This is a genomic window from Thauera sp. ZXT1-4 (assembly GCF_052598215.2).
The window spans coordinates 1-54,597 of the sequence record NZ_JBQWSN020000024.1 but is presented as its reverse complement, the minus strand read 5'-3'; the positions used below and the strand labels follow the sequence as shown (position 1 = coordinate 54,597).

The 54,597-nt window shown below is 67.7% G+C and carries 44 protein-coding genes; 15 read left to right on the top strand and 29 right to left on the bottom strand.

The features are described from left to right. Positions 1–490: 490 nt before the first annotated feature. The 13 genes from ACUH78_RS15255 to ACUH78_RS15195 all read right to left on the bottom strand — a co-directional run bounded on the left by ACUH78_RS15255 (position 491) and on the right by ACUH78_RS15195 (position 17,586). Positions 491–1,135, bottom strand: a complete 645-nt coding sequence (locus ACUH78_RS15255) for an esterase/lipase family protein (RefSeq protein WP_418363942.1) — start codon at positions 1,133–1,135, stop codon at positions 491–493. A gap of 74 nt (positions 1,136–1,209) precedes the next feature. Then, on the bottom strand, positions 1,210–2,109 hold the full coding sequence (locus ACUH78_RS15250; RefSeq protein ID WP_418363943.1) for an LOG family protein: 900 nt from the start codon (positions 2,107–2,109) through the stop codon (positions 1,210–1,212). Between the two features lie 139 nt (positions 2,110–2,248). Then, positions 2,249–3,328, bottom strand: a complete 1,080-nt coding sequence (gene modC / locus ACUH78_RS15245) for a molybdenum ABC transporter ATP-binding protein (RefSeq protein WP_445333886.1) — start codon at positions 3,326–3,328, stop codon at positions 2,249–2,251. After that, complete coding sequence (gene modB / locus ACUH78_RS15240; protein WP_418363945.1) at positions 3,328–4,014, bottom strand: molybdate ABC transporter permease subunit; 687 nt, start codon at positions 4,012–4,014, stop codon at positions 3,328–3,330. The genes modC and modB overlap by 1 nt, the downstream gene beginning before the upstream one ends. 2 nt (positions 4,015–4,016) lie before the next feature. Continuing rightward, on the bottom strand, positions 4,017–4,814 hold the full coding sequence (gene modA / locus ACUH78_RS15235; protein WP_435749923.1) for a molybdate ABC transporter substrate-binding protein: 798 nt from the start codon (positions 4,812–4,814) through the stop codon (positions 4,017–4,019). Between the two features lie 122 nt (positions 4,815–4,936). Continuing rightward, entirely contained in the window at positions 4,937–6,901 is a 1,965-nt protein-coding gene (recD, locus tag ACUH78_RS15230) for an exodeoxyribonuclease V subunit alpha (RefSeq protein WP_435749921.1), read from the bottom strand. Next, the gene (gene recB, locus ACUH78_RS15225; RefSeq protein WP_445333887.1) at positions 6,898–10,851 is read right to left on the bottom strand and encodes an exodeoxyribonuclease V subunit beta; all 3,954 of its coding nucleotides are present in this window, start codon (positions 10,849–10,851) and stop codon (positions 6,898–6,900) included. The genes recD and recB overlap by 4 nt, the downstream gene beginning before the upstream one ends. Before the next feature lie 34 nt (positions 10,852–10,885). Next, complete coding sequence (locus ACUH78_RS15220; RefSeq protein ID WP_445333888.1) at positions 10,886–11,923, bottom strand: threonine aldolase family protein; 1,038 nt, start codon at positions 11,921–11,923, stop codon at positions 10,886–10,888. A gap of 7 nt (positions 11,924–11,930) precedes the next feature. Further along, positions 11,931–13,169: a serine/threonine transporter SstT gene (gene sstT, locus ACUH78_RS15215; protein ID WP_445333889.1), complete on the bottom strand. Its 1,239-nt coding sequence runs from the start codon at positions 13,167–13,169 to the stop codon at positions 11,931–11,933. A 121-nt stretch (positions 13,170–13,290) separates the two neighbouring features. After that, positions 13,291–14,670, bottom strand: coding sequence for an L-serine ammonia-lyase (locus ACUH78_RS15210; protein WP_445333890.1), 1,380 nt, complete (start codon positions 14,668–14,670; stop codon positions 13,291–13,293). 39 nt (positions 14,671–14,709) lie between these two features. Further along, the gene (locus ACUH78_RS15205; RefSeq protein WP_418363952.1) at positions 14,710–16,008 is read right to left on the bottom strand and encodes a TRAP transporter large permease; all 1,299 of its coding nucleotides are present in this window, start codon (positions 16,006–16,008) and stop codon (positions 14,710–14,712) included. A 9-nt stretch (positions 16,009–16,017) separates the two neighbouring features. After that, positions 16,018–16,539, bottom strand: coding sequence for a TRAP transporter small permease (locus tag ACUH78_RS15200; RefSeq protein ID WP_435749916.1), 522 nt, complete (start codon positions 16,537–16,539; stop codon positions 16,018–16,020). A gap of 57 nt (positions 16,540–16,596) precedes the next feature. Further along, positions 16,597–17,586 carry a TRAP transporter substrate-binding protein gene (locus ACUH78_RS15195; RefSeq protein WP_418363954.1) on the bottom strand — a complete coding sequence of 330 codons (990 nt, stop codon included), beginning with the start codon at positions 17,584–17,586 and terminating at the stop codon, positions 16,597–16,599. Positions 17,587–17,768: 182 nt separating this feature from the next. Between ACUH78_RS15195 and ACUH78_RS15190 the strand changes: the two genes are divergently transcribed. The 4 genes from ACUH78_RS15190 to ACUH78_RS15175 are packed head-to-tail and all read left to right on the top strand — an operon-like array spanning position 17,769 to position 20,942. Beyond that, positions 17,769–18,284: a winged helix DNA-binding protein gene (locus tag ACUH78_RS15190; protein ID WP_418363955.1), complete on the top strand. Its 516-nt coding sequence runs from the start codon at positions 17,769–17,771 to the stop codon at positions 18,282–18,284. Between the two features lie 16 nt (positions 18,285–18,300). Then, a complete protein-coding gene (gene pxpB / locus ACUH78_RS15185) occupies positions 18,301–19,062 on the top strand; it encodes a 5-oxoprolinase subunit PxpB (RefSeq protein ID WP_445333891.1) in 762 nt (253 codons plus the stop codon). Then, positions 19,059–20,114 carry a 5-oxoprolinase subunit C family protein gene (locus ACUH78_RS15180; protein ID WP_418363957.1) on the top strand — a complete coding sequence of 352 codons (1,056 nt, stop codon included), beginning with the start codon at positions 19,059–19,061 and terminating at the stop codon, positions 20,112–20,114. The genes pxpB and ACUH78_RS15180 overlap by 4 nt, the downstream gene beginning before the upstream one ends. Positions 20,115–20,162: 48 nt before the next feature. Continuing rightward, positions 20,163–20,942 (top strand): LamB/YcsF family protein, encoded by a 780-nt coding sequence (locus ACUH78_RS15175; RefSeq protein WP_445333892.1) that lies wholly within the window; start codon positions 20,163–20,165, stop codon positions 20,940–20,942. On the opposite strand, the gene ACUH78_RS15170 is transcribed toward ACUH78_RS15175, so the two are convergent. Then, positions 20,916–21,542, bottom strand: coding sequence for an IMPACT family protein (locus ACUH78_RS15170; protein WP_435749913.1), 627 nt, complete (start codon positions 21,540–21,542; stop codon positions 20,916–20,918). The two genes, ACUH78_RS15175 and ACUH78_RS15170, sit on opposite strands and share 27 nt — an antisense overlap. An 8-nt stretch (positions 21,543–21,550) precedes the next feature. After that, positions 21,551–25,078, bottom strand: a complete 3,528-nt coding sequence (gene recC / locus ACUH78_RS15165) for an exodeoxyribonuclease V subunit gamma (protein WP_445333893.1) — start codon at positions 25,076–25,078, stop codon at positions 21,551–21,553. A 199-nt stretch (positions 25,079–25,277) separates the two neighbouring features. On the opposite strand from recC, the gene ACUH78_RS15160 reads away from it, so the two are divergent. After that, positions 25,278–26,969: an ATP-binding domain-containing protein gene (locus ACUH78_RS15160; RefSeq protein ID WP_445333894.1), complete on the top strand. Its 1,692-nt coding sequence runs from the start codon at positions 25,278–25,280 to the stop codon at positions 26,967–26,969. 63 nt (positions 26,970–27,032) lie between these two features. Here the strand turns inward: ACUH78_RS15160 and ACUH78_RS15155 are convergent, their stop codons facing one another. From ACUH78_RS15155 to ACUH78_RS15145, 3 genes are all read right to left on the bottom strand, one after another. Then, positions 27,033–28,148 carry an SPM autocatalytic domain-containing protein gene (locus tag ACUH78_RS15155; RefSeq protein WP_445333895.1) on the bottom strand — a complete coding sequence of 372 codons (1,116 nt, stop codon included), beginning with the start codon at positions 28,146–28,148 and terminating at the stop codon, positions 27,033–27,035. Between the two features lie 81 nt (positions 28,149–28,229). Continuing rightward, positions 28,230–29,654 carry a GTPase/DUF3482 domain-containing protein gene (locus tag ACUH78_RS15150; RefSeq protein WP_445333896.1) on the bottom strand — a complete coding sequence of 475 codons (1,425 nt, stop codon included), beginning with the start codon at positions 29,652–29,654 and terminating at the stop codon, positions 28,230–28,232. After that, entirely contained in the window at positions 29,651–31,108 is a 1,458-nt protein-coding gene (locus ACUH78_RS15145) for a DUF2868 domain-containing protein (RefSeq protein ID WP_445333897.1), read from the bottom strand. The genes ACUH78_RS15150 and ACUH78_RS15145 overlap by 4 nt, the downstream gene beginning before the upstream one ends. A gap of 257 nt (positions 31,109–31,365) precedes the next feature. Between ACUH78_RS15145 and ACUH78_RS15140 the strand changes: the two genes are divergently transcribed. Next, complete coding sequence (locus ACUH78_RS15140) at positions 31,366–31,842, top strand: bacteriohemerythrin (RefSeq protein WP_445333898.1); 477 nt, start codon at positions 31,366–31,368, stop codon at positions 31,840–31,842. An 80-nt stretch (positions 31,843–31,922) separates the two neighbouring features. Beyond that, on the top strand, positions 31,923–32,414 hold the full coding sequence (locus tag ACUH78_RS15135; RefSeq protein WP_445333899.1) for a hypothetical protein: 492 nt from the start codon (positions 31,923–31,925) through the stop codon (positions 32,412–32,414). Positions 32,415–32,446: 32 nt separating this feature from the next. Here ACUH78_RS15135 and ACUH78_RS15130 read toward each other — a convergent pair whose 3' ends face one another. The 4 genes from ACUH78_RS15130 to ACUH78_RS15115 are packed head-to-tail and all read right to left on the bottom strand — an operon-like array spanning position 32,447 to position 39,425. Then, positions 32,447–33,583: a CobW family GTP-binding protein gene (locus tag ACUH78_RS15130; protein ID WP_445333900.1), complete on the bottom strand. Its 1,137-nt coding sequence runs from the start codon at positions 33,581–33,583 to the stop codon at positions 32,447–32,449. Positions 33,584–33,632: 49 nt separating this feature from the next. Beyond that, positions 33,633–35,057 carry an AdeC/AdeK/OprM family multidrug efflux complex outer membrane factor gene (gene adeC, locus ACUH78_RS15125; protein ID WP_418363968.1) on the bottom strand — a complete coding sequence of 475 codons (1,425 nt, stop codon included), beginning with the start codon at positions 35,055–35,057 and terminating at the stop codon, positions 33,633–33,635. 1 nt (position 35,058) lies between these two features. Beyond that, complete coding sequence (locus ACUH78_RS15120; RefSeq protein ID WP_445333901.1) at positions 35,059–38,214, bottom strand: efflux RND transporter permease subunit; 3,156 nt, start codon at positions 38,212–38,214, stop codon at positions 35,059–35,061. A gap of 11 nt (positions 38,215–38,225) precedes the next feature. Further along, a complete protein-coding gene (locus ACUH78_RS15115) occupies positions 38,226–39,425 on the bottom strand; it encodes an efflux RND transporter periplasmic adaptor subunit (protein ID WP_418363970.1) in 1,200 nt (399 codons plus the stop codon). A 194-nt stretch (positions 39,426–39,619) separates the two neighbouring features. On the opposite strand from ACUH78_RS15115, the gene ACUH78_RS15110 reads away from it, so the two are divergent. Continuing rightward, complete coding sequence (locus tag ACUH78_RS15110) at positions 39,620–40,249, top strand: TetR/AcrR family transcriptional regulator (RefSeq protein ID WP_418363971.1); 630 nt, start codon at positions 39,620–39,622, stop codon at positions 40,247–40,249. 30 nt (positions 40,250–40,279) lie between these two features. On the opposite strand, the gene ACUH78_RS15105 is transcribed toward ACUH78_RS15110, so the two are convergent. From ACUH78_RS15105 to ACUH78_RS15080, 6 genes are all read right to left on the bottom strand, one after another. Next, positions 40,280–41,563 carry a TRAP transporter large permease gene (locus ACUH78_RS15105; RefSeq protein WP_445333902.1) on the bottom strand — a complete coding sequence of 428 codons (1,284 nt, stop codon included), beginning with the start codon at positions 41,561–41,563 and terminating at the stop codon, positions 40,280–40,282. Continuing rightward, entirely contained in the window at positions 41,560–42,087 is a 528-nt protein-coding gene (locus ACUH78_RS15100) for a TRAP transporter small permease (RefSeq protein WP_445333903.1), read from the bottom strand. The genes ACUH78_RS15105 and ACUH78_RS15100 overlap by 4 nt, the downstream gene beginning before the upstream one ends. Before the next feature lie 202 nt (positions 42,088–42,289). Beyond that, positions 42,290–43,321, bottom strand: a complete 1,032-nt coding sequence (locus ACUH78_RS15095; RefSeq protein WP_445333904.1) for a DctP family TRAP transporter solute-binding subunit — start codon at positions 43,319–43,321, stop codon at positions 42,290–42,292. Between the two features lie 191 nt (positions 43,322–43,512). Continuing rightward, positions 43,513–44,460, bottom strand: coding sequence for an alpha/beta hydrolase (locus ACUH78_RS15090; protein ID WP_418363975.1), 948 nt, complete (start codon positions 44,458–44,460; stop codon positions 43,513–43,515). 10 nt (positions 44,461–44,470) lie between these two features. Beyond that, complete coding sequence (locus tag ACUH78_RS15085; protein WP_445333905.1) at positions 44,471–45,094, bottom strand: redoxin domain-containing protein; 624 nt, start codon at positions 45,092–45,094, stop codon at positions 44,471–44,473. Next, positions 45,091–46,194 (bottom strand): metal-dependent hydrolase, encoded by a 1,104-nt coding sequence (locus ACUH78_RS15080; protein ID WP_418363977.1) that lies wholly within the window; start codon positions 46,192–46,194, stop codon positions 45,091–45,093. The genes ACUH78_RS15085 and ACUH78_RS15080 overlap by 4 nt, the downstream gene beginning before the upstream one ends. 255 nt (positions 46,195–46,449) lie before the next feature. Here ACUH78_RS15080 and ACUH78_RS15075 point away from each other — a divergent pair, with 255 nt between their 5' ends. From ACUH78_RS15075 to ACUH78_RS15065, 3 genes are all read left to right on the top strand, one after another. Further along, positions 46,450–47,295, top strand: coding sequence for a putative RNA methyltransferase (locus ACUH78_RS15075; protein WP_445333910.1), 846 nt, complete (start codon positions 46,450–46,452; stop codon positions 47,293–47,295). 172 nt (positions 47,296–47,467) lie between these two features. Further along, on the top strand, positions 47,468–47,794 hold the full coding sequence (locus ACUH78_RS15070; RefSeq protein ID WP_445333906.1) for a PepSY domain-containing protein: 327 nt from the start codon (positions 47,468–47,470) through the stop codon (positions 47,792–47,794). Between the two features lie 165 nt (positions 47,795–47,959). Continuing rightward, positions 47,960–49,297 carry a ferredoxin reductase family protein gene (locus ACUH78_RS15065; RefSeq protein ID WP_445333907.1) on the top strand — a complete coding sequence of 446 codons (1,338 nt, stop codon included), beginning with the start codon at positions 47,960–47,962 and terminating at the stop codon, positions 49,295–49,297. A gap of 112 nt (positions 49,298–49,409) precedes the next feature. Here ACUH78_RS15065 and dinD read toward each other — a convergent pair whose 3' ends face one another. Beyond that, positions 49,410–50,267, bottom strand: a complete 858-nt coding sequence (gene dinD, locus ACUH78_RS15060; protein WP_418363980.1) for a DNA damage-inducible protein D — start codon at positions 50,265–50,267, stop codon at positions 49,410–49,412. Positions 50,268–50,578: 311 nt separating this feature from the next. On the opposite strand from dinD, the gene ACUH78_RS15055 reads away from it, so the two are divergent. From ACUH78_RS15055 to ACUH78_RS15040, 4 genes are all read left to right on the top strand, one after another. Beyond that, a complete protein-coding gene (locus ACUH78_RS15055) occupies positions 50,579–51,409 on the top strand; it encodes an enoyl-CoA hydratase-related protein (protein ID WP_418363981.1) in 831 nt (276 codons plus the stop codon). 254 nt (positions 51,410–51,663) lie between these two features. Beyond that, positions 51,664–52,230 (top strand): cold shock domain-containing protein, encoded by a 567-nt coding sequence (locus tag ACUH78_RS15050; RefSeq protein WP_445333908.1) that lies wholly within the window; start codon positions 51,664–51,666, stop codon positions 52,228–52,230. A 166-nt stretch (positions 52,231–52,396) separates the two neighbouring features. Then, complete coding sequence (gene blaOXA, locus ACUH78_RS15045) at positions 52,397–53,182, top strand: class D beta-lactamase (RefSeq protein WP_418363983.1); 786 nt, start codon at positions 52,397–52,399, stop codon at positions 53,180–53,182. Between the two features lie 374 nt (positions 53,183–53,556). After that, complete coding sequence (locus tag ACUH78_RS15040; RefSeq protein WP_445333909.1) at positions 53,557–54,594, top strand: hypothetical protein; 1,038 nt, start codon at positions 53,557–53,559, stop codon at positions 54,592–54,594. Positions 54,595–54,597: the final 3 nt, after the last annotated feature.

Sequence of the window (54,597 nt, the reverse complement as noted above, 5' to 3'; positions counted from 1 at the left end):
CCCGGTGTACGCGCCGCTGTACGGCCACCTCGCCACGGCGCTGAGCCGGTAGCTCTGCCTGCGCCATCAGTCTCTCCTGCTCCATCGTCGTTCTCCCGAAGTGAGTTCGGAGATGCAACGATCGATGATTCAGCTCTGATCGGGAACTACGGGGTTGCTCGGACGGTTACGCACATCGAGCGGCACGGCCGCCCGCGCGAGGGTGCTCCACAACAGCAGGAGCAGACCGAAGGTCCAAGCCAAGCGGCTTGCCCCCCGGGCCGGACATCCCGCGTGTGAAGCGAACGCGATCATGCTGCGCGCGCCACGGCAGGCAAGTCTGGAGACGAGCGGCGCGCCCAAGGGAACCTGCCGAAACACGCGGCCTGCGGGATCGTCATTCTCAGCCTCCAGGAAAACGAAGACCTATTCTAAGAGCCTTGTTCCTGTTCACACCATGCATGCTTCACGACCGCCGTCACATACACCGGATGCGCCGCGCCCGCCCCAGTCACCCTCCACCCTCATGCAGGAAGCAACCCGCCTCCAGGAAGTGCAAGGTCTGTACGAGGCAGTCCGTCGACCACAGCATCTGCATGTGCGTGACCGGGAGCACGAGATGCGCACGCGCACCGGGCCATTGGGTCTCCTCGACGCCCACCATGCCATCGTTGGGCCAGGGCAGTCCCGGCACGATGCGTCCAAGGCCATAGGGCCGGTTGCCCGCCAGGACGCCGACCTCGAGCGCAGAATCGAGTACGGGCCGAGCCAGCGCCAGCCATTGCGGCAACACCCGCCCCAGTGCGTGGTGCAGCACCGGCAAGCGCAGCACCCGCTGCGCAGGGCGGGAGCCGCAGCAGGGCGAACCCAGCAGCACCACGCGCCCGATGCCGGCGGGGCGATGGCGGGCGAGCATATGCAGCACAACGCAACCGCCGAGGCTGTGGCCAACCAGGTGCAGGGGTCGCCCGTTGTGCGCGGCCACGAAATCGGCCAGCCCGTCGGCGACCGCATCCAACGACCCGCGCAGCGAAGGATACGAATACACATGGCTGCGCCAGCCCGCCCGCGCGGCGCGGCGGCGGTGCAGCCCGAACACGCAGCCATGCATCCACAAACCGTGGATGAAGACGATTTCGGAGGGTCGGTCATTCATCTCGCTGCTCCATGCGTCCGATCACGAGCGGTACAGGCGGAACCGGAAGCGCATGCGACGCGGGCCGTGCCGGCTCAGTTGCCCCGGAGCTGGCGCGCGGTCAGCGTGGGGTTGTCACCACTGTAGGCCGCCTTGATCGCATCCCAGGCTTCCTCGGCCGTCTCCGCGTAGTGGAAGAGGTTCAGGTCTTCGGGGCTGATCACGCCATGCTCGACCAACACCTCGAAGTCGATCAGGCGCTGCCAGAAGTCGCGCCCGACCAGGATGATCGGCCGGCGGCGGATCTTGCGCGTCTGGGTCAGGGTCAGCACCTCGAAGAGCTCATCGAGCGTACCCAAGCCCCCCGGGAAGCTCACCAGTGCCACCGCCCGCATCAGGAAGTGCATCTTGCGGATGGCGAAGTAGTGGAACTGGAAGCACAACTCGGGCGTGATGTAGGGGTTGGGCGCCTCCTCGAAGGGCAGGAAGATGCTCATCCCCATGCTGCGCCCGCCAGCCTCGTAGGCGCCGCGGTTGCCCGCCTCCATGATCCCCGGGCCGCCGCCGGTGGCGACGATCACCGGTTCTCCCAACGCCTCGGGCTCGCGCGTGACCAGTTCACCGAAGCGGCGCGCCTCCTCGTACCAGCGCGCGTTGCTCACCATGCGCTGCGCGCGCCGGATCGCGGCCTCGTCCCCGCTGGCCACCGCATCGCGCAGCATTGCGTCGGCCACGTCCGGCGCCTTGAAGCGCGCGCTACCAAACACGACCACGGTGGATTCCACACCCTGCTCCTGCTGGATCAGCTCGGGCTTCAGCAGTTCGAGCTGCAGCCGTACCGGGCGCAACTCCTCGCGCAGCAGGAAATCGGTGTCGGTGAACGCCATGCGGAAGGCGCTGCCGGGTCCGTCATAGCGGCCGTGCGGCTGGACGGCACGGGCCTCGTCCCCGGCAGAAGGGAAGTTGCGGGCGCGGATACGCGATGGGTCGGTCATCTTCATGTCCATGTGGCAAGGGCCGTCATCATCGCATCCGCAGAGGACGGAGGGCGAGCACGGAGTCCCCTTGGTTCCTTGGCACGGTTCCTTGGCACGGCGCTCTGGCGCGTTCCTGCACACCCGCATGCAGGCGTCCTCAGCCCAGCAGGGCCACCGACTTGATCTGCGCCCACATCCGCCGCCCGGGGCGCAGCACGAGCTGCTCGGCGGAGCGACGGGTGATGCGCGCCACCAGCGGGGTGCCGCCCGCGTCCATGCGCACCAGCACGTGGGCGGGGGTATCTGCGCCTACGACCTCCTCGACCGTCGCCGGGAGCAGGTTCTGGATGCTGGTACCCGCGACCTGATGATCTGCAAGACTGATGTCGCGCGCATGGATGCGGAAGCGTAGCCCGTGCCCAAGCGGCACCTGCTGGCGCTGCACCCACACCGCACCGCCGGGAAAGTCGAGGCGGGTAAGGTGGTAGTGGTCGTCATGCGCGGCCACCGTACCGTCGATCACCACCCCGGCGTCCTCGCTGAAGGCGGTCGGCAGATCGAGCCGGGCCAGGGTGGCATGCAGTTCACCCGCGGCCATCACCTTGCCCTCGCCGAGCATCACCACATGGTCGGCCAGACGCACAACCTCGTCAGGCGAATGGCTGACGTAGAGCACCGGAATGTCGAGCTCGTCGTGCAGGCGCTCGAGGTAGGGCAGGATCTCCTGCTTGCGCTTGTGATCGAGCGCGGCCAAGGGCTCGTCCATGAGCAGGATGCGCGGACTGGTGAGCAGCGCGCGCGCCATACCCACACGCTGGCGCTCGCCGCCGGAGAGGCGTTCGGGCATGCGCTCGAGCAGGGTCTCGATCCCAAGCAGGGCCACCGCATGATCCAGACGCACCCGCCGCGCCGCTGCAGGAATACGGCGCAGGCCGAACTCCAGGTTGCGCCGCACCGAGAGATGCGGAAAAAGGCTCGCCTCCTGGAACACGTAGCCGAGTGCGCGCCGGTGCGTGGGCACGCACACGCCTCCGGCGTCGTCCTGCCAGCATTCGCCATTGACCACCAGGCGGCCACGCGCTGCCGGCTCCAGCCCCGCGACGCAGCGCAGGAGCGTGGTCTTGCCCGAGCCGGAGTGGCCAAACAGCGCGGTGACGCCGCGCCCGGGCAGGCGCAGGTCCACCTCCAGGCGAAAGCCGGCATAGTTCACCGCGAAGCGCGCCTCGATGCCGGTCATCAGTTGAAACCGCCACCGTGCGTGCGCCGCCGTCCGTACAGCGCGAGCAGCACCACGAAGCTGAACAGCAGCATGCCTGCCGACAGCCAGTGCGCCTGGGCGTACTCCAGCGCCTCGACGTGATCGTAGATCGCGACCGAAACCACCCTTGTGCGGTCGGGGATGTTGCCACCGATCATCAGCACCACGCCGAACTCGCCCACCGTGTGGGCGAAGCCGAGGATGGTGGCGGTGACGAATCCCGGGCGCGCAAGCGGCAACGCGACGTTGAAGAAACGGTCCCAGGGCCCGGCACGCAGGGTGGCGGCCACCTCGAGCGGGCGACGCCCGATCGCCTCGAAGGCGTTATGCACCGGCTGCACCACAAAGGGCAGCGAATAGATCACCGAGCCGACCACCAGGCCGGCGAAGGAGAAGGGCAGCAGGCCAACGCCGATCGCCTCGGTGAGGTGCCCGACCGGCCCCTTGGGGCCCATTGCCACGAGCAGATAGAAGCCGATCACCGTCGGCGGCAGCACCAGTGGCAGCGCCACCACCGCGCCGACGACGCCCTTCCACTTCGAGCGCGTGCGTGCCAGCCACCAGGCGATCGGCGTGCCGACCAGCAGCAGGATCACGGTGCTCACCGTGGCGAGCTTGAACGTGAGCCAGACCGCAGACCAGTCGGCACTGCCCAGGCCAGCCATGCTTACTGCGCCGCAGCCGGCAGTACGAAACCATAGCGCTGCAGCACCGCACGCGCCGGCTCGCTACCGATGAATTCAGCGAAGGCTGCAGCCAGGGCATTGCCTTCCGCCCTGCGGGTGAGGATGAAGCCCTGCTCCAGCGGCGCATGCAGGGCGTCATCGATCAGGTGGTAGCCGCCCTGCGCGGCGAGCGCTGGATTGAGGGCGAGCGACAACGCGATGATGCCGACAGCAGCGTTGCCGGTCTGCACGAACTGCGCGGTCTGGGCGATGTTCTCGCCCTGCACCAGCCGCGACTGCACCGCCTCCCACACGCCAGCCGCGCGCAGCGCCTCCTCGGCGCGCTTGCCGTAGGGGGCATGGCGCGGGTTGGCAATGGCGATGCGGCCGAGGGCGGGGTCGGCAAGATCCTGAAGTGTGAGCGTGCGCGCATCGCGGGTCCGGCTCCACAACACGATGCGGCCGAGGGCATAGGGGCGCGTGCGCCCCAGCGCGAGGCCATCGGCTTCGAGCGCGCGCGGGTAGGCGATATCGGCAGAGAAATACAGGTCGAAGGGGCCGCCCTGACGGATCTGGGTGGCAAACTTGCCCGACGAGCCATAGACCACCTCGATCATGCCGTCCGGATGTGCACGGCGGAAGTCCGCCACGATCTCGTCCAGGGCGAACTTCAGATCGGACGCCGCCGCGACCATGACACGCTCAGCCGCCCGTGCACCCGGCGCGAAAGCCAGCAGCGCCCCCAGCAAGGCAAACGCGCCCGTCAGCGCACGCCAGCCCAAGCGATTCCCAAACCCCATTGCAACCTCCCCTCTCGCCGGGCAGCCGCCCGGTCAGGCCAGCACGTTGCCAGCACCTTCGTCCTGCCGCAAGCAGGTCGCCATGAAGCGCCAGATCAGGCGTGACGCATCCGGCCCCCATTTCAGCCGCTGAACAACTGCCCGGACATCTGCTCCACACCCAGGACACACTCCCGCATGCGTTCGCGCAACCCCGACACCCGCTCGCTGCGCGCCGTGCAGCCGGCAATCAGAACCCCGGCCGCGCCGGCAACCGTGACCCGCCGTGACGCGCGCGTGACACCGGTGTAGATGAGCTCGCGCGTGAGCACGCGCGCAGGCGCAGGCGGCAGCACCAGCACCGCTTCCCCGAACTCGGACCCCTGGCTCTTGTGCACCGTGAGCGCGAAGGCCGTATCGTGCGCGGGCAGGCGCAGTGGCGGCAGTGCGCGGAACCCCCCTTCGGGCGCTGGGAAGAACACGCACAGCGCACCCTGCGCATCGGGCAGGCACAGCCCGATGTCGCCGTTGAACAGTCCCAGTGTGTAGTCGTTGGCCAGCACGATCACCGGGCGGCCCGGATACCAGCGTGCGGCAGCGCCGCGCGCTGGCGGCAGCGCAAGCCGCGCACATAGCCGGCCTTCGAGGTACGCGTTCAGCGCCGCCAGGCCACGCGCACCCTCGCGCACCGCAACCAGCACGCGAAAGTCTTCGAAAGCCCGCATGGCTGCGGCAACGTCCCGCGGTGTGCGGTGCAGGACATCGAAATAGGCGCCATACCCGGCCTCGATGGCGGCGAGCAGCCTCGCGCCGGGGCGCGCACCGTCCTCTTCGATCCAGCCCACCGAGACATCCTGCCCGGCACGCAACCAAGCCAGCGCGCGTGCGCCCTGGCCCTCGCGCACCTCCGCTGCCAGTCGGCCGATCCCTGAATCCGCACGGAAGCGATGGCTCTCGGTAAGCCACACCACACAGTCCTTCAGGCCAGCGGAGGCGCACACGTGCGGCTCCGCCTCGCCCGGCACCGGCTCCAGCCCGAGCCGCGTGCTCAGGGCAGGGCTGAACACCCGTTCAGCCGACAGCTCGGCGAACACCGCGCCCGCCTCCACCGCGGCAAGCTGATCCTTGTCTCCCAGCAGCACGAGCCGCGCTGCGGCCGGCAGGGCATCGACCAGGCGGTTCGCGAGGGCAAGGTCGAGCATCGAGGCTTCATCGACGATCAGCACATCCACTGCCAGCGGATTGCCTGCATGATGGCGGAAGCGGCCGGCCTCCGGCGTGACCCCGAGCAGGCGGTGCACCGTGAATGCCTCATCCGGCAGGCGGGCGGCGAGCGCTGCGGGCAGGGTCTGCGCCCGCTGGCGCAGAGCCTCTAGCATGCGCGCCGCTGCCTTGCCGGTCGGGGCGGCCAGCGCAATGCGCAGTTCCGGTTCCACCTCCAGCAGACAGGCGAGCAGCGCAGCGACGGTGCTTGTCTTGCCCGTTCCGGGGCCGCCGCTGATCACGGTGAGGCGAGCGCGCAAGGCGAGCAGCACCGCGATCCGTTGCCAGTCGTGCCCCGCTCCGGGGCGAGGTGGAAACAGGCTATCGAGCAATGCCGGCACGGGCTCCGGTCCGACCGGAACCGAACGTGCCCGCGCGACCAGCGCACGCGCGAGCGCGCGCTCCTGATCGAACAGGCGGCGCAGATAGAGGCGATCGCCGGCATCGAGCACCAACGGATGCGCCGAACGCCCGGGAGTCGCCAGCGCCGCATCGACCACCACACCACTGGCAAGCAGGCGGGCGCGCAAGCGGGGCAGGGGGAGGCCTTCCCCCGCGCCCAGCTGCCCCGACACCCCAGGCTCGTCCTCCAGCCCGAGCAGGTCCGGCTGCGCTGCGTCTTGCGGCGCGCTCGCCTCGTCGGGGGCCGCTTGCACGCCGGTGGACCACGTCGCTGCAGGCGTATCCGCCAGCGCACCCAGCGGAACGCAGACATGTCCGGCTGCGGTCGCGAGTGCGAGCCGGCGGGCCAGCGGACCGAGCACCGCCACGCTGTCCGCAGGGGCTTCCAGCGTCGTTGCCCAATCCACAAGATGGCGGGCGAAACCTTCGGCCAGATCCCTCATGCGGCCGCTCCAGCCGTCTCGTGTGCAGTTGCTGCGAGCAGCGCATCCAGTGCCCGCAGCGTCGCCGGCGGGCAACGGTGGTGGAACACGCCCGCGGCGTGCCCGCCGATGCGCCAGTGCGGACGCACTCCGCGCACGAACAGGTAGAGCACGCCGCCGAAATGCTGTGCACAGTCGTAACCCGGCAGACTGCACGCCAGATGGCGGTGCAGTGCAAGGCTGTAGAGCAGGTGCTGCAGGTGATAGCCATGCGCCTGCATTGCCAGCTCCAGCCGCTCGGGCCCATAGTCCTGGGGCTGGTCGCCAAGGTGGTTGGATTTCCAGTCCAGCACGTAATAGCGCCCCTCGTGTTCGAAAACGAGGTCGATGAAGCCCTTCAGGTAGCCCTCCAGGCCGGCGAAGGCGAGCCGCGGCACCCCGTAGCCCTGAGCAACCAGCCAGGTATTGAGCTGCTCGGCAGTGAGCCGCGGCGCGGGAAGATGAAAGCCGAGCTCGACCAGCCTGCGCGCCGGCGGTAGCTCACCCAGGCGCAAAGGCTGGGCGGAATCCTCCTTGGTGAGCAAGGGCGTGGAGAGCACATCCTCCAGCATCCCGCGCAGCATGCGGCGCAGCCTGGCCTGCATTGCCTCGGCCGCCCGTCCGGGCGCGGCCGTGGCGTCGGAGGGCGATGTTTCCGCGGCCAGCGTCTGGGGGTGCATGGCCAGCGCGGCTTCGATCGCGACGTCCCAACCCGCCGGATCGGTGAAGTCGATCGACTCGAACACGGCGTGCATGCAGTCGCCCGCGGCGGGGCCGCGCGGGAAGCGCAGGATGTCGTCGGGACCGTGTGAGCCTGGGGTCAGGTCAGCGGCACTGGCCTGCGGATCGGTCCGGCCCGCATCGACTTCCGCGGCCAGGTCGGTGGTCGGCGGAGACGCGACGCCGGCAGCGACGCCGGGCACCCTCCCTGCCGCAAGGCGGGCGAGTTCGGGCGCGCCGATCGCTTCCGCATCGTGATCCTGTGCCGCGCGTTCATGCGCAGCGCCCGACAGCAGCGCACTGAAGCTGCCAATGCGCCAGGCAGACGGCAGTACGGGCGGGCGGAGCGCGTGCGGACACTGGCCGGCCGTCTCCGGCGGGGCCAGCACCGGCCCCTCGCCTTCGGGCAGGTCCGAGAGCTGAATCACCGAACGCCCCTCGAGCGTGGCGGAGGTCGCCAACGCACGCCAGTGCGCATCGGTTCCAGCCGGTGTCGGCTTGTGTTCCGCCCAGACCTCCGGGCTCATGCCAGCGCCGGCAACCATCCAGTTGAGCAGGCTGCGCCCCGCTTCGGCATGGCTGACCTTGCCGAAGTGCGTACGGGCATAGCTTCCCACCACCAGATAGCAGCGGTGCACCGCGCGTGTCAGCGCCACATAGATCAGGCGCAGGTCCTCCGCTTGCTGCTCGCGCCGGATGCGCGCCTTGACCGCCCGATCATCGGACGCCGCCGCACGATAATCGAGCACCAGCGCGCCGGCATCGTCATGCCAGGCACGCATGCCCCCCCCGCCTCCACTGCGCGCGTAGCCGTCGAACAGGAAGGGGCAGAACACGACGCCGTACTCCAGCCCTTTGGCACGGTGGATGGTGACGATCTGCACCAGGTTGCGGTCGGACTCGAGACGCAACTGGGCGGCCTCGCCCATGGCGGCGTCGGCGCGCCGGCTGGCGAGCAGGCGCAACAACACCTCGGGGGTAAGGCTGCCCGCATCCTGCTGCAGCAGTTCGGCCAGGTGCAACAGATTGGTGAGCCGGCGCTCGCCGTCCGTGCGGGCGAGCAGGCGCGCGGCGACACCCTCGTCGCTCATCCATTGCCGCAACATCACGCCGAAGCCGCGCGTGAGCCACAGTTCACGCCAGCGCGTGAAGGCGTCGAGTGTGGCGAGCAAGGCGGACTCGTCCTCGGCGAGGCGGGCGATCGCAACGGCATCGCGTCCCATCGCCTTGGTCGCGAGCGCCGCCTTTACGCGGCGCTCGCGCAAGGGCTCGGCGATCGCCAGCAGCACACGCTCGAGCTCTTCAGCGTCGTCGGTGTGATACACGCTGGCCTGCGACAACTCCACGCTCCCCACCCCGAACGCGGCGAGCGCGCTACGCATGCGCGCGCCCTGACGGTGGCTGCGCACCAGCACCGCGATGTCGGCAGGCACGAGCGGCTTGGCGCCGATGCGAACACGCCCCTCAGCGCCCGCAGCGAGCAAGCGCGCGATCTCGGCGGCCGTGGCGAGCGCAGCCCGCTGCAACGCCTGCGCACGCGACAGCCGGCTCCCGCCGCCTTCCTCGCCCTCGTCCTGCGTGTCGTCGCGCGGGATGCGCCAGAGCTGCAGCGCCGGCGCTGCATCGGGCGCGCCATCGTCATGCAGGGGCGCACGGTGCCGGCTGCCGGCGCCAACACACACGTAGTCCAGCCCGTCCATCATGAACACCGCCGGGTTCGCACTGAAGAGCCGGTTGCAGGCCTCGATCAGCGCGGGCGCCGAGCGCTGGTTATGACGAAGCGTGTAGCAGGTATCGGTGCGCTCGCGCGCAGCAAGATAGGTGAACAGGTCCGCGCTGCGGAAACTATAGATCGCCTGCTTGGGGTCGCCGACCAGGAACAGGGTGCCGTGGCGGCCTTCGGCGTGGTAGATGCGGTCGAAAATGCCGAACTGCAGCGGATCGGTGTCCTGGAACTCGTCGATCAGCGCCACCGGGTAACGCACATGCAGCGCCGTCGCCAGCCAGGGCTGCGCACCGGAGTGCAGTGCCACATGGGCGTTCCACAGGATGTCGTCGAAACCGATCTGCCGCCGCTCGCGCTTGCGCCGGCGCAAGGCGGCCGTGGTGTGTTCGAGGAACCGACGCAGCAGGCGCAGGCGGGCGACGGACAGCGCCGCATCCACCTCGATGCGTGCGGCGAGCAACTCAGCGGCTGCATCGAAGAAAGCGTGACGCGGCGGGGCCAGGCCGTTCTTGCGACCGGCCGCAGTCGTGCGCACCTCCAGCGTGTCGGCGCACAGCAGCGCGAGCTTGCTGTCCTTGCTGCCCGGCAGCGGGTGAAGTGCATTATCCGCTGCGAGCCAGGTGGCCCACTGCTGGGCGGCCTTGTCGATCGCCTCCAGTTTGTAGCTGTTGGCATTGAGGCCGGCGAGCGCCGCAGTCACCGCGGCACAGGCTTCGTGCAAGCCGGTCGACAGGGCGCACGCCGCCGCATAGGCGCTGCGCAGACGCTGCGCGGCAGCGGCTTCGGATGCCGCCTCCGGCCCGGCGCGCGGCGTGCTGTCCCCTCCAGCCGCCCCCGCAGCAGCAGGCGCGCAAACCGCTTCGTCCCACAGCGCCACCGCGCACGGCCGCGCCATGTGCTCCCGCAGGATGTCCGCCCACACCTCGGGCGTGTCGCCGGTCTGCAGCAGATGATCCGCCAGCAGCGGCGACACCCCGGTGGCAACTTCACGCCGCCAGAAATCCTGCACGGCCTCCATGCGCAGTTCCCTGTCGTCCTCGACGAGGTCGAGCGCATAGGGCAACCCCGCCGCGAAGGGCGTATCGGCCAGCGCTCGCTGGCAGAAACCATGGATGGTGAAGATCGCCGCCTCATCGAAGGTCTGCAGCGCCAGGCGCAGGCGCGCCGCCATCTGCGCGTCCTCAAGACCGCGCGCGCGCGCGGAATCGATCAGCCCGGGCACGAACGGGTCTGCACCCGCCGCTCCGCCCTCCAGCACGCCAAGCGTTTCGGCGATGCGCGCACGGATGCGTGCCGACAGCTCCGCCGTCGCGGCCTTGGTGAAGGTGACGACGAGCAACGACTCCACCGGCAACGCGCGCTCGACCAGCAGGCGCAGGTAGAGCCCGCAGATGTTCCAGGTCTTGCCGGTGCCGGCAGAGGCCTCTACCAGACGAATGCCGTCGAGCGGGCAGGAGAAGACGTCGAGTTCGGGCGCGGCAGACATGGCGGGAATGGTAACGGAGCTTGGCCGCGAGCCGCTACGGGACCGACAGCGCCTGCACGTCGGCAAGCAGCGCGTCGACGCTCTCGGGCAGCGTGTCCCAGCCGCACATGAAGCGCGCCCCGCCGGCGCCGATGAAGGTGTAGAAGCGCCAGCCGCGGGCGCGCAGGCCGTCGAGCACCGTCAGGGGCAGCTCACAGAACACGCCGTTGGACTGCACCGGAAACATCAGCCTGGCGCCCGGCATCCGGACCAGTCCCGCGGCGAGGCGCTGCGCCATGGCGTTGGCGTGGCGGGCGTGCTTCAGCCACACATCGTCCTCCAGGATGCCGAGCCAGGGCGCGGACAGAAAGCGCATCTTCGAGGCGAGCTGCCCGGCCTGCTTGCAGCGGTACGCGAAGTCCTCCGACAGCCGGCGGTCGAAGAACACCACTGCCTCACCCACCGGCAAGCCCATCTTGGTGCCGCCGAAGCACAGCACGTCGACGCCCACCTTCCAGGTGATCTCGGCCGGCATCACGCCGAGCGAGGCCACTGCATTGGCGAAGCGCGCGCCGTCCATGTGCACGCGCAGACCGTGTTCGCGCGCGCACGCGGCGATCGCCGCCACCTCGTCCGGCCGGTACACCGTGCCGACCTCGGTGCTCTGCGTCAGCGTGACCACGCGCGGCTTCGGGTAGTGAATGTCGCTGCGGCGCGAAACCACCTCGAGCACAGCCTCCGGCGTCAGCTTGCCTTGCTCGCCGCGCGCAGGCAGCAGCTTGGAGCCATTGGAGAAGAACTCCGGCCCACCGCACTCGTCGGTCTCGACATGGGCGAGCTCGTGGCACACCACGCTGTGGTAGCTCTGGCACAGCGAGGCGAGCGCCAGTGAATTGGCAGCCGTGCCGTTGAAGACGAAGTAGACGTCGCAGTCGGTCTCGAACAGCTCACGCAGGCGGTCGGAGACCTTGCGCGTCCATTCGTCCTCGCCGTAGGCCGGGGCGTGGCCAGCATTGGCCGCCACGAAGGCTGCCAGGGCCTCCGGACAGACGCCGGCGTAGTTGTCGCTGGCGAAATATTGCTTCGGCTGCATGGGGAGATCAGGCGCGGTCCAGGTTGAGGGGCTCGCCGGTCGCTGCAGCGCTGGCGGCAGCGGTGAAGAGGACGTCGGTCGAGGAGTTTAGCGCGGTCTCGGCCGAGTCCTGCACCACGCTGATGACAAAGCCGATCGCCACCACCTGCATCGCCACGTCGGCGTCGATGCCGAACAGCGCCGTCGCCATCGGGATCAGCAGCAGCGACCCGCCCGCCACGCCCGACACACCGGCTGCAGCCAGGGAGGAAACGATGCACAGCAGCAGCGCGGTGGCAAAGTCGACCGGGATGTTCAGCGTGTGGGCCGCAGCGAGCGTCATTACCGAAATCGTGATCGCCGCCCCGGCCATGTTGATCGTGGCGCCGAGCGGGATCGAGATCGCAAAGGTGTCCTCGTGCAGGCCGAGGCGACGGCAGAGCTCGAGATTGATCGGGATGTTGGCCGCCGAACTGCGGGTGAAGAAGGCGGTGACGGCGCTCTCGCGCAGGCAGGTGAAGACCAGCGGATAGGGGTTGGTGCGCAGCTTCCAGAACACGAACAGCGGATTGACCACGAGCGCGACGAACAGCATGCAGCCCACGATCACCAGCAGCAGCCGGCCGTAGCCGAGCAGCGCTTCGATGCCGGTCTCGCCCATGGTTGCGGCGACCAGTCCGAAGATGCCCAGCGGGGCGAAGCGGATCACGACATGCACGATCTTCGACACCGCGTCGGCGAGGTCGTTGACGACCTTGCGCGTACCCTCACCGGCGTGACGCAGCGCGATGCCCAGCCCGATCGCCCACGCCAGGATGCCGACGAAGTTGGCCTCCATCAACGCCCTGACCGGGTTGGCAACCACGTTGAGCAGCAGGTTCTTGAGCACGATGAGGATGCCGCCCGGCGGGTTGCCGGTGGCGGCCGGCGCGTCGAGCACCAGCGTGGTGGGGAAGGCGAAGCTGGCGAGCACCGCGACCAGCGCCGCGGCGAAGGTACCGAGCAGGTAAAGGATCAGCACCGGACGGATGTGGGTCGGCTGACCGTGCTTGTGATTGGCGATGGCTGCAGCCACCAGTACGAACACCAGAATCGGCGCGACGGCCTTGAGCGCGGCGATGAAGAGGTCGCCAAGCAGTGCGACCGACGGGGTCGCAGCGGGCGCGATCAGCGCCAGGGCGACGCCGAGGACCAGGCCGATGGCGATCTGGGAGATGAGGCTCATGCGCAGCACGCGCTGCAGCGCCGTGGGGGTGGCGGTGGTCATCGGGGGGGCTCCTCGTGGATGACGTTGTGGTCAGGGATGCCGGATATGGCGTGGTGCGGACGCGGCATGAGTGGGCTGCGCCGGGCCGGAAAGAACCGGCAAGCGTCCCGAGTGCTTGCCGTCAGCACTCGGGGAAGCTGACGGCGAGGCCGCCGCGCGAGGTTTCCTTGTACTTGTCCAGCATGTCACGACCGGTGTCGCGCATGGTGCGGATCACTTGATCGAGCGAGATCGCGTGCGCGCCGTCGCCGCGCAGGGCGAGCTGCGCAGCGTTGATGGCCTTGATCGAGGCCATCGCATTGCGCTCGATGCAGGGCACCTGCACGAGACCGCCGACCGGGTCGCAGGTCAGGCCGAGGTTGTGTTCGAGGCCTATTTCGGCGGCGTTCTCCACCTGCTCTGGGGTGCCGCCGAGCACTTCGGCCAGGCCCGCCGCAGCCATCGCGCAGGCCGAGCCGACCTCGCCCTGACAGCCGACCTCGGCGCCCGAGATCGAAGCGTTCTTCTTGCACAGCACACCCACCGCAGCCGCGGCGAGGAGGAAATTCTCCACGTCGCGCGCGCCAGCGCCCGGCATGAACTTCATGTAGTAGTGCAGCACGGCCGGGATGATGCCGGCCGCACCATTGGTGGGCGCGGTGACGACGCGACCGCCACCGGCGTTTTCTTCGTTGACCGCAAGCGCATAGAGATTGACCCAATCGAGCGCCGCCATCGAATCGCTGATCATGTTGCGACCGGTGCTCTGTTCGCTGAGCTTGCGATACAGCGCAGGAGCTCGGCGGCGCACCTTCAGTCCGCCAGGCAGCACGCCCTCATGGGCGATGCCACGCTCGACGCAGGCGTGCATCGCGCCCCAGATGCGCTGCAACGCAGCGCGCGTCTCGTCCTCGCTGCGCCAGGCACCCTCATTGGCGAGCACCAGGGCACTGATGCGCAGACCGTGACGCCGACACTGGGCGAGCAGTTCGGCGCCGGTATCGAAGGGATAAGGCACTTGCACCTCGGCCTCGCCCGGCGTATCGGAGCGAGCCTGCGCCTCGTCGATCACGAAGCCGCCCCCGATCGAGTAATAGCTGTTCTCGTACAGCACACCCGCCTCACCCTGGGCCGTCAGGCGCAGCGCATTCGGGTGGTAAGGCAGACTCACCGGCAGCAGGCGCATGTCTCGCCCCCATTCGAAAGGCACCACCACGCCACCCGGCAGCGGCAGCGCACCGTCGATGCGCACTGCATCCACCGCCTCGACGAGTCCATCCGGATCGACCTCGTCGGGCCGCGCACCCATCAGGCCCGCAATCACGGCCCGGTCGGTGCCGTGTCCGATGCCGGTCGCCGACAGCGAACCGTAGAGCCTCACCTCGATCCGACGCACACGGCCGAGCAAGCCGCGATGCGCCAGCACGGCAGCGAAATCGTGCGCCGCACGCATTGGCCCGACGGTGTGGGAACTGGACGGGCCGACACCGATCTTGAACAGGTCGAGAACGCTGATGGACATGCGAACCTCCGCGATGAGACGCGCCTTGCTTCGACGCGCTCAGCCGATCATGTGCCCCGGCAGCCAGGTGACCAATCCGGGGAAGGTGTACAACAGGATCAGCGCCAGCACCATGAGCAGGAAATAGGGCAGCGCATACACCGCGATGGTGGTGATCTGCTTGCCCGACAGTGCCTGCAGCACGAACAGGTTGAAGCCCACCGGCGGGGTGATCTGCGCCATCTCCACCACCACGATCACGAACACGCCGAACCACAACGGATCGATGCCCGCGGCCTGGATCGTCGGCAGCAGCACCGCCATCGTCAGCACGATGATCGAGATGCCGTCGAGGAAGCAGCCGAGCAGCACGAAGAAGATCGCGAGCGCGAACAGCAGCATGCCGGGCGTGAGGTTGAGCGTGCCGATCCACTCGGCCAGATGGCGCGGCAGGCCGATGTAGCCCATCGCCAGGGTCAGGAACGCCGAGCCGGCGAGGATGAGCGCGATCATGCAGTACAGCCGCGTGGCACCCATGAGGCCGGCGATGAAGCTCTCGCGGGTCAGCGACTTCTGCGCCGCGGCGATGATCAGGCTGCCGATCACGCCGATCGCCGCCGCCTCGGTGGCGGTGGCAACGCCGCTGTAGATCGAGCCGAGCACGCCGGCGATCAGCAGCACCACCGGGATCAGGTTCCTCGACGCCGCGAGTTTCTGCATGAAGCTGCTCTTGAGGTCGGCCGGGGGGATCCTGTCGCGATTCATCAGCGACCAGATCACCACCCAGCCCATGAACAGCGACGCGAGCAGGATGCCCGGCAGCACGCCGCCGATGAAGAGCTTGGAGATCGACACGTCGGCCGCCACGCCATACACGATCATGATGATCGAGGGCGGAATCAGCAGGCCGAGCGTGCCGGCGCCGGCCAGGGTGCCAAGCACCATGGACTCCGGATAGCCGCGGCGGCTCAGCTCGGGCATGGCGATCTTGCCGATGGTGGCGCAGGTGGCCGCAGACGAGCCCGACACCGCGGCGAACAGCGTACAGCCGATCACGTTGGTGTGCAGCAGGCGGCCGGGCAGGCGCTCGAGCCAGGGCGACAGGCCCTTGAACATCTCCTGCGACAGCTTGGTGCGGAACAGGATCTCGCCCATCCACAGGAAGAGCGGTAGCGCGGTCAGGGTCCAGCTCGAGCCGTGGCTCCAGATGGCGACGGCCATGCCGTCGCCGGCGGCGCGTGTGGTGAAGCCGAGCATGCCGAGGATGCCGATCGCCATCAGGGCGAGGCCGATCCACAGGCCGCCGGCGAGCAGCAGCACCATCAGACCAACGAGAACGAGTGCAGCGGTGAGTTCCATGATGGCCCCTTATTCCATGTGCGCCATTTCTTCGGCGTCGGCCCTGGCCAGGCGCTGCGGCTCGCGGCCGAGGCTGACCTGGACGAAGTCGTCGAGCACGGCGACCAACAGGATCACCGCGCCGACCGCCATCGACAGCTGCGGAATCCACAGCGGCGTGGCGTCAATGCCCTGCGAGATCTCGTCGAATTCGTGCGACTGCCAGGCCAGGCGCACTGCGTACCAGGCAAGCATGGAAGCGACCACCACGCCGGCGCCGTGTGCGAACCACTCCGCGACACGGCGCATGCGCGGCCCGAGGCGCTCGATCACCAGGCTGACGCGGATGTGTTCACCGTGCTTGAAGGTGTAGGCGAGCGCCAGAAAACCACAGGCCGCCATTGCGTAGCCCGCGTAGTCATCGGTCCCCGGCAGGTAGATATTGAACGGCCGGGTGAACACGCCGGCCGCGACCATGACCAGGGTGAAGATCATGCCGACAGCAGCAAGCGCACCGGACAAGCGGTACAGTGAATCGAGCAACGCTCTCATGGCGGTCTCCGGAAAGGCCGGGGCCCGCATGCACGGGCCCCGTGGGACAGCGAGGACTTACTTGAGCTTGCGATAGGCGTCGAGAATGGCCTGCCCGTCGGCGCCGGCCTTCTCGGCCCACTCCGCGGTCATGCGCTCACCGATCTTGAGCAGTTCGGCCTGCAGCGCCTCGGGCGCGGGCTGAACCTTCATGCCGTTGGCCGTGAGCTGGTCGATGTACCAGGCGGTCTTCTCTTCCGACACTTTCCAGCCGCGCTCTTCGGCAGCCGCAGCCGCCTTGAGCAGCGCCTCGCGACTGGCATCGTCGAGGCCATCAAAGGCCTTCTGCGACACGAACACGATGTTCTTCGGCAGCCAGGCCTGGATATCGTAGTAATGGCTGAGCTGCTCCCAGCTCTTGGTGTCGTAGCCGGTGGCCGACGAGGTCAGGTTGGCCGCCACCACGCCGGTCGACAGCGCCTGGGTGAGGTCCGCTGCCTGCACGGTCACTGGCTGACCGCCCATGAGCTGGATCATGCGCGCCACGGTCGGGCTGTAGGAGCGGATCTTCATGCCCTTGAGGTCGCCGATCGTGTTGAGCTCGGTCTTTGAATACAGGCCCTGCGGCGGCCAGGCCACCGAGTACAGGATCTTCAGGCCGTTCTTCGCCAGGCGCGCCTCGACCGCGTCCTTGGAGGCCTGCCACAGCTTCTTCGAGTCCTCGTAGCCGGTGGCCAGGAAGGGCACGGTATCGAGCGCGTAGAGCGCATCCTCGTTGGCCAGGCCGGAGATGATCACCTCACCGATCTGCGCCTGCCCCCCCTGCACTGCCCGCTTGATCTCGTTGGCCTTGTACAGCGAGCCGTTGGGATGCACGGTGATCTTGAGCTTGCCACCGGTGGCCTCATCGACCTCCTTGGCGAACTGCTGGATGTTTTCGGTGTGGAAGTTGCTGGCCGGGTAAGGCGTGGGCATGTCCCAGGTGCTCTGGGCGTGGGCGCTTGCGGCCAGCCCCAGACCGAGAAGGGAGATGGTGAGCGCCTTGAAGAGAGGACGCGAGAGAGTCATGGCATGTGCTCCTGATTGAAGGAGGGCGAGAGCCCCGTAACGCGGTTTGAGGGGCGGCGACCTGCTTCTCATAAGTCACCGTTATTGCACGATAGAGATTTTATGGGTATCTTGTCAACAAAACGTATACGTTTTTTCGACGTTTCATTCATCAAACCCGTGTCTTTTCCCCGGAGACCACCATGACCGAGGCCAATCGCATCGTTTCGTCCCAGCATCTGGTGTCGGCCAAATCACCCGAGCTCTCCGAGTTCGAGTTCGGCCTGATCATCGCCTGGCATGCCTTCGCGCGCTGGATGATCCGGTGCATGACCGCCGCCGGGGTAAAGGACATGACCCCCACCGACGTACTGGTCCTGCACCACGTCGCCCACCGCGACATCGAGAAGCGCCTCGGCGACATCGCCTTCGTGCTCAACATCGAGGACACCCACGTCGTCTCCTACTCGCTGCGCAAGCTCGCCGGGCTGGGCCTGGTGCAAAGCATCAAGCGCGGCAAGGAGGCCTTCTTTTCGCTCACCGAGCAGGGTCGCGAGGTCTGCATGGCCTATCGCGACGTGCGGGAGGACTGCCTGATGCCGGGCTTCACCGGAAACCCGGAGGACAACGCGCAGATCGGCGAGCTCGCCCGTCTGCTGCGCACCTTGTCCGGTCGCTACGACCAGGCGGCACGCGCAGCCTCCACTTCCTCACTGTGACGCCAGGAGCACGCACTTGAGCCATCGCATCCTCGACGCCGGTGACGCCGCACTGACGATCGAGTTCGGCGCCGTGATCGATCCGGCCCTGCTCGGCACAGTCAACGCGCTCGACACCGCCATCCAGCACTTGCTCGACGCGGGCGAGTTGCCGGGCGTGATCGAAACCATGCCCACCTTCCGCTCGCTGACGGTGTTCTTCGATCCGCTCACCACCGAGCGCGCCATCCTGCTCACCACGCTGCAGCCCCTGATCGCCGCCGCCGAACATGGCGTGCCGGCCGACGGTCGCCACTGGCGCCTGCCAGTATGCTACGAGGGCGAGGCCGCACCCGATCTCGGCGAGGTGGCGCACGCCCTCGGCATCGGCGAGGCCGAGGTCGTGGCGCTGCACAGCGGCGCCGAGTACCTCGTCTATATGCTCGGCTTCCTGCCTGGCTTTCCCTTCATGGGCGATCTGCCGGAAAAGCTGCGCCTGCCGCGGCGCACCCAGCCACGCGTGCGCGTACCCGCCGGCAGCGTGGCGATCGCCACCGGCCTGACCGCGATCTACCCGTGGGAGAGCCCTGGCGGCTGGCACCTGCTCGGACGTTGCCCGGTGCCGCTGTTCGACGCCCACCGCGCCGCGCCCTCGCTGCTCGCCGCAGGAGACCGCGTGCGCTTCATGCCGGTGAGCGCAGACCAATACCGCGCGATCGAAGCCGGCGTGCGCAGCGGCGAGATTGACCCCTTGCAATGGCTGCACGCCACCCCCTCCACCGTGGAGAACGCCACATGACCCCTCGGATCCAACTGGAGATCATCTCGCCCGGTGCCTTCGCCTCGATCCAGGACGGCGGTCGCCACGGCTTCCGCCGCATCGGCGTGCCCTGGGCGGGCGTGCTCGACCGCCGCCTGATGCGGATCGCCAACGCGCTGGCTGGCAATGCCGACGACGCAGCCGTCATCGAGTGCTTCGACGGGGGGCTGCAGCTTGCCGCGCACGGCGGTGCGATCAAGCTCGCCATCGCAGGCGATGCCGTCCTCGAGCTTGAAGGCGCGGAGGGTCGTCGCCCGCTCGCACCCTGGCGCTCGGTGACGCTGGCCGAAGGCGAAACCCTGCGCATCCGCAAGATGAACGCGGGCCGCATCGCGATGGTCGCGGTCGCGGGCCTGCAGGTTCCCATGGTGCTCGGCAGCGCGGCCACCTATGTGCGCGCCAGCCTTGGCGGCGCGGACGGCAACGGGCGGGCACTGGCCGCCGGCATGCGCCTGCCCCTGGCCGAAGCCGGCGCCTGGGGCAGCGATCACGTGCTCACGCAGATCCCGGAAGCGGACCACAGCCCGATCCGCCTGGTGCCCGGCCCGCAGGACGATCATTTCCGCACCGAGGCCTGCGTCGCTTTGGTCAACAGCGAATACCGCGTGACCGCCGAGGCCGATCGCATGGGAATGCGCCTCGAAGGCGCACCTTTGGCACACAGCGGTGCCGCCGAGATCGTCTCCGACGCCACCGTCCCCGGCTCGATCCAGGTGCCCGGCGCCGGTCAGCCGATCGTGCTGCTCGCCGATGCACAGACCGCCGGCGGCTATCCCAAGATCGCGACCGTGATCAGCGCCGACCTCGGCCGCCTCGCCGCACTGCGGCCGGGCGAAACGCTGCGCTTCACCACCGTCACTGCCGCCGAGGGCGCGCAGATCGCACGTGCCGCAGAGGCCGGGACCCAGGCCCTGATCGCCACGATCCGCCCCCTGCCGCCCGACGGCATCGACCTCGTCGCGCTGTACACGAGCAATCTGGTCGGTGGCGTCGTGCATGCGCTCGGCGCCGAGTACCGACCGCTGTATTGAAGCCCCCCGTGGGGGCCGCCCCCCAACGCCCGACCAGAGGCCCTTTGCATGAACAAGACCATCAACCTCAACGCCGACCTCGGCGAATCCTTCGGCGCCTGGACCATGGGCGAGGACGAAGCCCTGCTGCAGGTGGTGCGCTCGGCCAACATCGCCTGCGGCTTCCACGCCGGCGACCCGGTGGTGATGCGCCACACGGTGCGCACCGCGCTCGCCGCCGGGGTGAGCCTGGGCGCCCACCCCGCCTACCCCGACCTGCAGGGCTTCGGTCGCCGGCCCATGAAGATGACCCCGGCCGAGTTGGAAGCGATGGTGATCTACCAGGTCGGCGCGCTCGCGGGCATGGCCGCAGCGGAGGGCGGCCGCGTCACCCACGTCAAGCCGCACGGCGCGCTCAACAACCAGGCCTGCGAAGACGCGGCGCTGGCCGATGCGGTGGCGCAGGCGGTCAAGGCAATCGACCGCGATCTGGTCCTGCTCGCCCCGGTGCTGTCCGAGCTTCAGTTCGCTGGCGAGCGCGCGGGGCTGCGCGTGGCCGGCGAGATCTTCGCCGACCGCGCCTACACCGACAAAGGCACGCTGGTGCCGCGCGGACAGCCTGGCGCGGTCATCCACGACCACGACCTACTCGTCACCCACGTGCTGCGCATGCTGGAGGCCGGCGGCGTGGTGAGCCAGAGCGGCAAGGTGTTGACGACAGCGATGGACAGCATCTGCGTGCATGGCGACACTCTGGGGGCGGTGGAGAGCGCACTGCACCTGCGCAGCGAGTTGGAGGCGCGTGGGTGGACGGTCTGTACCCTACCCGAGATGCTCACCTCGCGCTGAGCCGACCTCCTCCGGCGCATTCAGCCACTCGATCCGCCCCTGTCCCGACTCGGCCAGCCGGGCGCGAAGCGCCGCCGCGTCCTCCTCGCGCAGGCTGAAGCACAGCTCCACCGCCTCGCCATGCGCCACCGTCAGCAGGGTTGCGGCCGCAGCTTCGAGCTCGCGGCGCAACAAGCCCTCCAGCGCATAGGGCACCCTGCAGCGCAAGGTCGCCAGGCGAACGATGGGCACCTTCTCGGCCTGCAGCAGCGCCTGCGCCACCGTGTCGGTATAGGCACGCACCAGGCCGCCCGCACCCAGCTTCACCCCGCCGAAGTAACGCACCACGGTCGCGAGCACGCCCTCCAGGTCCTGATGGCGCAGCACATCCAGCATCGGCCGCCCGGCGGTGCCGCTCGGTTCACCGTCATCGACCGCCGCCGACTGGCCACCGGCGAGCAGGGCCCAGCACACGTGGCGCGCCCCCGGGTGCTGGGCCCACAGGTCCGCCACCACCTTCTGCGCACCGGCACGGTCGGCCATCGGCTGCACGCAGCCGATGAAGCGGCTCTTCTTGATGACCAGCTCGCTGTGAACCGGTCCGGCAAGGCTGAGAGGCATATCCGTGTCTATCCTGCCGTAAGCTCGGGCCCGGTCTCGAGATGCGCCCGCAGGGGGCCGAGCACGGCCTTCGCGATCGCCTCAAAGGCATCGTCCAGCGGCTGGGCCACGCCACGCAGCGCGAGTCGGTAGGCCGGGTCGCTCGACTCGCCATGCTCGGCACGCTGGCCACCACGCCAGCGCGCAGCGGCCTTGGCCGCGCTCTCGCCGGCCTCCACGTACGCCCAGGCAGACTTGGGAAAGAAGTGCAGCGGCTGCATCAGCCCTGCACGGTAGTGCTCGAGCAGCGCCGCCAGGTGCGCGCGCGCGGACTCCGACGGCAGCGGCGTGAACGCGAAGGCGGCATCCCGGGCCAGCAAGCGCGTACACGGCGTGATTGCGGCAGGTGCACTGGCGCACAGCAGCAGGTGTGCCAGCCAGGCTTCGACGTAATCCGCCGCGGCGGGGGGGGCAAAACGATGCCGTAGCAAGCCGTCGGGGCGCAGTTCGGCGAACACGCCTTCCACACGCCAGTCTTCACCCGCCACCGTCACCGCCACATGCAGAGCCTGCGCCGGCAGTGCAGGACAACTGCGCGCTTGTGCCAGTCGGATCGCGAAGCGGCGCATCGCAGCAAGCTCTGCATCCAATGCTCGCTCGCCGAGCACACCCGACGGAAACTCCCCGCCCGCCCGTGCGAGCGTGCGCAGGCCCGCCGCGTCCACCTCGGCAGCGGGGTCGAGCAGCACCGGCAGCAGGCGGCGGGCGAGTGACCATTGTGCAGGCCGGTCGGCGAGCAGGCACTCCACATCCTCCAGCTCCGCCGCGGCCTCCGGCAGCGCAAGACCCAGCCGTTCACCCAGCAGGTAGCGGCAGGGGTTGCGGAAGAAGCGGGCCAGCGCATCCAGCGAGGGCGTGCGCCACGCAGGCCCGGGCGGGGGCAGTGGCACCGGGAAGAAGGGCGTATCGCACAGGCCGGTCTCTGCGTCCGCGGGCAGATCTTCCATCGCGTCCTCCGTGCCCTCCTCCGCCCCATCCGCCACAAACATGGCGGCCCGACGTGCGGGCGCGGCCCCGTCTGCCGCCATTGCCGCAGCCGCGCCACCTACTGCCTGGCGCTGCGCTGCAGCGAGGCGGGCGGCGAGCGCCTGCGCATGCCCTTCGTTGAAACTCACCAGGCGCTCGTCCGTGCGCGTCCCGGAGAGGAAATACTCCGAAGAGAAAGCCTGCAGCGGATGCTCCACGATCAGCCGCCCGCGCGCCTCGGCGAACGCGTTCGGGTCCCCCGCGCAGGACGCCGTTGCCTCGGCGAGTATGTCCAGCAGCTCGTCCACCAGCACCGAGGGCGGCAGGCCCGCGCCATCTCGCACGCTGCGACCGACGTAGGAAAGATGCAGCACTTCACGCGCAGACAGCAGCACATCGAGGAACAGGTTGCGGTCGTCGAGCCGGCGCTGGCGGTCACCGGCCTGCGCATGCAAGCTCATCAGATCGAATTCCGCCGCACGCTCGCTGCCCGGGAACGCGCCCTGATCCAGCCCGATGACGCACACCACACGGTAGGGCAGGCCGCGTAGCGAAGGCATCGCCGAGAAGGTGACCGCGCCGCCCGGCACGCCGCCACGCGCAGGGTCATCCAGACGCTCGGCGAGCGCAGCGCGCACGACCTCGAGCGACAGCGGCGCGCCATCCATACCCGCATCCATGTCGGCGCCGAGTTGTGCAATGACTGCGCGCACCTCGCGCAGTTCGTCCGCCCACGCAGGCAGATCGGCGACGAAGCCACTCAGGGTCTCGTTCAGCAGTGCCTGCCAGGATGCCGCGTCCTGCGCCTGCGCCAGACGGCGGCAGATCGTGCGCAACGTATCGATGAAGCGCCAGAAACGGCCCAGCACCTCCGCCGCCTGTCCTTCAGGCACACCCGCGCCGATGCGCCCGCCGAACGGCGCGGCCTGCGCCGCATCCCCCGCCGCCCAGGCGAGAAAGAGCCGGTGCAGGCCCTCCTCCAGGGTATGGGGGGCGGCTACCGCGACGCGTGCGGAGCGGCGCTCCGCCCCCTGTGTTGCCCCCTGTGGCGCAGCGTCTTCAGCGAGCGCGGCCTGCACCGAGGCCGCATCCAGCCCCCAGCGCACACCCGCCACCCGCAGCCAGTCGTGCACCTGCTCCAGCCCCGCCTCGCCGAGCCCGTGGCGGGCAGCCACCGGAGGCTGGCGGAGCAGATCGAAGACGCGCGTCGCCGGAAAACGGCTTGCGGCGAGCGCAAGCACGCCGTCGAGCACCCGCGCCACCAGGTTGTCCTGCGTGCTGCCCAGGCCGGTAATGCGCCACGGGATCCGCCGGGCAGGCGGCGCGGTGCCGAACACCGCCTCGATCAGCGGTGCGCTGCGCTCCAGGTCCGCGGTCAGCACAAGCACGTCCGCGGGCCGCAAGGGCTCACCGCTGCCCGGAGGCGCCCTGAACAGGCCCAGCAGGCGGTCGTGCAGCACCTCCAGCTCGCGCGTGCGGGCGTGGCATACATGCACCTCGACGCTACGATCGCCTGCGGCCACTTTCACCCCCGCTGGCGGCAATTCCTGCAGCATGAGGATGGCGTTCTGCAGCCGCGCAAGCAGATGACGACCCGGGTGGGGTGAGAAGAAGGCCTCCTCCTCAACCTCATGCTCGCCTTCGAACAGCAAGCCGATCTGCGCACGCGTCTGCTTGCCCCAGGCCGCCAGCAGGCGGTTGCCGGTTTCGAAGAACATGTCTTGCTGGCGCACGGCGAGCCAGGACAGCCGCCGCGCATCCACGATGTCGAACCAGTATTCCTGGCAGGGGTTGAGCACGTACAGCCGCACATCGACCACGCGTCCGAGCCCGCGCAGCATGTCGAGATAGAGGGGCGGCAGCGCAGGCAGGCAGAACACATGCACGGTGCGCGGCAGGCCGCGCGCGGCGGGCGCATCAGGGGCCAGGGCACCCAGGGCACGCAGGAAGGCCGTCGCCGGATGCTCGCTGTGCAGCGCCAGCATCTCACGCAAACGTCGCCACAACTCTGCCTGCCAGGCCTCGTCGGCCCGCGCGGATTCGCCCGCATCGCGCGACAACGCCGTGCCGCGCCCTTCCGCCCACAACGCGAGCCAATGCGGCCGATAGGTCAGATAGTGGTCGAACACGCGAGCGATCCGCGTAGCGAGCTCGTAGCGCCCGCGCCCATCGGCCGTAGCGAGATAGTGCTGCAGGCGCGGGTGCCCGGCGATCCAGGCGCCACGCTCGTGGTTCAGGTCGAGCAGGGCCAGGATGCGCCACACCAACAGCGCCGGCGCAAAGGGCGAGCGCTCCGGCACTGGCAGCACGCGCCCGATCTGGCGCCACAGCCATTGCGCCAGGTAGTCGCAGCGCAGGTTGACACACACGCCTTCGCGATCCGCAATAGCCAGCTCCAGCCGCCGCCGCAGGGCCGCATTCGGCACCACCACCTCACGCCCGCCGAACGGGCCGGGGCGCTCGTCGGCAAGGCGGTCGAGCAGGCAGTCGAGCAGGATTTCGAAGCGGTTCGAGAATGTGACGGAAAACATGGTCGGGAAGAGCGACAGGCCGCACGCAGGGCAAGCGGCGAGGATAGCGCATCGACGGCGCTTTGCTGGCGCAAGGACACACGCCCTGGCGCGCGGGACAGCGCTCCCGGCTGTGCGGCTGAGGTCGCGGGCAGGGCGGTACAATCCCATCTTTCCGTCCTGCGGACGGCCTGCGTCCCGCGACCCGAGCACTCTCCCCATGGCCAAGACCCACCCCGAAGGCTGGCGCCTGCTTCCTGCAGAAGGGGCGCGCCGGCGCGAGATCGCCACCCTGACTCTGCTCGCCGCGGCACTGCCCGCGGACACCACGATCTACCATGGTCTGCACTGGACCCGGAGCGATGGGCGAGGCACGGTGTTCGGCGAGGTCGATTTCGCGGTGGTCGGTCCTACGGGACGCGTGCTGCTGGTGGAACAGCACACAGGCCTGCTGGACGAGGGCGCACAGGGGCTGGCGCGCCCGGGCAGACAGCGCGGGCAGCAGATCCACGTGGAGCTGGCGCGCTCGGCGGAGGCCTTGCGCAGCCGCCTGCGCCCGCTGCTGCACGGCGAGGAGCGTCCGCTCGAGTTGCTGCTGTACTGCCCCGACTACACGGTGCGCCAGCCCGGCACCGCCGGCCTCGACCCGGCGCGGATCGTAGATTCCACGCGCCGCGACGCACTGCCGGCAGTGATCACCGCGCTCACGCAAGCGCAGGCAGGCGACGCCGCGCTGGACGCCGCGGCCCGCACCGCCCTGCACCGCTTCTTCGCTGACCTGCTGGAACTCGTGCCCGACGTGCAGGCGCACATCGGCCAGGCGGAGGACCTGACCACCCGCCTCGCCGGCGGTCTGACCGAGTGGGCACGCCGGATCGAGATGAACCCGCATCGGCTGCGCGTGACCGCTACAGCCGGCAGCGGCAAGACGCAGCTCGCGCTCGCCGCCTACAGCGATGCGATCGCCGCGGGCCGGCGGCCGCTCTACGTGTGCTACAACCGCCCGCTCGCCGACCACTTCCTGCGCATTGCGCCAGCGGGGGGCGAGATCGCCACCTACCACCAACTCTGCGACCGTCGCCTGCGCGACGCCGGGCGCAAACCAGCCTTCGGCGCCCCCGGCGCCTTCCGCCGCATGGAGGCGGACTTCGCCACCCTGGCTGCAACCCACGTCACCGCCGACTGGCAGTTCGACGAACTGATCATCGACGAGGGGCAGGACTTCAGGGAGCCCTGGCGCGACGCCCTGCTCGCGCTCCTCAAGCCGGGCGGACGCGCATGGTGGCTCGAAGACCCGCTGCAGAACCTCTACGACCGCCCGCCGGTCGCCCTGCCCGGCTGGGTGGGACTCACAGCCGACACCAACTACCGCACCCCGGCCGACGTGCTCGCCCTGCTCAACGCCCGGCTTCCGCTGCCCGCACCGGTGCGCACCGGCAGCCCAGTGACCGACAGCAGGCCGGAGCTGTTCTCCTGGCGGGACGAGGCCGGACTGATGGAAGCCACCAAGCGTGCGATCACGCGTGCGCTCGGGCTGGGCTTCCGCCGCGACATGATCGTGCTGCTGACCTTCCGCGGCCGCGAGCACTCGCGCTTCACCCCGCTCGACCACCTCGGGCCGCACCGCCTGCGTGCCTTCACCGGCCGCTACGACCTGCTCGGCGAGCCGGAGCACTCGCAGGGCGAATTGCTGATCGACTCGGTGTATCGCTTCAAGGGCCAGTCCGCGCCCTGCATCATCTTCACGGAGATCGACTTCGAGACCTCGGATGGGCACTCCCGCGAGCACATGGACGAACTCACCCTGCGCAAACTCTTCGTCGGCGCCACGCGGGCGACGATGAAGCTGATCCTGGTGGCGTCGGAGCAGGCTGCGAGGGCACTCGAGCCACTCGATGCAGGCAGCAGCTGAAACAAGGCTGGACACGCGCCGCCAGCGGATCCCTCCACCGCTGGCGCGACCGGCACGTGGCGCTCAGACGCGCAGGTCGACCTGGCTGACCGTGCCGACGCTGCCGTCCTCACGCAGGTAGATGCTGCTCGCACGCATCTGCCCGAGGGCCTCATTGGCCGCGTTGTTGAGGCTGAAGGGAGTGCCGACCCGATCGAGGTAGAAAGCGCCCACCCCGGCCTGCTCGAGCGTCTTCAGGCTGCCCTCGCCGTGTGCATCCGGGCGCCAGATGCGCAGCTGTGACCACGCTGCATCCGCCTCGTCGATCCAGCCGTTGCCGTCGTCGTCGAGCGCGGCAAGCTCGGCGAAGCCGTCGCCGCTGGCAGGCCCGAAGAGCTCCCTGCCATCTTCGATGCGCCCGTTGGCGTTGCGGTCGAAGGCGAGGAAGCCGGCACCGCCGGCCATGGGAAGCTGCTCCTTGCGCCCGTCGCCATCGAGGTCGAAGGCGAAGCGCAGATCGGACAGAGCCGCTGCAGGACCGCCGAAATCGAGCACGAGCGGATCCTTCATCGGTGCTGCGCCGGCACGCAAGCTCACCGAGACCTCCTCGGAATAGCTGCGGGACATTGCGAAGCCAATCTCGAAGCGGATCTCCCCGCCGTCCGCGGTGCGGACCACCCCACCGGCTCGGAACGCCACGGATTCCTGCTCCGCGTAGCGCTCGGTGAGCTCATACGCCATGCCGAAGCCGGCGCCCCGCCCCGCCTCGGCCTCCGCCCCTGCCGGCCGCTGCGCGGCGGCCCCCTCGCCGGAGAGCGCACGCAGATCCTCCGTCCTCATACGCCGCACCGGCTCCCCGGTGAGGAACTCGATCATGCGGATGAGCAGGGCGAGTTGGGGGTCGTTCTCGGCGGGATCTTCCAGCGCCTCGACCGAGGCCGCCTCCGCAGCGCCGATGTCGGGCGAATCTGCGGCGAGCGCCGCGCGGCCCGCCGTCGAAATCTGCAGCGCACCGGGTGCGAGTGCGCGGCCCGGCTCCGCTCCGGCGGCCGAGGGCGTCGTCGCGACACCCAGCCCCCGGCCTCGTGGCGTGGGCGCGCCCGCACCACCGCCCCACACCTCCAGGCGCTCATGGCGCTCGAATGTACTGGAAGACTGATGCGAGGACTGCAGATCGATACGGTAGGCGGCAACTTTCATGCGGGCACCCCGGACGGACGGGTCGGTTGTCCGCGTTAACGGCCGTACACGGGAATTCTGAAGGCCCGGGCCGCCACACCCTCAAAGGAGCGCCTGGGCAAGCTCCGCAATCGCACCCTCCTTGTCCTGGCCGCCGTGATCGAGTGCCCATTCGGGGTGGGCGCGCGCGCGCGCGAGCGCATCCGGAAGCGCACCCTTGCGCCAGCGGTCGGCGGCCGGATCGGCAGCGGAAGGACCAGCCACGATCTCCCCTCCGCCCTGCAGCTCGATCGGCACCAACGCGGCGTGCCCCCTGCCGTCAAGCGCCGCCAGCAGCGCGCGCTGACGCAGCGCAACCATGCGCAGGATCGCATCATCGACGGTGAGCTCGCGATGACCACGCACCTTCGCTGCGATGCGCTCGCCGTAATGGCCGAAGGTCTGCCACAAGCCCCCCGCGAGCGCACCGAGGGCGGCTGCGGCGCCCAAGGTCAGGCCGCCAGTCATCAGGTCGATGCCCACCCCGGCTGCTGCACCCGCAGCAGCTCCCGTGCCCAGCCGCACGCCCATCTGGCGCAGCGTCTCGGGGTTGAAGAGGTCATCCTCCCAGCGTCCGTCCGCGAGCGGGAGCTCGGCCATGCGTGCATCGTCAGGGCGGAAGCGGTACAGCCGCAGCAGGCCATCGACACAGGCCTGCTCGCGCCGGCGCACGTCCTCACGCATGCGGGCGACGGCCGCCTGCAGCGCGGCTTCGTCGCCACCGGTTTCACCGCCGACGGTGTCGTCGCCCCTTTCCACCACACGCTCGCGGCGGGCTGCAAGTTCGACCAGCAGCTCCGCGACCCGCCTGCGCGCCGCCACACGGCGCGTATCGGCCTCGCGCTGGCGGGCCTGGATCAGCGCCTGCAGGCGGGCACGATGACCGTGAATCAGCGTCGCCAGGGTGCCGAAGAGCTCGCGCTCGCCATCGAGCGGCGGCGCCACGGTGTCGAAGCTCACCACCGCATGCAGGCCCAATCGGGCGAGCGCAGCACGCCAGTCTCCTGCCCGCGCCGCCGGATCGGCAATGAAGTTCAGCACGGGCAGCAGCGGGCGCGCGCAGGCCGCGAGCAGTTCGAGCTCGTCGCGATGCTTGGGGAGCACGGGGTCACGCGCATCCACCACATACAGGCCGGCATCGCTCGCCAGCATCTGGCGCAGCACCTTGGCCTCCTGCTCGAAGCGCGCGCTGGCTTCCGGGCGCGCCAGGAAACGCGCGACCCGCTCGGGGCCGTCGACACGCTCACCGGGGTCGACCAGGCCATCGATGAACTCGAGCAGGGCGATGGCGTCCTCCATGCCCGGGGTGTCGAAGAGTTCCGCCGCGGGCTCGCCGTCCGCCATCAGCCGCAGGCCCTCGACGTGGCGGGTGGTTCCGGCGTGATCGGAAACCTCGCCGAAGCCGACATCGCGCGCCAGCGTGCGCAACAAGGAGGTCTTGCCGGTGTTGGTGTGGCCCACCACGGCCACGCGCAGGATGTCGCTCATCGTTCCGGATCTCCGCCTGCGAGCCAGGCCTGCGCTGCGGCGGCGCTGGCAAACATGGCTTCCTCACCCACCCCGAGGCCGCCCAGCCCTTCCCGCCATTGCGCCACGCGCCCAAGCAACTCGCCAGCCCCCACGGGCACCACGCCGGCCGGCCAGACCCGGATCGACTGTGCATGATCGGCCAGGTCGGCAATCAGCCCCAGGCTGCCGCGATCGGGTGTCTGCCGCCCATCGACCACGACCAGCAGGCGCGCTGGAGGATGTGCGGCAAAGCGCTCGCGCACTGCGCGCCGCTGCTCGCGGCTGTCCAGTCGTCCGCCGTCCTCCCACCCAGCCCCCGTGCCGCCCGGAGCGGGGGGCGCCGCCGGTGCCCTAACCAGCCCCGGCCACGGCAGATCGTCACCCAGCTCCAGCGCGACCGCGACCGCGCCGCCGCCACCCTGCGCGACTGGGGCGTTGCGCTGCGGACGCGGCATCGCCGCTGGCTCCGGATCGCGCACGCCGATGCGTTCGCTGTCGGGCATCAGCAGAGGGCGCAGACGGGCGTAGCCGGCATGCGACGGATCGAGCCGGATGCGGGCCGCGCCACGTCGCCACAGCCCGAAGCAAAGCAGCGCCAGGGCCAGCCGGGGCAGCACACCGTAGGCCACCATCGCGCCCACCAGCCAGCCGGCCCAGGCACGGCGGCCCGCCTCGGCGAGCATCGGTGCATCACCGCTCGCCATCACGGTGGCCGCATCCGGCACCGGAAAGCCTAGCGACCCGGGCAGAGCGCCGAGCGCGGCACTCAGCGCAACGAAGGTGTCCGCCGGAAGGATGGTGGTTTCCCACACGAAGCCGTAACGTCTTGTGGCCAGCAGCGCGAGCACGCCGAGCGTGGCGCCCAGCAGCGCACCGAGCCACAGCGCATGGTTCGCCGCCCCCACCCCCCAGGCCGCAAGGCGACCGCGGCCGAGGAGGCCAGCGAGCGCGAGCGGGAGGTCGGCAGCCTCGCGGCTGCGGTCGAGCCAGCCGGTCAGGCTGAGCCAGGCCCGGCCGAGCAGCCCCCCATGCTGCAGCGCGGCGCCCTGAGCGCCACCCTGCAGGGCGAGGCTCGCCAGCCACAGCAGCAGGCTCAACCCATGCACGCCGAGCAGCCCGCCCAGGGTCCACACCACATTGACCGGACGCGAACCGTCGCCCAGCACCCCGGCCGCCGCGCCGAAGCCGAACAGGAACGCAAGCACGAAGGCAAGCGTCAGCACCAACCTCGCGCGCGCCTGCCAGCGCCGGATCGCCGCGCGCCACGCCACGGCGCCCTCGAGCAACTCGGCGCGCTTCAGCAGGCGCGCCTCGAAGCCACCCGAGTGCTCCCGCGCCGCGGCGTGCGCGCGCGCCTCGTCAAGCGGTGGATGATGTTCCTCATGGCGGCGGACGAGTTCGGCCAGCCAGCGCGAAGAGAGGGGATTCGGCAAGGGGGATCTGGGCACGCGAAAGCGGAAGGCAAGAAGTTCGCACAGAGTGATGGGGCAAGCATAACAACCTCGCCGTCCATACGCATCGGCGGCAGGCACATGGCAGCGATGCCATCCGGGATGACGCAGCGGCGGATGCAGCCGGAGGTGCATGTCGGCATGGGGCGCAATCCCTTCCATTTAGAATTGATCCTGATCAAGATCATCCTGAATGGAATCGTTAGCCTTATGGCTTTCCTCACGACTGGATCGCGCCCATGAGCACCGAACTGTTTCACTGGACCGACGAGTTCAGCATCGGCTTGCAGGAGATCGACGAGCAGCACAAGGAACTGGTGGACCTGCTCAACCAGTTGCACACCGCCATCCGGGAGCATCACGGGTCTACTACTTCACGCCAGATCCTCGACAAACTGGCCGACTACACCCGAACCCACTTCGCCGTGGAGGAGAGTCTGATGCGGGTGTCGAACTACCCCGAGTTCGCCGCCCACAAGCAGAACCACGAGGATCTGATCGGGCAAGTCCAGTCGCTGCAGGAGAAGCTCGACAGCGGCGAGGCGACGATCAGCTTCGAACTCCTGCACTTCCTCAAGGTCTGGCTGATGCGCCATATCAACGAGGCGGACAAGCGCTTCGGCGCGTATTTCATCGAGTCCGGCGGCGAGTCCAAGTGGTCCGATGACGTCGAGCAGGCGATGAAGAAGCGCAAATGGTGGTGGAAGTTCTGGTAAGAACTGTGCGACAGAGGCCAAACTTCGCCCTTCTCACTCTTTCCACCCTTTCTCAACCCGCCCACCCTTTCGAGAAAACGATGATGCAGCACGCCCGGACATACCGACTCGCTCTCCTCTCCCTCGTCCTGCTCGGCAGCAGCCTTGCGGCCACGAGCGCACACGCGGAAACGCTCATCTGCCCCGATCTTTCCAAGGCTGCGCAGATCCAGCCGTGCCCGACGGACGAGGAGTTGCGTTACACCTACATGGGCTTCTGCGGCGACAATGCACGTCTCTACGGCCGCGACGTACTCACCTGCGCGAGCTTCGAGAACTACAAGGCCGAGAAGAACTACGCGCTCTGGGAGACGGCAGACGGCGCCTTCAGCGGCTATCTTTCCTGCAATCTCGGCGCGGACACGATCAAGGCCTCGAAGGCCCTGAAGATGAGCGTCGAGCGCAAGAACAACCTGACCCGGCTGATCTGCAACTACGAGAACGACCAGCGCATGGTGCATCGGACCAAGGCGAACTGCACGGTCGAGCAGGCAGACTGCAGCACCGGCGAATGCAGGGCCCGCTGCGACTGAAGTAGGCGCACCGGGTACCGCAGCACGGCTCTTCAAGCGTGCGGAACCTGCCCGGTGAAGCTGCCCAGGATGGAGGCCACCTCCTCCTGCGCCAGATCGCGGACGATGAACACAAGTCGGCTGCGGCGATCGTGGTAGGGCGGGCCATCGGGCCAGGCCTCCAGGCTGGTGGCGGGATAGACACTGTGCTGAACGCATTGCAGCACGCGTGGCTGCGGGTCGCCCGCCACGTTGAGGAGGCCCTTGATACGCAGGATCCGCCCGCCATAGACCTGCAGCAACAGCGACAGTCCGTCGGAAAACTCGTACCAGGCCAGGGGCTCGTCGAAGCACAGCACGAAGCTGTGCACCCCCGCGCTGTGGCGCTCCGAAACCTGCGCGTCCGCGCTCTCACCGGACACTGCCCGTTGCCCCGCGCCCGGCCGACGCCAAGCCGGCGCAGGAGACGCGCGGCGCACAGCGCGCACCGCCTCCTCTCCCAGCCAGGCAGCCACATCGGGCGTCTTGCCGCCCGGATCGTACAAGCCACAGTCGAAGATCTGCTCGGGGGCCACCCGGCCCTGCTCAACCTCCACCTGACGCGCGCCGGGATTCAAGGCCGACACCAGCGCCGCGACCTCGGCGCGGACCTCTTCACTGGCGAGATCACACTTGGTGAGCAGCAGGCGGTCAGCCATCGCCACCTGGCGCATGGCCTCGTTATGACTGGCGAGCTGCTCACGGGCATGGGTCGCATCGACCGCAGTCACCACGCCGTCGAGCCGGTAACGTTCGGACAGGAAGGGCTCCGACAGCAGCGTATGGATGACCGGGGCCGGATCGGCCAGGCCGGTGGTTTCGATCAGCACCCGGCGCAGACCCTTGAGTTCGCGTCGCAGCGCGCGCATGAACAGGCCCTTGAGCGCCCGCACCAGATCACCCTGCACGCTGCAGCAGATGCAGCCCGAATCGAGCACCACCAGGCTCTCATCGACCCTCTCGACCAGGTGGTGATCGACGCCGACCTCGCCAAACTCGTTGATCAACACCGCGCAGCCTTCCATCTGCGGCTGTCGCAGCAGATGGTTCAGCAACGTGGTTTTACCCGCACCGAGGAAGCCGGTGAGGATCGTGACCGGAATGCGGCGGTCGGCTTCTTGTGCGTTTGGGTCGGAGGCGTTCATCGGCATGCAGTGTAGCGTGCCGCAAGCCGTGCTTCACGACCCACGGCACGCGCCCTTATTGCCAGCCGCCGCCCAGCGCCTTGTACAGCGCAACACGGTTGCTCGCATCCGACAGTCGGGTGGAGATCAGCTCGAGCTCGGCGCCGTACAGACTGCGCTGGGCGTCGAGCAGGTTGAGGTAGCTGTCCACCCCGCCCTTGTAGCGTGCATCCGAGAGCGCGAAGCTCTGCTGCGCAGCCTCGACCAGCCGGCGCCGCGCGTCGAGTTGCTCGGCCAGCGTGGCGCGCTCGGCGAGCGCATCCGACACCTCGCGGAAGGCGGACTGGATCGCCTTCTCGTACTGGGCGACATGGATGTCGCGCTGGATCTCGGCCACATCCAGACTGGCCTGCAGGCGCCCCGCCTCGAAGATCGGCAGGCGGATCTGCGGCACGAAGCTCCACGCCCCCGAGCCGCCGTCGAACAGGCCGCTCAGCGCGCTGCTCGCCGTCCCGGCGCTGGCGGTGAGCGTGATGCGCGGGAAGAAGGCGGCACGTGCCGCACCGATGCTGGCATTGGCGGCCATCAGCGCGCGCTCCGCCTGCAGGATGTCGGGGCGGCGCACAAGCACCTCTGCAGGCAGACCGGCGGGCAGTTCGGCGATGGCCGCGACCTGCTCGCCCAGGGCCGGCGGCTGCAGCGTAGCGGGCACGCCGGTCCCCACCACCAACGCGAGTGCATTCTCGCCCTGCGCCACCAGCGCGGCGTAACGCGCGGCATCGGCACGCGCCGTCTGCATCAGGGTTTCGGCCTGGCGCAGATCGAGCGCGGACACCGCACCGAGATCGAAGCTGCGCTGCGTGAGCTCGAAGGACTTCTGCCGCGTCGCGAAGGTGCTGCGCGCCAGAGCCAGACGCTCACGGTCGGCCGCAAGGCGCAGCCAGGCATTGGCCACTTCGGCGACCAGGCTGATCTGTGCGCTGCGGCGCGCCTCCTCGGTACCAAGGTAGGTCTGCAGCGCCTGCTCTTCGAGGCTGCGCACACGACCGAAGAAGTCGAGCTCATAGCTGGCAAAGCCGAGGTTGGCGGAATACTGGCGGCTGACCGTCGAGTCGCCACTCATGCTCAGGTCGCCCGGCACACGCTGCGCGCTCTGCCCGCCGCTGGCCGCGATCGACGGGAACAGGTCGGCACGCTGGATGCCGTACTGGGCCCGCGCGCGCTCGATATTGAGCGCGGCGACACGCAGGTCGCGGTTGTTCTCGAGCGCGAGCGCGATCACCTCGCGCAGGCGCTCGTCGGCGAAGTAGTCGCGCCAGGCGACGGTGTCGGCCAGCGGCGCGACCGCCGCAGCCTCGGTAGGCGCAGCCTGCGGGAAGCTCGCCGGCACCGGCGCCGCGGGGCGCTCGAACACCGGCATCATCGAGCATGCACCGAGCGCGCTGGCCGCCAGTGCCGTCAGCAGGCCGCGCAGCGGCAACCTTGTTGCGTACTTGCTCATATCAACGTCCCTCCTGGGCGGTCGGCACCACGACCTCCGTTCTCGGCTTGTCGGGGAATACGCGCTTGATCACCACATAGAACAGCGGCACGAAGAACAGGCCAAGCAGCGTCGCGGCGATGGTGCCGCCGAGCACGCCGGTGCCGATCGCGTTCTGGCTGCCGGCGCCGGCGCCGGTGGCGATCGCCAGCGGCAGCACGCCGAAACCGAAGGCGAGCGAGGTCATGATGATCGGGCGCAGACGCATCCGCACCGCGTTCAGCGTGGCGGAGATCAGGTCCTTGCCTTCTTCCATCTGCGCCTTGGCGAACTCCACGATCAGGATCGCGTTCTTCGACGACAGGCCGATGGTGGCGAGCAGGCCGACCTGGAAATACACGTCGTTCGACAGGCCACGCCCGCTGGCGGCGAGCAGCGCGCCAAGCACGCCGAGCGGCACCACCAGCATCACCGCGAAGGGCACCGACCAGCTCTCGTACAGCGCCGCCAGGCACAGGAACACCACCAGCAGCGACAGCGCGTACAGCGCCGGCGCCTGCGAGCCGGAGCGGCGCTCCTCGTAGGAGGTGCCCGACCAGTCGTAGCCGATGCCGGGCGGCATCCTCGCCATGATCTCCTCCACGGCCTGCATCGCCTCACCCGACGAAAGGCCTGGCGCGGCCTGGCCGAGGATCTCCATGGAGGGCTGGCCATTGAAGCGCTCCAGGCGCGGCGAGCCATAGTTCCAGTGCGCGGTGGCGAAGGCCGAGAACGGCACCATCTCGCCCGCCTTGTTGCGCACGCACCACCTGTCGAGATCCTCGGGCGTCATGCGCGAGCCTGCCTCACCCTGCAGATAGACCTTCTTGATGCGGCCACGGTCGAGGAAGTCGTTGATGTAGCTGCCGCCCCAGGCGGTGGACAAGGTGTCGTTGATGTCCGCGACCGACAGGCCGAGCGCGCCGGCCTTGGCGTGGTCGATGTCGAGCTTGAGCTCGGGCATGTCCTCCTGACCGTTGGGGCGCACGCCCACCAGGCGCTTGTCCTGCGCGGCCATGCCGAGGAACTGGTTGCGCGCAGCCAGCAGGGCTTCGTGGCCGAGGCCGGAGCGGTCCTGCATCTGCACGGTGAAGCCGCCCGAGGTGCCGAGCTCGATCACCGCCGGCGGCACGAAGGCAAACACCATGGCCTCGCGGATCTGCGAGAACGCGCCCATCGCTCGCCCGGCCACGGACTTCACGTCCTTGCCTGGCGCCTTGCGCTCGTCCCAGTGCTTCAGATTCACGAAGCCGATACCCATGTGCTGGCCACTGCCGCCGAAGGAGAAGCCTGCAACCGTGAAGATCGCGCGCACAGTGTCCTTCTCATTCACCAGGTAATGCTGCTCGACCTTCCTCAGCACCTCGAGCGTGCGCTCCTGGGTGGCACCAGCGGGCAGCATGACCTGGTTGAACATCACACCCTGGTCTTCCTCGGGCAGGAAGGAGGTCGGCATGCGCATGAAGAGCAGGCCGAGCACCGCGACGATGGCGACGTAGATGGCGAGGAAACGCACGCTGCGCTTGAGGATTCCGCCGACCGCCGACTCGTAGCCCTGGGTGCTGCGGTCGAACCTAACGTTGAACCAATGGAAGAACTTGCCGAACAGACCGCCTTCGCCATGCTCATGGCCCTTCTCCACCGGCTTGAGGATGCTCGCGCACAGGGCGGGGGTGAACACGATGGCCACCACCACCGACAGCGCCATCGCCGACACGATAGTGATCGAGAACTGGCGATAGATGACCCCCGTTGAGCCTCCGAAGAAGGCCATCGGCACGAACACCGCCGACAGCACCAGGCCGATACCGACCAGCGCGCTGGTGATCTGGTCCATCGAGCGCTTGGTCGCCTCCTTGGGTGGCAAGCCCTCCTCGCTCATCACGCGCTCGACGTTCTCGACCACCACGATGGCATCATCCACCAGCAGGCCGATCGCCAGCACCATGCCGAACATGGTCAGCGTGTTGATCGAGAAGCCGAACGCCGCCATCAAACCGAAGGTGCCGAGCAGCACCACCGGAATCGCCATGGTCGGGATCAGGGTAGCGCGGAAGTTCTGCAGGAACAGGTACATCACCAGGAAGACCAGCGCCACCGCCTCGATCAGCGTCATCACCACCGACTCGATGGAGATCTTCACGAAGGGCGTGGTGTCGAAGGGCACGACGTATTCGACCCCTTCGGGGAAGTAAAGCTGCATGTCGTCGAGCTTGGCGCGCACCGCGCTGGCGGTGTCGAGCGCGTTCGCGCCCGGCGCAAGCCGGATCCCCATGCCCGAGGCGACCTGCCCGTTGAAGCGGGCCAGGGTGCCGTAGTTCTCGGCACCGATCTCGACGCGGGCGACGTCCTTCAGGCGCACCTCGCCGCCCTGCTGGCTGCTGCGCAGCAGGATGTCCTCGAACTGCTGCACAGTCTGCAGGCGGCTCTGCGCGGTGATGGTGGCGGTGAAGCCCTGCCCCGGCACGGCGGGGGTGCCGCCGAGTTGACCGGCCGACACCTGGGCGTTCTGGGCCTGCAGAGCGGCGCGCACGTCACCAGGGAGAAGGCGGAAGCTCTGCAGCTTTGCTGGATCCAGCCAGATGCGCATCGCGTACTGCGCACCAAAGACCTGCACCTCGCCCACGCCCTCTACGCGTGAGAGCGGGTCCTGAATGGTCGATACGAGGAAATCCGAAAGATCCGGCCCCGTCAGGCTGTCGTCCGTCGATACGAAACCGACCACCATCAGGAAGTTGGCGCCCGACTTGGCGACCGTCACCCCCTGCTGCTGCACGGCCTGCGGCAGCAGCGGCAGCGCGGTCTGCATCTTGTTCTGCACCTGCACCTGCGCGATGTCGGGATCGGTGTCGGCAGAGAAGGTAAGCGTGGTCGAGGCGTTGCCGTAGGCGTCGCTGGTCGACTTCATGTACAGCAGGCCATCGAGGCCGGTCATCTTCTGCTCGATGATCTGCGTCACCGAGTCTTCCACCGCCTTGGCCGAGGCGCCCGGGTAGCGGGCGTTGATGACGATCGCGGGCGGCGCGATCGAAGGATACTGGGACACCGGCAGCTGCTGGATGGACAGGGCGCCCGCCAGCATGATGACGATGGCGATGACCCACGCGAAGATGGGCCGGTCGATGAAGAAACGTGCCATGGTCCGCTACCTCAGCTGGCCTTGCCTGCGGGCGTGGCAGCGGGCACCCCTGTCCCCGCCTCCTGCGCCTGCACCGGCGCACCCGGCCGGACCTTCTGCAGCCCCTCGACGATGATGCGCTCGCCAGCCGCAAGGCCGCTGGTCACCACCCAGTCCGAGCCCAACGACTGCACAACCTGCACCGGACGCGCCTCGACCTTGCTCTCGGCATTGACCACCATCACCAGTGCGTTGCCGCGCGGGTCGCGGCTGAGCGCCTTGTGCGGCACCCGGATCGCCTCGCTGCGCGTGCCCTGCGGCAAGCGCGCACGCACGTACATGCCGGGCAACAGCACGCCGTCGGCGTTGGGAAACTGGGCACGCAGGGTCACGCTGCCGGTGCCTTCGTCCACAGTGACCTCGGACAGCGCCAGGCGGCCCTCGGCGGCGTACTCGCTGCCATCCTCGAGGACCAGCCTCACCGGCACCTCGCCCTTGGCGCCCGGCTGCAGTCGGCCAGCGGCGATCTCGGCGCGCATGCGCAGCATTTCGGCGCTGGACTGGGTAAGGTCAACGTAGATCGGGTCAAGCTGCTGCACCGTGGCGAGTGCCTGCGCCTGGTTAGCGGTGACCAGCGCACCGGCAGTCACCGCCGAGCGGCCGATGCGGCCGGCGATCGGCGACTTCAGCCGCGTGTAGTCAAGGTCGATCTTCGCCTTGTCGAGCGCGGCCTTTGCCGCCGCAACCTCGGCATGGGCCTGCTTGAGCGCAGCCTGGGCATCGTCGTTGGCCTGCTTGCTCACCGCGTCGATCTTCACCAGGCCGGCATGGCGCTGGGCCTTGATACTCGCCGCTTGGGCATTGGCCTCGGCGCGCGCGAGATTCGCCTTCGCACTGTCCAGCGCGGCCTGGTACAGCGCCGGGTCAATCCGGTAGAGCACCTGCCCAGCCTCGACCTCGCTACCTTCCTTGAAGGCGCGCTCGGTAAGGATGCCGGTGACCTGCGGGCGCAGCTCGGCGATCAGGTACGGCGTAGTGCGGCCGGGCAGCTCGGTCACCATGGGCACCGCAGCGGTCGCGACGGTCATCACGGTGACCGCTGGCGCCTGCTGCTGCGCCCCGGCACCCGGCGCGGCGCCCTGTTCCTTGCCGCCGCTGCAGGCAGCAAGGAACAGGGCACTCGCGGCCACCGCGACTGCGGATCGGATCAGGGAACGGGAGTTGGTCTTCATTTGAGCCTCGTGAACGCGAAAGACTGCGGCCCACTGAAAGGTGTTGGCTGCAGGCTGGAATCGGGTAGATTTAGAATGCTCGTTCTAGATCGAACGCTCATTCTATGTTATGGTTTGTTGCACCGCAAGAATTTCAGTGAGCTTCCCATGCGCAGGCCGATCCACAACAGGCCCGCGCGCGCCGCCAGCAAGACATGCAGACCACGGAACAGACACCTCAGCAGCACCAGCACGAAGCCTCGCGCGCCGCCGCGCGCCGCCAGCAGATCCTCAACGCCGCGGCGCAGTGCTTTCGCGAGCACGGCTTTCATGGCGCCAGCATCGCGCAGATCTCGAAGACCGCGGGCATGAGTCCGGGGCACATCTATCATTACTTCGAAAACAAGGAAGCCATCATCGCCGCGATCGTGGCACAGGATCTCGAGGGCCTGCTCACGCTGACCGCCGAACTGCGCGCTGCATGCAATGTGCGCGCAGCCCTGATCGAGCGCGCTGCCGAAGGCGTCTTCGATCAGCTCGACCCGGTGAGTGCCGCACTGAAGCTCGAGATCGTCGCCGAAGCGGCGCGCAACCCACGGGTTGCGCAGATCGTGCGCGAGGCGGACGCTGCCTGTCGACGCGAGCTCGCGACCACGATCGGCGTGATCCGCCGTGCCACCGGGCACGACGCCCCCCCCAAGGCGATCGAAGACATGGTGGAAGTACTCGCGAGTCTGTTCGAGGGTCTGCTGCTGCGCACCATCCGCAACCCTGCCCTCGACCACGAGCGCGTCGCGCGACGCATCCAGATCGCCATCAACGATCTGCTCGACCAGCCGGGCTGAGCGGCCCGCCGCTGGCCCGAAGGATCCGCCCTAGAGGTAACCCAGCCGTCCCGGCAGCCACAGCGCGAGTTGCGGAAACACGATCATCAGCGCCAGCCCGGCGGCCATCGCCAGCACCAGCCAGATCACCCACTTGAAGGTCTCCTCCATGCCGATGCCGGCGATGCGCGAGGTGATCATCAGCGAGATCGCCATCGGCGGGGTGAATTGGCCGATGGCGAGGTTGATCGTCATCATCACGCCGAACCACACCAGGTCCCAGCCCATCGCGATCGCGATCGGCACCAGCAGCGGCAGCAGGATCAGGAAGATCGAGATCGCGTCGAGGAACATGCCGGCGACGAGCAGCAGCAGGTTGATCGACAGCAGCATCAGCCATTCGCTGGAATGCAGTCCGACCAGCGCCTTGGCCGCAGCGTCGAAGATACCCAGCGTGTTACCCGCCCAGGCAAACACCGACGCCACGCCGATGATCATCAGCACCACCGCCGACAGCTCGCCCGCCTCGACCAGGATGCGGAACAGGCCCTTGAGGCTGATGCTGCGGTAGACGACCATGCCGACGAAGATGCCATAGGCCACGGCCACTACCGCTGCCTCGGTGGGCGTGAAGATGCCGGTGCGCAGGCCACCCAAGATGATCACCGGCGCGAGCAAGCCCCAGATCGCATCGAAGAAGCTCTTGCCCAGCGGCGGGCGCTCGGCCTTGTAATCGCGGCCAAACCCGTTTTTGCGGCTGATGATGATGGCCGGCACCAGCAGGCAGAGCGCGGCAATCATGCCCGGAAACAGGCCGGCGGCGAACAGCGCCGGCACGGTCGCCGCCGGCACCATCACGCTGTAGACGATGAAGGCCACCGAGGGCGGGATGACGATCGCGGTCGAACCCGAGGCGGCGATCAGGCCGGCGGAGAAACCCTTTGGATAGCCACGCGCAATCATCGACGGTAGCATCACCGCCGCCACCGCGGCCGCATCGGCCGGGCCAGAGCCGGAGATGCCGCCGAGCAGCATCGACACCAGCACCGCGACCACCGCCAGCGAGCCGGTCCATTCGCCGACCATCGCGGTGACGAAGCGGACCAGCCGCACCGCCACCCCGGAACGCTCGAAGATCATGCCGGCGAGGATGAACATCGGGATCGCCAACAGCGGGTACTTGGCGATGCCCGCGTAAATGTTGGTGGGCACCGCAAGCTGGTCGAAGCCGGCCATCGCCAGCACTGCGATGCTCGCCACACCCAGACCGGTGGCCAGCGGCATACCCGCGACCAGCGCGAGCAAGAACAAGCCGATGAGAACGGTGCCAATCACTGGACGCCCCTTCCGCCACCATGCACCCCACTCTCCGGCGGGGACGAGCGCTTCCGCATGCGGGTCAGCACCAGACGCAGCACCAGCGCGACGGCCAGAACCGGCATCCACACCGTGTACCACCACTGCGGCACGCCGAGCGCGGGCGAGGTCTCCTCGAAGCGGTACTGATCCCAGGTGAGCTTGCCGGCATAGAACGCAATGAAGGCGAACAGGCTCGCGGTGACGGCAAACGAAAGCCAGTCCGCCGCCGTGTGCCAGGCCGATGGGAGCTTGCGTACAAAAAAATCGACCCGGATGTGGCGGTCAAAGGCAAACGCCGCCGAAGAGCCGAGGAAAGACAGCACGATCAGCAACGCAATCGAGAACTCCTCGGTCGCGGCGAAGGACTGCGAGGTGAAGTAGCGCGCCAGCACGTTGCCGAACGTGATCAGCACGATCAGGCCCATGACGATGCCGGAAAGGATCTGTTCGACGGTATAGGGCGCGGGGCTCGCGTCTTCGTGCTGCAATTCGGTGCTCATCGAGAGTGCCAGTGATTCAGGAGATAGCCCCGTCCGGATCCGGTCGGGGAGCAAGCGGGGCGCAAGGCGGAATCACCCGCACCCATGTAGTCGGGGACGCGGTGGGCATTCCTGGCGCAGGCGACGACTGTCTGAGCGAAGCGAGTTCCACAGCCTGCAGAAGGAATGCCCGCCGCGTCCCCGGCGGGCAGAACAAGGGCAATCAACGCTTGGCGATGTCTTCCTCAGCCTGCTTGACCAGGTCCGAACCGATCTTCTCGGCCCATTCCTTGTTCACGCCGGCCGTGGCCTTGCGGAAGGCATCGCGCTCGGCGTCGGAGAGGCGCACGACGGCCACGCCGTTGGCCTCGATCTCCTTCAGCAACGCATCGTCGCCCGCCGAAATGCCGGCGCGGGCGCGGGCGATCTCTTCCTTCGCGGCTTGCTGGGCGGCTTCGGACACCGCCTTGCGGTCGGCCTCGGACCAGGAATTCCACACGTTCTTGTTCACGACAAAGATCAGCGGGTCGGCAACGTAGCCCCACAGCGTCAGATTCTTCTGGCCGACGGTGTGCAGCTTGGCGGCGTTGAACACGGCCAGCGGGTTCTCCTGGCCGTCGACCGCACCGGTCGCCATCGCCGGCTGGGCGTCGGCCCAGCTCATCTGCGTCGGGTTGGCGCCGAGCGCATTGAAGGTAGCGAGGAACAGCGGCGAGCCGACCACGCGCATCTTCATGCCCTTGACGTCGTCCGGGGTGCGGATCGGCTTCTTCGAGTTGGAGACCTCGCGGAAGCCGTTCTCGCCCCAGGCCAGCGGCACCACGTCACGCTCGGCGAGGATCTCGAACATCTTGGTGCCGACGCGGCCTTGCGTAAGCGCGTCGATCGCCTTGTGGTCGGGCATCAGGAAGGGCAGCGCGAACAGGTTCAGCTCCTTGACCTGCGGCGACCAGTTGATGGTCGAACCCACGGCCATGTCGATGATGCCCTGGCGCAGCGCGGTGAATTCCTTGGTCTGGTCGCCCGACACCAGCGAGGTGCCCGGATAGACCTTGATCTTGATGCGGCCTTCGGTCTTCTCGGCCACCAGGTCGGCCCAGCGCTTGGCGCCCCAGCCCCAGGGGAAGGCCTCGCCGAGCACGGTGGAGAGCTTGTATTCGTCCTTGTACTGCTGTGCCGAGGCGGGCATCGACAGGCCGAGTGCGGCCGAAGCGGCGAGACCGGCGATGAGGGCGGTGAAGCGGCGTTTTTGCATGAGACGTCTCCGTTTTCTTGGTTTTGACGCGGGGGACGCGGCGGCGAGCGCTGCGCAGGGGAAGACCGATTCTACAAACCGGGAAGCCTGCGGGCCAGCGCAAATTCCAGCGCCGGTCCGCCGGGTGAACGAATCGACGGGCGCGAATGCGGGCGTTTGGCCCCACGGGATCCCGTGCTTCTCCTGCAAGATCAGAGCGTTCGGCGCAGGAACGCAATCAACCGCCCCATGTGATGTTCCAGATCGGCAAAGGATTCGTGATCGCCCGACACGCTCATCATCTCCGCCGGCGTGTCGCCGCGCACGGCAAAAATCTGGTGTGCCTCGTCGATCGGCACCACCTCGTCGTCCTCGCCATGCACCAGCAGCACCGGGCGGTGAATACGGCCGATGGTACTCAGCGGAGCGATGTCGTCGAAGCGGTGGCCGATGGTCTTCTGCACATAGTCAAGGATGTAGCGCCCGACCGGCCTCTCGGGGATGCGCTTGGCCGCCAGCCAGCGCCGCATCATCGCCGCCGGATGCGAGAAGGCCGCCACGCTCACGACCGCTGCCACTTGCGGCGTACGGGTGGCCGCGAACAACACCGCGCCCGCCCCCACCGAATGACCGAGCAGCGCGATGCGCGCAGCATCCACCCCCGGCTGCGCCGCCAGCCAGGCGAACGCGTGCTCCGTGTCCTCCGCAAAGCGCGGCAGCGAAGCGAACGTGTCGTCGTCGCTCGCGCCATGGCAGCGCGCATCCACGAACAGCGTGGCGTAACCGGCCGCGTGCAGCGGGCGGGCGAGCGGCAGCATCAGTGCGGCGTTGCCGCCCCAGCCGTGCATCACCACCACCGCCGGCGCAGCCGCGGGCGAAACGTCCGCTTCCCTTTCAGCCGCAGCGGCGGCGCTCGCAGCATCCGCATCGGCAACCCCTACGCGCACCGGTGCGGGAATGAACCACGCATGCAGCGACTTGCCGTTTTCGGTACCGATGCGCAGCGTCTCGAACCCCAGCCCGAGCGCGCTGGGATCCATGTGATGCGGCACCCGCGGCGCGGCCAGGCCCTTGCGGATTCCCCAATGCACCAACGCCCGTCCGCCCGCGAGCGTGGCTGCGCCGGCGGTGAAAGCGGTGATCAGTCCGGGTGCGCCCATTTGCTGCTCCTCAAGAACTCAAACCTGCCCACCACAACCGCACACGCAAGCCCCAGCCGGTGGTGTAACCGAGCGACACCGAGCGGATCTCGCCCGCCGGATCAACGGTGACGAAGGCCGGCACGCCGCGCAGGCCGTAGCCCCGGGCGATGCCGCCATCTGCGTCGATCGCCGTAGCCCAGTCCAAACCGCGCTCGGCAAGCACCCCCGCCACCGCCGCAGCATCGCCGGACTGCATCGCCACCGTAAGCACGGGGTAGTCCGCCTGCACGGCGTCGATCGTACCCTGCTGCGCGGTGCAGATCGGGCACCAGTCGGCCCAGAAATACACCCCGACCGCCTTGCCGGGATGCGCGGCCCGCCAGGCGGCAAGGCTCAGCTCGCTGCCATCCGTACCGGGCGCAGCGAACGCCGGCGCAGCGCCGCCCGGCACGTCGCGCGCCATCCATGCCTGAATGGCGAAGAAGATCCCCACGAAAATCGCAATCTCCACGGCCCAGCGCCTCCAGCGCGGGCGCTTGCGTGCAGGCGCCGCGGCATGCGGCGTCCCTTGCTCGGAGGCTTCGCCCGGGTCCGGCGGCGGGGGCGCAGGGTCGTTCCCCGGATTCTTCATCTGCCCGTTCATGCTGCTCATCGTACGTCGATCCAGCGCAAGCCGTCGGCCTCGCGCTCGAACAGCCGCCAGCCTCCGGCCATGTTGCACAGACCATAGACGAAAGGCTCGCGGCCGCGTCCCGGGGTAACAAAGCGCAGATCCTTGAAGCTGGCGCACACGCTGCCGTCCCCTTCCTCGCCGGCATGGTCCAGCACCGGGAACATCGCGAACCAGCGGTAGAAGGCAAAGTCCTCCGCGTTCCACACCTGCTCGGCGAGCGCGCGCATGCTGCCGTTGCCGAAGCGCTCTCGCACCTCCCACTGTGCCATCGCCACCGGCAGGTAGGGGGCGGAGAAGCGGCGGATGAAGTTGTCGTCGTCGGTGGCAACGAGCGGTTCGCTGCGCCGGGTGTTGATGTGGGCGTAGTGGTAGCGCTCGCCGTCGAACACGATCGCGGTCCAGTTGAAGGGCGAGGCCGGACGCGGCGCGGCGTCGACCTCGACCGCCGCGATGCCCTTGGCCGCGGCGTAGGCACGCGCGGCGTCGATCGCCTCGGCGCGGCCCATGGCGTGCACGCCGACCCAACCGACGAGCAGCACCAGCGCCGCCGTCGCCGGTACGCGGCTGTTGCGCCACAGCGCGCTGGCGAGCAGGCCGCCGAGGAGGATGCCGGTGAAGGGCAGGTCGATGATGAAGGTCGTGCCCCAGCCGAAGCGCTGGTCGGAGAACGGCGCCAGGATCATGGTGCCGAACTGGGTGATCAGGTCACCGAGGATGTGCCCGAAGATCGCCGCGCACACCACCGGGTGGAAGCTGCGCCAGCCCGCCGCCACCCGCCCGCCGCGCTGCCAGAAGCGCGCCAGCAGCCAGGCGATCAGCAGGCCCCACAGCGGCAGCAGGAGCAGCGAGTGCGTGACGCCGCGGTGGCCGCGCAGGTAGGTGAGCTCGGAGACCCAGCCGAGCACGAAGTCGAGATCGGGAAAGATCGCGGCGATGGTGCCGGCGGCGACCATCTGCCAGACCGGCGGCTGCACCCGACCTGCAGCCGGAGCGGCCGCGGCCGCACCGGCGCTGGCACGACGCCCGGCAAACACACGGCCAACGAGGGCACCGGAGAGTGCATGGGTAAGGGTATCCATCAGGTTCCTGAGTTTTTTCGGTATTGTCCTGCTGGCGTATGAGGCGCGCCAGCATCGAACCCGTCCAGGTCCGCAACGTGCGCTTCGACACGCACACAGGGGTCGAGGTTGCATTTGCGCTTGCCCGCCCTGCCCCCGGGACCTGCGTGTCGAACAAGGTCCGCAGCATTGCAGGCCCGCCAAAACAGTCGCCTGCACCTCGCCTATCATGCGCGCTCCGCCCGTCGGCCGATCACCTTCACACCTCACGCCTCCATGCCCGCAAAACCCTTCACCGCCCTCGCCTGCCCGCTGGACGGCGCGCCCTTGCAGCGCCAGGGCGGCAGCCTGCGCTGTCCGGACGGGCACTGCTTCGACCTCGCCGCCCAGGGCTATGTGAACCTGCTGCCGGTGCAGAACAAGCGCTCGCGCGACCCCGGCGACAGCAAGGAGATGGTCGCCGCACGCCGGCGCTTTCTCGAGGCCGGGCATTACAAGCCCATCGCCGATGCGGTGGCGCAAGCCGTGCTCGCCGACGCCGTGCCCGGCCGCACCCTCACCTGTCTCGACGCTGGCTGCGGCGAGGGCTACTACCTCCGGCAGCTTGCCGCCGCGGGCGACGCGCTGCCACTCGCCCTGCTCGGGCTGGACATCTCGAAGTGGGCGGTACAAGCCGCCGCCAAGCGTGACCTGCACACGGCCTGGGTAGTCGGCAGCAACGCCGGCCTGCCGGTGCTGCCCGCCACGCTCGACCGCGTGCTGTGCATGTTCGGCTTCCCGGTCTACACGGAATTCGCCCGCGTCCTGCGCCGCGGCGGCGAGCTGCTGCAGGTCGACGCCGGCCCCGATCACCTGCGCGAACTGCGCGAGGTCATCTACCCCACGCTCAAGCCCGAACGCCCCGCCGCACGCCAGATGCCGCCTGGCTTCGAGCCCCTCGGCACCGACACCCTGCGCTTCCAGATCCATGTCGACGGCGCCTCACCCATCGCCGACCTGCTGGCGATGACGCCCCACCTCTACCGCGCCACCGCCGAAGGCCGCGCCCGCGCCGCGGCGCTCACTGCGCTGACGATGACGGTGGATGTGCGCCTGGGGCGCTACCGACGCCTGCCAGACTGAAACCAGTGCGGCTGCGACAGCCGCCACCGCCACCGCCACAATCCTCCCGTTTTCCGTCGCTGCAGAGATGAACGCGCGATGAACGGCGCCTTCAGCATCGATTCAGGCGGCGGGGCGCAGCATGGCATCACGGTCGAAACAGGACCGACTACCCAACCAAGGAGATGCCATCATGCGTGCAACCACCCTCATCGCCACCCTGGCCCTCACCGGCGGACTCATCGGCGCCGGCGCCACCATCGCCCCCGCGTTCGCCCAGAACACAGTCCCCGCCGCCTCGGCTACCGCAGTAGCGCCCGCCGCCCAGTCCAGCTGGATGAGTATCAAGGACGTGCTCGACAAGCTCGAAGCGGCCGGCTACACCGACTTCCGCGAGATCGAACGCGAGAAGAACAAATACGAGGTGAAGGCCACCGACCCGCAAGGACAGCGCGTGGAGCTGGACATCGATCCGGTCAGCGGCGACATCCTCAAGACCGAGGTCAAGCGCAGCAAGTAAGCACCGCGCAGGGAGGCCGGCACGACTGCCGGCCCTTTTTGCCGCGTGCCCGCCCGACACGCGCTTGCCGCCTTTCGGTCCCCATCTTTCCAGCGCCCGCTTTCCGCCTGCCGCCTCATACCCTCCACCCTCGCCTTCCACCCGCCACCGCCGGGAGCCCACGCCATGATCCCCGCCCTCCCCACCCTGCCTGCGCTCACCGCCTTCGTCGCCCTGATCGCCGCGGCCTGGGGCCTCAACGTCGCCGCCCTCGACGGCGGCACCGCCTCCCTGCCCTGGCTGATCCGCGAGCAAGGCCTCTACCTCAGCGGCCTGCTCGCCATCGGCCTGATGTCGCTGGCGATGATGCTCGCCACCCGTCCCACCGTGCTCGAGCGCCCGCTCGGCGGCATGGACCGCATCTTCCGCCTGCACAAATGGGCCGGCATCGGCGCCGCGGTGTTCGCCGCGCTGCACTGGCTGATCGAGATGTCCGACGACGTCATCAAGTCGCTCTACGGCAAGGCCGGACGGCCGGCGCATGACGAGTTCGGCGGCCTCTACGAGATGCTGCGCGACGCCGGCGAGGAGCTCGGCGAATTCGCCATCTACCTGGTGCTGGCGATGGTCGTGCTCAGCCTGTGGAAGCGCTTCCCCTACAAGTTCTGGCGCCACCTGCACCGCGCGATGCCGGTGTTCTACCTGCTGCTCGCCTTCCACGCCGCCGTGCTGGCGCCGCCCGACTACTGGATGCAGCCGGTCGGCATGCTGCTCGCGCTGCTGCTGGCCGGCGGCACGGTGGCCTCGCTGATCGCGCTGACCGGCCGCATCGGCCATGACCGCAAGGTGCAGGGCGTGGTCACCGCGGTGTCCTCGCCCGCCCCCGACGTCACCGAGATCGTGTGCCGGCTCGACGGCGCCTGGCGCGGACACCAGGCCGGGCAGTTCGCCTTCGTCGGCTTCGAGCGCTTCGAAGGTTCGCACCCCTTCACCATCGCCAGCGCCGACCACGGTGACCGCAGCCTCACCTTCCAGATCAAGGCCCTGGGCGACTACACCCGCCAGCTCGCCAGCCGCGTCGCGGTCGGCCAGGCGCTCACCGTCGAAGGCCCCTACGGCCGCTTCGTGCTCGGCAGCCAGGACCGCAAGGCGCGCCAGATCTGGGTCGCCGGCGGCATCGGCGTGACGCCCTTCCTGGCCTGGCTCGACGCCCTGCGCGCCGACCCCGCCGCGGCCCCGGCAGTCGAGCTGCACTACAGCACCCGCGGCGCGGCGCACGACCCCTTCGTCGAACGCCTGCGCAGCCTGTGCGCCGGACTGCCGAGCGTGAGCCTGCACATCCACGACCGCGCCGCCGGCGACGACCTGACGCCCGAACGCCTCGCCGCCATGGCCACCGACGGCCGGCGCGCGGAAGTCTGGTTCTGCGGCCCGCGCGGCTTCGGCGACCAGCTCAAGGCCGGGCTCGCGCGACTGTGGGGGCGGCGGCTGAGCTTCAGGCGCGAGGCGTTCGAGATGCGGTGAGACGGGGCACCATGGGGCTAGCGGGCGAGTAGCGCGGCCTGCTGGCTCCGACCGCCACGATCAACCTTATGTCGTCACAGAAGCGGACGCCGATCGTGGAGTGAGGAGCGGCTTATTCCTTCGCGGGCGGCAGGGTGCCGGACTGCTGGACGAGCTTCTTCTCTTCAGCCTTGACGCGGCGTTCCAGCTTCTTGATGTCTTCTTCCGGCGGCAGTTGTTCCGGCTTGATGCCACGCTGACCCAGCATGTCGCGCACGCTTTCGTTGTTCTGCACGTGTTCGCGGGTGATGGCGTGCTCGCCCTGCAGGTTGTCCTGGCTGACGTTGTGATTGGTGATTTCGGTGGCGAGGTTCTTCGCCGCAATCGTCAGCGTGGGCAGAAAATCCGCCAGCGGACGAGTCTTGATGATGCCGAACCGGTCCTTCATGGCCTGGGTGGTATGGCCGCCGAAAAGCGCGGCATCGCCCCTGGAGCGGATGCGGCCGAAGCCGGCATCGTCAACGCCGCGTTCGTAGATGTTCTGGGACAGCGTCTTTTCGGACTCACGCAGGCGCTCGCGGGCATCCAGCCGGGCTTGCAGTCGCATGCGGTCTTCGATCAGCTCCTGCTTGCGGGTCTGGATGGCGAAGTAGCTCTGCGCGAAGGCGATCGGTTCCTTGCGCGGATCGCCGTTCTGCGCGACGAGGTAGCAAGCGTAGCGAGTGAGCATGAAGTCTTCGACCGGCCGTTGGCCGCCCTTGCCGATCTCGATCATTTTCGTGACGCCACGAAAATGATCGTCAGCCGGGTAACCCGTTGTTTCACAAGACTCCATCGCTCGGCGGATGGCGGTCTGAAAGTTCTCCCAGCGCGCGTATCCAAGCGGCTCCATGAGGTCGCGGGCGAACCAGAACTCGACGTTCTCTTCAGGCGTACGCTGACTGAGGGCGTCGAATCGGTCCTTCATCAGTTGAATGGCGCCGGGTTGCATGCTGACTCCTTGTGCTGCCCTTCCCGCGATCACGCGGCCAGGCACTGGGTGCGTTGAAGGATCTCGTTGATCTCGGCCGAACAGCATGATAAATGCATTCTCCTCGACTTTGGCGGCGCGTCACCTTGTCGGCGCTTGCTCCCGAACCGTCAAACTGACGCGCGGCACATTCTCCTCCGGGAAGCCAGCGATGATCGCGCCCCGCTACAGGGGCCGAATCGGGCGAAAAACGCCCTTGCCAGCACCCCGAAAAGCATCGATTGTTGACGCCCCAACGACGTCCGACAGAGCCCGGTTCGAGTGGCTTCTACATGCCGATCATCGGTGGCCCTATTCTGGCGGTCAGTGACACGGTACGAACGACGGAGGCAGGAGTGATGAGGTCGGTGGTCGTTGAATGTGCTGATGGCGTCGGCCATCTGCAACTCAATCGCGCGGATGCGCTGAATGCGCTGGACGTGCAGTTCTGCAAAGAGATAGACGAGTCCCTGCTCGCCCTGGACGCACGCGACGACGTGCGCTCGATTCTCATCTCCTCGTCATTGAGGCACTTCTCTGCCGGAGCCGATATCCGGGAGATGCTGGGCATGAGCGCTGAACAGGCGGAGGCGACGGGATTCACCGGATGCGTTTCGGCACCAAGCCAGGTCCGGAAGCCCTTGATCGTCGCCGTGAAAGGGCTGGCGGCGGGGGGAGGCTGCGAGCTGGTGGAGATGTGCGACATCGTTGTCGCCGCAGCTTCCGCTCGATTCAGTCATCCCGAGATCACGCTCGCGGCCATGCCAGGTGCTGGCGGAACGCAGAGACTGGCGCGTGTCGTCGGCAAGCACCTTGCGATGGACCTCCTGCTCACCGGGCGCGCCTTGAGCGCAGATGAAGCGCTTGCCGCCGGCCTGGTGTCGCGCGTGGTTCCCGACGAAGCGCTTGAAACCACTGCAATGTCCATCGCCCGGCAGATCGCGTCGTACTCGAACCCTGTTGCCTGCAGGATCAAGGCCTCGGTCAATGAGGCGCAGGTCCAGCTCGAGGCGGGGCTTGCACTCGAGCGCAGCCTGTTCCACGCGTGCTTCTCCGAACAGGATTTTCGCGAAGGCCTTCGCGCTTTCATCGAAAAACGAGCGCCGCGATTCGGACATCGCTAGCACGCAAGACACGATGGTCCTTTCACGCGGGCTGCAGCTGGCAGCCCTCCGCTTCAGCCGGTATGCTGTCGGCCTAGCGCAAGGCAATGACTGGATCGAATCACGCCGCTTTGTCATCGGGAGCGGCTTTTGCCTTCTTGTTTCTTCCGCGCGCGTCGTCTCTGCCCCCAAACAGCAATCTGCACCGCATGTTCGCCGGCGTCCCGATGTTGCGCGGACGAACTGTCGCCACAGAACAGCACTGGACATCTCGTATGCGCATCGAAGGCACGCTCTCGAAGTGGAATGACGACCGGGGCTTCGGATTCATCACGCCGACCCTGGGCGGCCAGGAGATCTTTGTCCATATCTCCACGTTTCCCAAGGACGGCGTACGCCCTACGCTCGGAGAAAAGCTCACCTTCGAGATTGAAATCGACAGCAACGGAAAGAAGCGGGCGAAGAACCTCGCCTGTCCAGAGCGTCGAACCGTCAGCCGTACGTCTCCTGCACCTTCCCGCAGACCGGCCTCCGACCGCCGTAATGAACGCCCTGGCTTCTTCGCACGGGTCATTCCGCTGCTCGTCGTGATGGGCCTGGTGGCGTATGGCTATGGTGAATACAACCGCCGTGCGGCGCCGTCATCGGCAAGCTCCGCGATGACGGAAGTTCAGGCCTCCTCGCAGGCCTACGCTTGCGACGGACGCACTCATTGTTCCCAAATGACGTCCTGTGCTGAAGCCACGTTCTTCCTTCGCAACTGCCCCAATGTTCAGATGGACGGCAACAATGATGGCGTGCCCTGCGAGCAACAGTGGTGCACGAGTCCTTTCGCAAGATGAAAGTGCCATCTCGCCCGCACCAGTTCTTCGTGGTCGCCGCAAAGTCCAAGCGTCACGCCCGAGGGACGCTGCAGCAGGCATTGACTCGCTGCGAACAGGGTGGCCAGTGCTTCCTGCAATTGAATCCACCACGATTCCTCACGGGTGAAAACTCCGGCAGTCCCCAATGCTAAAGCGCCTCCTCCTTCTGGCACTTGCTCTCCTCGTCGCAATACCAGCGCGTGCCGAAGACGCAGCCATCGATCATCTTTTCCGGCGCGCAGGCGTCGACGGGACCATCGTCATCGAATCGCTCAGGAGTGGGAAGCGCGTCGTTCACAACGAACTTCGTGCTCAAAAACGATATCCGGCCGCTTCGACGTTCAAGGTGCTCAATACCTTGATTGCCCTCGAAGAGGGAGCGATTTCGGGCGAGGACGCGATCTTTCATTGGGACGGCACCCCGTATTCGATTGCGAACTGGAACCAGGATCAGACTCTGGACAGTGCTTTCAAAGTGAGCTGCGTCTGGTGCTACCAGCAGATTGCGCGTCGAATCGGGGCGCTGAAGTATCCGGCCTATATACAGCGATCAAACTACGGCCAGCTGCGGGAACCCTTCAACGGCACGCAGTTCTGGCTGGATGGCTCGCTGAAGATCAGCGCGGAAGAGCAGGTCGCATTTCTCCGACAGGTCGTTGAGCGGAAACTTCCGTTCAAAACGAGCAGCTACGACGTACTGAAGAAGATCATGCTCAGCGATGAGACTGCTCGGTATCGCATTTATGCAAAGACGGGATGGGCGACCGGCAGCACTCCCTCGGTGGGCTGGTACGTTGGCTATGTCGAAGCAAATGACGAGGTTTGGGTGTTTGCGCTGAACCTGGCTACCCGCGACGCGACAGACCTCCCCCTGCGCATCCAGATAGCCAAGGACGCGCTGGAGACGGTACAAGCGTTGCCTCCGAAGTAATTGATGCACATGCCATGCGTACGATTTCAGATCTGTGTCGGATCGGGACAGCCGTAGTCGCTTCTTCCCCGCTCCCGGACGGGAGTGGTGCTGACAGTCTCAGTTCGGCCAGAAGCTGTCCGTCGCTGTTACACTTCATCTATTCGACATTGAAGCTTGCAGATCCGTAGACGCTCCTCTGATCACATCGGGGGGTTGTTGCGGATTTCGGTACGATTAATAAATCGACGCCTGGATCAGAACCAAGATAAGAGCAGCGCATTGTGAGCACGGGTTTTCCTGCGTTATACACCAGTCCTACAGAAGAGTCTGTAGAGCTCCAGGACAAAGCATGTTAGGGGCGGCTCTGATCAACACAGTTTTGGGGAGAGATAATGAACACTATCGCTAGCAGTGCAACTCCGCCATCCAGCGGCGATCTGGTGGCCGCCGTACCGAAGGATCAGTTGCGCTCGCTTTTCTATCTATTCACAGGGAAGCCAGATTCCCGCATAAAGATTTTCAGCTCCCCGATCTGTGTTGCGCCCGAAGACGTCATCGAACTAAACGATTGCGTCGTACGTAAACTTGCAACACACCACATCGACTTGAACATCACCTCGGTGAAGATCGGATACGACGGCTCTCAATTCAGTGAGTTCTCCACGTGGATGGAATTTAGCTCCCATAAGTGGCAAGAACCAGAGATTATTGAAGAACTTGTCGTAAAGTGGGATTTCCTGGTCAACATCCAGGATTACGCTGCACCTCAGAGGCATACCCTACTGCTGCGAATTTCTCGCGATATAAAACCGTCACAAATCTTTCACATGCTCGGCGCAGGCAATGCGGACGAGCTAGACAAGATCGATGAGATTGCAGCCCCCGCCTTTTGTCGAGTTGATTTCATCAATGCACAGCTCAGCAAGGAGCTCACCAACCTTGTTGAAGATTGGTACAACGGTCGGAAGCAGCCCAAACTGATTAACCCGATCCTGTATTGGCTCAAGAAGCGCCGCAACGGAATTGCGACCATCTTGGATCAATGGTTCCTTTTGTCTTGGGCTTTGTTGGTTGCATCGTTCTTGTACTGGGGATCGGCGCACTTGCTTAAGAGCCCTACTGTAGCTCACGGAGCAATCGCTGCATTCTTGGCCATCTATTCCCTTCGCCCGGCAGGTAAGATTTCGCATCGTCTAGCCGCTTGGGCCTTCAAGACCCTGTCAGAGGTCGAAGGTAGCAAGGTCGTCTTCCGCTTTACGTCGGGTGACAAGAAGCGCATAGATGCGCAAGAGCGCGACAATCGCAAGCAGGGAGGCAAGTTTGTAGTCGCGAGCCTCTGGAACCTTGGGCTCAACATCCTGGCCGGCGTGATCTATGCCTATTTCCTGAATCCGTGTTCGCTTAGCCGGAAATCCAGCCTAACGCATTGATGT

Coding starts and splice junctions, on each gene's coding strand:
- ACUH78_RS15120 (WP_445333901.1), bottom strand. CDS start 38,214: ATGGCACGTTTCTTCATCGACCGGCCCATCTTCGCGTGGGTCATCGCC.
- ACUH78_RS15080 (WP_418363977.1), bottom strand. CDS start 46,194: ATGGATACCCTTACCCATGCACTCTCCGGTGCCCTCGTTGGCCGTGTG.
- ACUH78_RS15130 (WP_445333900.1), bottom strand. CDS start 33,583: ATGCCGATGAACGCCTCCGACCCAAACGCACAAGAAGCCGACCGCCGC.
- ACUH78_RS15170 (WP_435749913.1), bottom strand. CDS start 21,542: ATGCCTCTCAGCCTTGCCGGACCGGTTCACAGCGAGCTGGTCATCAAG.
- ACUH78_RS15210 (WP_445333890.1), bottom strand. CDS start 14,670: ATGTCCATCAGCGTTCTCGACCTGTTCAAGATCGGTGTCGGCCCGTCC.
- ACUH78_RS15140 (WP_445333898.1), top strand. CDS start 31,366: ATGAGCACCGAACTGTTTCACTGGACCGACGAGTTCAGCATCGGCTTG.
- ACUH78_RS15190 (WP_418363955.1), top strand. CDS start 17,769: ATGACCGAGGCCAATCGCATCGTTTCGTCCCAGCATCTGGTGTCGGCC.
- ACUH78_RS15065 (WP_445333907.1), top strand. CDS start 47,960: ATGATCCCCGCCCTCCCCACCCTGCCTGCGCTCACCGCCTTCGTCGCC.
- ACUH78_RS15075 (WP_445333910.1), top strand. CDS start 46,450: ATGCCCGCAAAACCCTTCACCGCCCTCGCCTGCCCGCTGGACGGCGCG.
- ACUH78_RS15100 (WP_445333903.1), bottom strand. CDS start 42,087: ATGAGCACCGAATTGCAGCACGAAGACGCGAGCCCCGCGCCCTATACC.
- ACUH78_RS15220 (WP_445333888.1), bottom strand. CDS start 11,923: ATGCAGCCGAAGCAATATTTCGCCAGCGACAACTACGCCGGCGTCTGT.
- recB (WP_445333887.1), bottom strand. CDS start 10,851: ATGTCTGCCGCGCCCGAACTCGACGTCTTCTCCTGCCCGCTCGACGGC.
- ACUH78_RS15195 (WP_418363954.1), bottom strand. CDS start 17,586: ATGACTCTCTCGCGTCCTCTCTTCAAGGCGCTCACCATCTCCCTTCTC.
- recC (WP_445333893.1), bottom strand. CDS start 25,078: ATGTTTTCCGTCACATTCTCGAACCGCTTCGAAATCCTGCTCGACTGC.
- ACUH78_RS15160 (WP_445333894.1), top strand. CDS start 25,278: ATGGCCAAGACCCACCCCGAAGGCTGGCGCCTGCTTCCTGCAGAAGGG.
- ACUH78_RS15070 (WP_445333906.1), top strand. CDS start 47,468: ATGCGTGCAACCACCCTCATCGCCACCCTGGCCCTCACCGGCGGACTC.
- modB (WP_418363945.1), bottom strand. CDS start 4,014: ATGGCTGGCCTGGGCAGTGCCGACTGGTCTGCGGTCTGGCTCACGTTC.
- ACUH78_RS15085 (WP_445333905.1), bottom strand. CDS start 45,094: ATGAGCAGCATGAACGGGCAGATGAAGAATCCGGGGAACGACCCTGCG.
- blaOXA (WP_418363983.1), top strand. CDS start 52,397: ATGCTAAAGCGCCTCCTCCTTCTGGCACTTGCTCTCCTCGTCGCAATA.
- modA (WP_435749923.1), bottom strand. CDS start 4,814: ATGGGGTTTGGGAATCGCTTGGGCTGGCGTGCGCTGACGGGCGCGTTT.
- ACUH78_RS15040 (WP_445333909.1), top strand. CDS start 53,557: ATGAACACTATCGCTAGCAGTGCAACTCCGCCATCCAGCGGCGATCTG.
- adeC (WP_418363968.1), bottom strand. CDS start 35,057: ATGAGCAAGTACGCAACAAGGTTGCCGCTGCGCGGCCTGCTGACGGCA.
- ACUH78_RS15115 (WP_418363970.1), bottom strand. CDS start 39,425: ATGAAGACCAACTCCCGTTCCCTGATCCGATCCGCAGTCGCGGTGGCC.
- ACUH78_RS15200 (WP_435749916.1), bottom strand. CDS start 16,539: ATGAGAGCGTTGCTCGATTCACTGTACCGCTTGTCCGGTGCGCTTGCT.
- recD (WP_435749921.1), bottom strand. CDS start 6,901: ATGAGGGATCTGGCCGAAGGTTTCGCCCGCCATCTTGTGGATTGGGCA.
- dinD (WP_418363980.1), bottom strand. CDS start 50,267: ATGCAACCCGGCGCCATTCAACTGATGAAGGACCGATTCGACGCCCTC.
- ACUH78_RS15180 (WP_418363957.1), top strand. CDS start 19,059: ATGACCCCTCGGATCCAACTGGAGATCATCTCGCCCGGTGCCTTCGCC.
- ACUH78_RS15090 (WP_418363975.1), bottom strand. CDS start 44,460: ATGGGCGCACCCGGACTGATCACCGCTTTCACCGCCGGCGCAGCCACG.
- ACUH78_RS15155 (WP_445333895.1), bottom strand. CDS start 28,148: ATGAAAGTTGCCGCCTACCGTATCGATCTGCAGTCCTCGCATCAGTCT.
- ACUH78_RS15205 (WP_418363952.1), bottom strand. CDS start 16,008: ATGGAACTCACCGCTGCACTCGTTCTCGTTGGTCTGATGGTGCTGCTG.
- ACUH78_RS15135 (WP_445333899.1), top strand. CDS start 31,923: ATGATGCAGCACGCCCGGACATACCGACTCGCTCTCCTCTCCCTCGTC.
- ACUH78_RS15175 (WP_445333892.1), top strand. CDS start 20,163: ATGAACAAGACCATCAACCTCAACGCCGACCTCGGCGAATCCTTCGGC.
- sstT (WP_445333889.1), bottom strand. CDS start 13,169: ATGACCACCGCCACCCCCACGGCGCTGCAGCGCGTGCTGCGCATGAGC.
- modC (WP_445333886.1), bottom strand. CDS start 3,328: ATGACCGGCATCGAGGCGCGCTTCGCGGTGAACTATGCCGGCTTTCGC.
- ACUH78_RS15095 (WP_445333904.1), bottom strand. CDS start 43,321: ATGCAAAAACGCCGCTTCACCGCCCTCATCGCCGGTCTCGCCGCTTCG.
- ACUH78_RS15255 (WP_418363942.1), bottom strand. CDS start 1,135: ATGAATGACCGACCCTCCGAAATCGTCTTCATCCACGGTTTGTGGATG.
- ACUH78_RS15150 (WP_445333896.1), bottom strand. CDS start 29,654: ATGAGCGACATCCTGCGCGTGGCCGTGGTGGGCCACACCAACACCGGC.
- ACUH78_RS15250 (WP_418363943.1), bottom strand. CDS start 2,109: ATGACCGACCCATCGCGTATCCGCGCCCGCAACTTCCCTTCTGCCGGG.
- ACUH78_RS15110 (WP_418363971.1), top strand. CDS start 39,620: ATGCAGACCACGGAACAGACACCTCAGCAGCACCAGCACGAAGCCTCG.
- ACUH78_RS15055 (WP_418363981.1), top strand. CDS start 50,579: ATGCCGATCATCGGTGGCCCTATTCTGGCGGTCAGTGACACGGTACGA.
- ACUH78_RS15050 (WP_445333908.1), top strand. CDS start 51,664: ATGCGCATCGAAGGCACGCTCTCGAAGTGGAATGACGACCGGGGCTTC.